30 protein-coding genes and 22 pseudogenes (2 of these 52 running past the window's edge) are annotated in these 57,671 nt (G+C 62.8%); 28 read left to right on the forward strand and 24 right to left on the reverse strand.

Annotation, left to right across the window (positions count from 1 at the left end; translation table 11 throughout):
• From ACZZZP_RS10350 to tagH (ACZZZP_RS10370), 5 genes and pseudogenes are all read right to left on the reverse strand, one after another.
• A pseudogene (locus tag ACZZZP_RS10350) lies at positions 1-894 on the reverse strand (DotU family type VI secretion system protein); it reaches 483 nt to the left of the window's first position.
• 4 nt (positions 895-898) lie between these two features.
• Positions 899-2,233 carry a type VI secretion system baseplate subunit TssK gene (gene tssK, locus ACZZZP_RS10355; RefSeq protein ID WP_463536496.1) on the reverse strand — a complete coding sequence of 445 codons (1,335 nt, stop codon included), beginning with the start codon at positions 2,231-2,233 and terminating at the stop codon, positions 899-901.
• Positions 2,234-2,244: 11 nt separating this feature from the next.
• The gene (gene tssJ, locus ACZZZP_RS10360; protein WP_463536497.1) at positions 2,245-2,724 is read right to left on the reverse strand and encodes a type VI secretion system lipoprotein TssJ; all 480 of its coding nucleotides are present in this window, start codon (positions 2,722-2,724) and stop codon (positions 2,245-2,247) included.
• A gap of 77 nt (positions 2,725-2,801) precedes the next feature.
• A complete protein-coding gene (gene tagH / locus ACZZZP_RS10365) occupies positions 2,802-3,353 on the reverse strand; it encodes a type VI secretion system-associated FHA domain protein TagH (RefSeq protein WP_463536498.1) in 552 nt (183 codons plus the stop codon).
• Positions 3,274-4,365 carry a type VI secretion system-associated FHA domain protein TagH gene (gene tagH / locus ACZZZP_RS10370; protein WP_463536499.1) on the reverse strand — a complete coding sequence of 364 codons (1,092 nt, stop codon included), beginning with the start codon at positions 4,363-4,365 and terminating at the stop codon, positions 3,274-3,276. Before tagH (ACZZZP_RS10370) ends, tagH (ACZZZP_RS10365) begins: the two co-directional genes overlap by 80 nt.
• A gap of 368 nt (positions 4,366-4,733) precedes the next feature.
• On the opposite strand from tagH (ACZZZP_RS10370), the gene tssA reads away from it, so the two are divergent.
• The 17 genes and pseudogenes from tssA to ACZZZP_RS10455 all read left to right on the forward strand — a co-directional run bounded on the left by tssA (position 4,734) and on the right by ACZZZP_RS10455 (position 24,210).
• Positions 4,734-5,750, forward strand: coding sequence for a type VI secretion system protein TssA (gene tssA / locus ACZZZP_RS10375; RefSeq protein ID WP_463384692.1), 1,017 nt, complete (start codon positions 4,734-4,736; stop codon positions 5,748-5,750).
• Between the two features lie 99 nt (positions 5,751-5,849).
• On the forward strand, positions 5,850-6,359 hold the full coding sequence (tssB, locus tag ACZZZP_RS10380; RefSeq protein ID WP_122496435.1) for a type VI secretion system contractile sheath small subunit: 510 nt from the start codon (positions 5,850-5,852) through the stop codon (positions 6,357-6,359).
• A 14-nt stretch (positions 6,360-6,373) separates the two neighbouring features.
• A complete protein-coding gene (tssC, locus tag ACZZZP_RS10385; RefSeq protein ID WP_122453683.1) occupies positions 6,374-7,870 on the forward strand; it encodes a type VI secretion system contractile sheath large subunit in 1,497 nt (498 codons plus the stop codon).
• Positions 7,871-8,061: 191 nt separating this feature from the next.
• Positions 8,062-8,550 (forward strand): Hcp family type VI secretion system effector, encoded by a 489-nt coding sequence (locus tag ACZZZP_RS10390; protein WP_122453684.1) that lies wholly within the window; start codon positions 8,062-8,064, stop codon positions 8,548-8,550.
• A 139-nt stretch (positions 8,551-8,689) separates the two neighbouring features.
• Entirely contained in the window at positions 8,690-9,475 is a 786-nt protein-coding gene (locus ACZZZP_RS10395; RefSeq protein ID WP_463382637.1) for a type VI secretion system accessory protein TagJ, read from the forward strand.
• Positions 9,475-9,988: pseudogene (gene tssE / locus ACZZZP_RS10400) on the forward strand (type VI secretion system baseplate subunit TssE). The gene ACZZZP_RS10395 and the pseudogene tssE overlap by 1 nt, the downstream one beginning before the upstream one ends.
• Positions 9,985-11,845: pseudogene (gene tssF / locus ACZZZP_RS10405) on the forward strand (type VI secretion system baseplate subunit TssF). The pseudogenes tssE and tssF overlap by 4 nt, the downstream one beginning before the upstream one ends.
• Positions 11,809-12,859 (forward strand): annotated as a pseudogene (gene tssG, locus ACZZZP_RS10410) (type VI secretion system baseplate subunit TssG). Before tssF ends, tssG begins: the two co-directional pseudogenes overlap by 37 nt.
• Positions 12,852-15,557, forward strand: a pseudogene (gene tssH / locus ACZZZP_RS10415) (type VI secretion system ATPase TssH). The pseudogenes tssG and tssH overlap by 8 nt, the downstream one beginning before the upstream one ends.
• 24 nt (positions 15,558-15,581) lie before the next feature.
• Positions 15,582-17,805: pseudogene (locus ACZZZP_RS10420) on the forward strand (type VI secretion system Vgr family protein).
• Between the two features lie 47 nt (positions 17,806-17,852).
• Positions 17,853-18,308, forward strand: a complete 456-nt coding sequence (locus ACZZZP_RS10425) for a DUF6484 domain-containing protein (RefSeq protein ID WP_463536500.1) — start codon at positions 17,853-17,855, stop codon at positions 18,306-18,308.
• 23 nt (positions 18,309-18,331) lie between these two features.
• Positions 18,332-19,441: pseudogene (locus tag ACZZZP_RS10430) on the forward strand (DUF2169 family type VI secretion system accessory protein).
• Positions 19,438-20,477, forward strand: a pseudogene (locus ACZZZP_RS10435) (hypothetical protein). The pseudogenes ACZZZP_RS10430 and ACZZZP_RS10435 overlap by 4 nt, the downstream one beginning before the upstream one ends.
• Positions 20,477-21,655: pseudogene (locus ACZZZP_RS10440) on the forward strand (PAAR-like domain-containing protein). Before ACZZZP_RS10435 ends, ACZZZP_RS10440 begins: the two co-directional pseudogenes overlap by 1 nt.
• 17 nt (positions 21,656-21,672) lie before the next feature.
• Positions 21,673-22,584, forward strand: a complete 912-nt coding sequence (locus ACZZZP_RS10445) for a hypothetical protein (RefSeq protein ID WP_463382644.1) — start codon at positions 21,673-21,675, stop codon at positions 22,582-22,584.
• A complete protein-coding gene (locus tag ACZZZP_RS10450) occupies positions 22,581-23,816 on the forward strand; it encodes a TIGR02270 family protein (protein WP_463382645.1) in 1,236 nt (411 codons plus the stop codon). Before ACZZZP_RS10445 ends, ACZZZP_RS10450 begins: the two co-directional genes overlap by 4 nt.
• A 16-nt stretch (positions 23,817-23,832) precedes the next feature.
• Complete coding sequence (locus tag ACZZZP_RS10455; protein WP_463382646.1) at positions 23,833-24,210, forward strand: hypothetical protein; 378 nt, start codon at positions 23,833-23,835, stop codon at positions 24,208-24,210.
• 231 nt (positions 24,211-24,441) lie between these two features.
• Here ACZZZP_RS10455 and ACZZZP_RS10460 read toward each other — a convergent pair.
• Positions 24,442-25,216 (reverse strand): annotated as a pseudogene (locus ACZZZP_RS10460) (AraC family transcriptional regulator).
• Positions 25,217-25,344: 128 nt separating this feature from the next.
• On the opposite strand from ACZZZP_RS10460, the pseudogene ACZZZP_RS10465 reads away from it, so the two are divergent.
• Positions 25,345-26,563 (forward strand): annotated as a pseudogene (locus ACZZZP_RS10465) (MFS transporter).
• Between the two features lie 30 nt (positions 26,564-26,593).
• Here ACZZZP_RS10465 and ACZZZP_RS10470 read toward each other — a convergent pair.
• Positions 26,594-27,076 carry a VOC family protein gene (locus tag ACZZZP_RS10470; RefSeq protein WP_463382649.1) on the reverse strand — a complete coding sequence of 161 codons (483 nt, stop codon included), beginning with the start codon at positions 27,074-27,076 and terminating at the stop codon, positions 26,594-26,596.
• A 217-nt stretch (positions 27,077-27,293) separates the two neighbouring features.
• On the opposite strand from ACZZZP_RS10470, the gene ACZZZP_RS10475 reads away from it, so the two are divergent.
• The gene (locus tag ACZZZP_RS10475; protein WP_463382650.1) at positions 27,294-28,229 is read left to right on the forward strand and encodes a LysR family transcriptional regulator; all 936 of its coding nucleotides are present in this window, start codon (positions 27,294-27,296) and stop codon (positions 28,227-28,229) included.
• 246 nt (positions 28,230-28,475) lie between these two features.
• On the opposite strand, the gene ACZZZP_RS10480 is transcribed toward ACZZZP_RS10475, so the two are convergent.
• Positions 28,476-28,946 (reverse strand): GlcG/HbpS family heme-binding protein, encoded by a 471-nt coding sequence (locus ACZZZP_RS10480; protein WP_463536501.1) that lies wholly within the window; start codon positions 28,944-28,946, stop codon positions 28,476-28,478.
• Positions 28,943-30,299, reverse strand: a pseudogene (locus tag ACZZZP_RS10485) (metal-dependent hydrolase family protein). The gene ACZZZP_RS10480 and the pseudogene ACZZZP_RS10485 overlap by 4 nt, the downstream one beginning before the upstream one ends.
• A gap of 259 nt (positions 30,300-30,558) precedes the next feature.
• On the opposite strand from ACZZZP_RS10485, the gene ACZZZP_RS10490 reads away from it, so the two are divergent.
• From ACZZZP_RS10490 to ACZZZP_RS10530, 9 genes and pseudogenes are all read left to right on the forward strand, one after another.
• A complete protein-coding gene (locus ACZZZP_RS10490) occupies positions 30,559-30,936 on the forward strand; it encodes a nuclear transport factor 2 family protein (protein ID WP_463382653.1) in 378 nt (125 codons plus the stop codon).
• A gap of 289 nt (positions 30,937-31,225) precedes the next feature.
• A pseudogene (locus tag ACZZZP_RS10495) lies at positions 31,226-32,018 on the forward strand (ABC transporter permease).
• A gap of 2 nt (positions 32,019-32,020) precedes the next feature.
• Positions 32,021-32,781 (forward strand): annotated as a pseudogene (locus ACZZZP_RS10500) (ABC transporter ATP-binding protein).
• Positions 32,778-33,974: an acyl-CoA dehydrogenase family protein gene (locus ACZZZP_RS10505; protein WP_463382656.1), complete on the forward strand. Its 1,197-nt coding sequence runs from the start codon at positions 32,778-32,780 to the stop codon at positions 33,972-33,974. The pseudogene ACZZZP_RS10500 and the gene ACZZZP_RS10505 overlap by 4 nt, the downstream one beginning before the upstream one ends.
• On the forward strand, positions 33,971-34,930 hold the full coding sequence (locus ACZZZP_RS10510; protein ID WP_463382657.1) for a D-isomer specific 2-hydroxyacid dehydrogenase family protein: 960 nt from the start codon (positions 33,971-33,973) through the stop codon (positions 34,928-34,930). The genes ACZZZP_RS10505 and ACZZZP_RS10510 overlap by 4 nt, the downstream gene beginning before the upstream one ends.
• A 99-nt stretch (positions 34,931-35,029) precedes the next feature.
• Entirely contained in the window at positions 35,030-35,752 is a 723-nt protein-coding gene (locus ACZZZP_RS10515; RefSeq protein WP_463536502.1) for a class II aldolase/adducin family protein, read from the forward strand.
• Between the two features lie 12 nt (positions 35,753-35,764).
• On the forward strand, positions 35,765-36,727 hold the full coding sequence (locus ACZZZP_RS10520) for an ABC transporter substrate-binding protein (protein ID WP_463382659.1): 963 nt from the start codon (positions 35,765-35,767) through the stop codon (positions 36,725-36,727).
• Positions 36,728-36,844: 117 nt separating this feature from the next.
• Positions 36,845-37,264, forward strand: a pseudogene (locus ACZZZP_RS10525) (membrane dipeptidase); the annotation flags it as partial.
• A gap of 73 nt (positions 37,265-37,337) precedes the next feature.
• Positions 37,338-37,922, forward strand: coding sequence for a dipeptidase (locus tag ACZZZP_RS10530; RefSeq protein WP_463536503.1), 585 nt, complete (start codon positions 37,338-37,340; stop codon positions 37,920-37,922).
• 682 nt (positions 37,923-38,604) lie between these two features.
• Here the strand turns inward: ACZZZP_RS10530 and ACZZZP_RS10535 are convergent.
• From ACZZZP_RS10535 to ACZZZP_RS10605, 15 genes and pseudogenes are all read right to left on the reverse strand, one after another.
• A pseudogene (locus ACZZZP_RS10535) lies at positions 38,605-39,986 on the reverse strand (heavy metal sensor histidine kinase).
• Positions 39,976-40,657, reverse strand: a pseudogene (locus ACZZZP_RS10540) (heavy metal response regulator transcription factor). Before ACZZZP_RS10540 ends, ACZZZP_RS10535 begins: the two co-directional pseudogenes overlap by 11 nt.
• Before the next feature lie 8 nt (positions 40,658-40,665).
• Positions 40,666-43,522, reverse strand: a pseudogene (locus tag ACZZZP_RS10545) (efflux RND transporter permease subunit).
• 25 nt (positions 43,523-43,547) lie between these two features.
• On the reverse strand, positions 43,548-43,709 hold the full coding sequence (locus ACZZZP_RS10550) for an efflux RND transporter permease subunit (protein WP_463536504.1): 162 nt from the start codon (positions 43,707-43,709) through the stop codon (positions 43,548-43,550).
• Positions 43,710-43,760: 51 nt separating this feature from the next.
• Positions 43,761-44,924 (reverse strand): efflux RND transporter periplasmic adaptor subunit, encoded by a 1,164-nt coding sequence (locus tag ACZZZP_RS10555; protein WP_463536505.1) that lies wholly within the window; start codon positions 44,922-44,924, stop codon positions 43,761-43,763.
• A gap of 766 nt (positions 44,925-45,690) precedes the next feature.
• A complete protein-coding gene (locus tag ACZZZP_RS10560; protein WP_463536506.1) occupies positions 45,691-46,485 on the reverse strand; it encodes an ABC transporter ATP-binding protein in 795 nt (264 codons plus the stop codon).
• 9 nt (positions 46,486-46,494) lie between these two features.
• A complete protein-coding gene (locus ACZZZP_RS10565; protein ID WP_463382665.1) occupies positions 46,495-47,265 on the reverse strand; it encodes an ABC transporter permease in 771 nt (256 codons plus the stop codon).
• A gap of 12 nt (positions 47,266-47,277) precedes the next feature.
• Positions 47,278-48,043, reverse strand: a pseudogene (locus tag ACZZZP_RS10570) (ABC transporter permease); the annotation flags it as partial.
• 1 nt (position 48,044) lies between these two features.
• Complete coding sequence (locus ACZZZP_RS10575; protein ID WP_463536507.1) at positions 48,045-48,899, reverse strand: MFS transporter; 855 nt, start codon at positions 48,897-48,899, stop codon at positions 48,045-48,047.
• The gene (locus ACZZZP_RS10580; RefSeq protein WP_463536508.1) at positions 48,896-49,243 is read right to left on the reverse strand and encodes an MFS transporter; all 348 of its coding nucleotides are present in this window, start codon (positions 49,241-49,243) and stop codon (positions 48,896-48,898) included. Before ACZZZP_RS10580 ends, ACZZZP_RS10575 begins: the two co-directional genes overlap by 4 nt.
• Positions 49,244-49,654: 411 nt before the next feature.
• Positions 49,655-52,121, reverse strand: a pseudogene (locus tag ACZZZP_RS10585) (TonB-dependent receptor plug domain-containing protein).
• Positions 52,122-52,426: 305 nt separating this feature from the next.
• Positions 52,427-54,687 (reverse strand): annotated as a pseudogene (locus ACZZZP_RS10590) (TonB-dependent receptor).
• Positions 54,688-55,027: 340 nt separating this feature from the next.
• Positions 55,028-56,082 (reverse strand): annotated as a pseudogene (locus ACZZZP_RS10595) (ABC transporter substrate-binding protein).
• A 25-nt stretch (positions 56,083-56,107) separates the two neighbouring features.
• The gene (locus ACZZZP_RS10600) at positions 56,108-57,172 is read right to left on the reverse strand and encodes an ABC transporter substrate-binding protein (protein WP_463382671.1); all 1,065 of its coding nucleotides are present in this window, start codon (positions 57,170-57,172) and stop codon (positions 56,108-56,110) included.
• A gap of 23 nt (positions 57,173-57,195) precedes the next feature.
• Positions 57,196-57,671, reverse strand: partial view of an LLM class flavin-dependent oxidoreductase gene (locus ACZZZP_RS10605; RefSeq protein WP_463382672.1) — the 3' portion only. The gene runs 691 nt beyond the window's last position; the window shows 476 of its 1,167 coding nt (coding positions 692-1,167); its start codon lies beyond the right edge, outside the window; the stop codon is at positions 57,196-57,198.

Consider the following 57,671-nt stretch of genomic DNA (forward strand, 5'->3'; position numbering starts at 1 on the left):
ACCGGGATTTCGCCCAGGGCATGAATTTTTTTGAATACCGGTTCGGCATCAGCGGCCAGCTTCATGCGCAGACCGAATACCAGCAGCAGCAACAGCGCCAAACCGATGGCAATGCCGACCCACGGCGGCAGGTATTGCGAAAGACGGTCGCGCACCACGCTCAAGCCGCGCCAATGCGGCGACAGCTCGCGGTCGCGCTCACCGCGCACCGAACGAATGGTGGCAGCGGTGCGTTCACGCAAGGCTTCCAGTTGGCTGCGGCCGTCGTTCATCACCCGGTAACGGCCCTCGAAACCGAGGCTCATGCACAGGTACAACAGCTCCAATAAATGCAGGCGCTGGTGGGCGTTTTGCAGGCAGTGATCCAGCAGTTGAAAGACCTTTTCGCCGCCCCAGGCTTCGTTATGCAGGGTGATCAGCAGGCTCTGTTTGCCCCATTCGCTGGTACTGCCCCACGGCGTGCTGAGCACGGCTTCGTCGAGCGCGGTGCACAACACATAGCGCGCCAGCATCATTTCGTCCTGCGGCACGCCGGCCTGGCGCACTTGCTCTTCGAATTGACGCAAGTGCCCGAGTATTTGCGCGCGCAAGCTGGCCGGCGCCGGGGTGGGCGATGGTGTTGCGCAAGCGGGTGAGCAAGGCCAGTAGCGGACCGGCTGCCTGCTCCAGCGGATTCAAACCCTGACCGCGCGTGGTAGGCAACGGCGCGCTGGCCATGGGGCCGGCAGGTTGTGCTGGCGGCGGCGTCGGGCGGCCGGCGGCGGCCGGGTCCGGCGCGCGGCCACCGGGGCGCGGCATGATCATGGTGCGGTCATCGGGGCGACCACCACCGGGGTTATTGGTGGAGCCGGTTCCGGGTGGAGGGCTGCCGAACGGATCGTCGATTGGGTGCATCGGATTATCCTCGGATGGCCCAGAAGGCCAGATTCAGCCCCGGAAACTGCCCGGCAATATGGAACGCAAAACCACCGGAATTCGGCAGTTGCTTCCAGTGCGCGCTGCCGCGATCCAGCTCGAAATAGGTCGAGCCGGCGTGGTACGGCAATTGGCGTGGCGCCACCGGCATCGGCAGCAAGCCAATGCCCGGCAACTGCAAGTTCACCAGGTCGCGAATGTGTTCCACCGAGCCCACTTTGGCTTGCTGCGGGAAGTTGCCGCGCAGGGTTTCGCCCGGCACATCGGCTCGCACCACCAGAATAAAGGCGGCGTTGTCGATCAGGGTTTTGTCCGCCAGCATCGCCACGTGCACGCCGTACGATTTCTCCACAATCGGAATGGCCACGGCCTTGCTGTCGATCACCGTCGCCAGGGCCATGCGCAGGGCGAGGAACACCGGAGCGAAGCTGCCGGCCAGGTCGTCATGGGCGTACTGCGGGTATTCCGCCGGGCGCCGCTCGCTGGTGGTGAAGGTCGACAGTTCGCCGGCCAGGGCCACCAGTTCCGTGTACAGGCGCTCCGGGTGCAGCGGGCTCAAGCGGGCCAGGTGGCTGGTCAGGGCCTCGGCGCGGTTGATCAATTGCAGCAGCAGGAAGTCGGCGATCTCGGATGCACCACCGGCGCTGGAGGCGACTACGCGACCAGCGAGGGCTTCGCCGCGTTGATGCAGCAGGCCCACCAGTTCCTTGCAGAAACCGGCCAGGGGCGCAGCGGCGGCCACATCGAGCAGCGGCGGCAGGTAATCGGGGTCGAGCACCAGGGCGCGGTCGGCGCGTTTTTCCCGCACACGCACCACGCCGACGCTGGCGTACTCGCCGAGGCCGTCCTTGTCGGTCAACAGGCGAAAGGCCTGGCCGCCAATGGATACCGGGGCGCGGCTTTCAAAGGCGGCGTTGTCGTCGCGCACTTCACGCACCTGGCTCAGGTAACGGGCGCCGCCCAGGGCTTCGCCTTCGTCCACGGTGTCACGGGTGCCGGCACGGCGCAGCGGCAGGGCCAGGTGCACGATGGCGTCGCGGGCGTTGTCGTCCACGCTCAGGGGCAAGGGCGCGCTGTCGTCGCCGGGAATATTGAACGGCGTGCCGTCCGGCAAAGTGCCTTTGGCGCTGAGGATGGCGAGCTTGCCCTGGGCCAGCAGCGCCTCGTCGATCTGCAACTCGGAAAAGCCCCAGCCACCGGCGAGCAATGGGCGGCAACGGCCATCAACCAGTGCTTCGAGGTAGCGGTCGTGTTGCTGGAAATGCTGGGGGCGCAGGAACATTCCTTCCGACCAGACCACGCGGTTATTCCAAGACATGCTGGCTCCTGCTAGTTCGCTGAACGCGGGGTGATGGCCACGGCATGACTGCCGACCATCACGTCGTATGGGCTGGTTTTCTGCGCGGGTACGGCAACCACCTGGCGCCACAGAGCGTGGTCGAGGTCGCGGTAACCGACAACGATGGCGAGGAATCTGGTTTGCTCGTCCAACGTGCGCTCGAGTTCTTTTTGCTCGCTGGAGCGCAGCAGCAATTCATCGTGGGCGACCAGGTCCAAAGCCAGGGCGCTTTCCGGTTTGTCGATCAGGCTGAAAAAGTCGGCGCGGGAAAAGTTGTTGGCGCTTTTCAGTTCATACAAGCGCACGCGCACCGGCGCGGGGTCGCCAGCCGGGGAGGGGTTCAGTTCACTGGAGCCGAGAAAGTGCAGTTGCAGCACGGTCGGCGGTGGCGGCGGTGGTGGCTCGGATGCACAGGCGGCCAGCAACGAGGCCAGCACCACGCCGTGCAACAGGGAAAAAATTCTTGGCATTCTTGAGTCCTTGAAATGAGTGCCTGACTGGCGTTGCCCTGGCCGAAGCCGGGCAACGATTCCGTGTGTGAAGAAAATTAGCGACGTCGCAAACGGCTGCTGTGCTCCTCGTAAGCGCGGCTGAATTCACGGCCGAACAGGTCTTGAAAATCGTCCTCGGCTTCGCGCTGGATGCTCGCGTACAAGGCACTGAACTGCTCCCACAATTGCGCATGGCGCGCACCGGGTAGCAGGGCGGAAAAGCCGCTGGGTTTTTCGAAGCGGGCTTCCAGCGCATTCGGCTCGAAGCGTTGCAACAGGTGATGAATCGCCGCCTGCACGCCGGCCATCACGGCCATCTGGTGCGCCTTGATGTCGTCGAAGCCGTCTGCAATGGCCTGGTCCGGGGCGAGGAATGCCTGGTTGCCGGAACGCAATAACAACAGCAGCGCTTCGTCCACGTTCGGCGCGAATTTTAGCGGGTTGTTTTGAATCGGTTGAATGGTGGTCTGCTGCATGCGGAACTCACCTTTCAAACTGCTGCGCGCGCGCAGCACTTCGATCATGCCTTCAACCATTTGCCGGTAACTGCGGCCGATGGCTTCCATTTGCGCTTCGGCGTTTGCCGGGTCTACGCGCAGTTGCGACACGCCGGCGCCGCGCAAAAAGGCCTGGAGCAAGTCGCCGCTCGGTGCCGCGTCCAGCGGTGGCAAAGGCGGTTGCAGGCGAATCGGTTTCGGCTCGCGAACCGGCTCGGGCGTGGGGTCGAGAATAAATTCCTGCGGCTCGGGCGGAGCAGGGGGCGCAACGCTCGGCGTGGTGGCGATGCCGGCCCAGGGGGTCATCCACCACGGCGCTTGGCGGCGGCGTGATGGGCTCGGGTTCGGCGGCTACAAAAGGCACGGCAGCGGGCGGCGGTGGCGCCAAAGGCTGCTGCGCGAACGGATCGGGAATCGCAGGCTTTGCTGCCGAGAGATCGGCAAACGGATCCCAGTCATCCGGAATCATCGAGGCGCCGCCACTGGCAACCGGCGTGGCGGCCGGCACATCGAACGTCGGCATGGGCTGCGGCGTCGGCGGGCGGAAGTCGTGGCGCTCGGCGGGCACATGGTCCGGAATCGGCGCGCCGCCGCCGGATGGCGGATTTAGAAAATCGAACAGATCAGGCTTGGTATCCAGCGGCGAGTTGCCGTGGAAATGCGCGGCGGCATGGTGCGTTACCGGCGTCGGCATGGCGGCCGGCGCAGCGCTGCCGGCCTGGCGGCTCATCAGGGCATCGAAGCTGGTGTTGGGGTCGGTGGCGATGCCCGAGGCGGCGCTGCTGGAGGCAAAACCGCTCATGGCATCGAGCTGCACAAGAATGTCGTACTCACCCAAGCGCACCAGCTCGCCGTCTTGCAAACGCTCGCTGTTACCACGGCGCAGGCGCTGGCCGGACTGCACCAGGAGCACGCCGTTGGTGCTGTTGTCGGTGATGTAGTAAGCGCCGTCGCGGCTGGTGATGGTGCAGTGCAGGCTGGACACCAGGCGTTCGGGGTCGGGCAGCACCCAATCGTTTTCGGGGCCACGGCCGATGGTCAGGCTACCCTGGTCCAGCTGACGTTCCGACAATTGGCCGGGTGTCAGTTTGTGGTAGCTGGTGATGGTCAAACGCAGTGGCATTGCGACTCCTTGCACACGCCTTGCGGCGTTACCTCCGGGCTGATGAGAAAAGCTTTACCCCATCGCCTTATTTTTCCTGCGCGAATACTACAGCGGCCAACGCACAGAGTTCCGTCTTTCATCTGAAAATTCAGGATAAAAAAGACACGCTTCACAGATTGATCTTCTAGGCTAGCTGTTGCTCACTCGTCCTCCAAGCGCGGCTTGACAACGCTTTGACGTGCTCCAAGAATGCCCGTCGCCCCGCCAGTGGCGTTTTTTTGAGCCATGGTTTGGCCACCACGCGAGCCGAAGGAATCGGTTCTCGTAGGCACCCCAATCGGATCAGGGCTGCGTTCCAGCAGCCTGATATGGAGATCGCCCGAGTGTTGGATGTACCCGCTTTACTGGCTCCGATAAACGCCGACGCACCCTGCGGCGAGGACCTTGAATACGATGCAGCTTTTCTCGAGCTGGAGCGTAGTGCGCAAGGTCAGCCGGAACGCCAAATGGGTGACGCCGTTTTACCGGCAGAACCGCCCGAATGGCCCAGTGTTAACCAGCAAATTCACGACCTCTTTTCCCGCACCAAAGACCTGCGTGTCGCCAACATTTTGGTGCGCAGTTCCCTGGCCCTTTATGGCCTGCCGGGTTTCGCCCAGGCGCTGTTGCTGATCAGCGAATTGCTCAACCAGTACTGGGTCGATTTGCACCCACGGCTGGACCCCGACGACAACGACCCCACCTCGCGCATCAACGCGCTGACCGGCCTGAATGCCGAAGACAACCTGCGTCTGCTGTGGGAAAGCGCACTGGTGCGTTCGCGCACCTTTGGCACCGTGACGGTTCGCGCGGCGATCAACGCCCACGGCCTGCAACGCTTCGCCAGCGAAACCCTCGGCCAGGATCAATTCAACGCCGCGCTGCGTGACAGCGATGCCGAAGCGCTGCAAACCACCCGCGATGCCGTGGCCCAGGCGCTCACCGCACTGACCGCCATTGAGCGTGAAGTGAGCGAGCAAGTCGGCTCTGACCAGGGCGTGGATCTGGCACCGCTGAAACTGATGCTGCGCCAGGCCGGGCAGACCCTCGGTGCCAATGCGCAAGCCGATACCGGCAGCACTGATTCAGCAGGCGAGGGTGACAGCATGGCCAGCAGCGATGCCTCAGCCAGTGCCACACAAACGCCACGCGCCAGTGGTGAAATCGCCACGCGCGATGACGTGTTGCGCCAGCTCGATCGCCTGCTTGAGTACTACGCCCGGCACGAGCCATCGAGCCCGGTGCCGGTGCTGCTCAGCCGCGCGAAAACCTTGGTCACGGCTGATTTCGCGGCCATCGTGCGCAACCTTATTCCCGATGGCATGTCGCAGTTCGAAGCCTTGCGCGGGCCTGATTCCGAATGACGTTGGGGCGTGCCCCAACGGCGTAATCCAATAAGTCGGTCATCAGTGGTTTGTCGATGACGTCACTGTTCAGTCGCCTGATGGCGAGGGAGGAGCAACATGGTCACCAGTAGCCAGAAATTCATCGCCCGAAATCGCGCGCCCCGTGTGCAGATCGAATACGACGTCGAGCTGTACGGCGCCGAGAAAAAGGTTCAGCTGCCGTTCGTAATGGGCGTGATGGCCGACCTCGCTGGCAAGCCTGCCGAGCCGTTGGCTCCGGTAGCCGACCGCAAGTTTCTGGAAATCGACGTCGATAACTTCGACTCGCGCCTCAAGGCGATGAAACCGCGCGTGGCCTTCAACGTGCCGAACGCCCTTACCGGCGAAGGCAACCTGAGCCTGGACGTGACCTTCGAGAGCATGGACGACTTCAGCCCGGCGGCCATTGCCCGCAAGGTTGATTCGCTCAGCAAACTGCTTGATGCGCGCACCCAACTGGCCAACCTGCTGACCTACATGGACGGCAAAACCGGCGCCGAAGACATGATCATGAAAGCGATCAAAGACCCGGCCCTGCTGCAGGCCCTGGCCAGCGCACCGAAGCCAACCGACGAGCCACAAGCTTAAGAGGACGATTTAGCATGGCCGAATTGAGCACCGACAATCAGGCGCTGCCACAGGCAACGACCGAGCAGACCAGCGAGTTCGCAAGCTTGCTGCTGCAAGAATTCAAACCGAAAACCGAGCGTGCCCGCGAAGCGGTGGAAACCGCTGTGCGCACCCTGGCCGAACACGCCCTGGCACAGACCAATCTGATTTCCAACGACGCCATCAAGTCGATTGAATCGATCATCGCCGCCATCGACGGCAAGCTGACCGAGCAGATCAACCTGATCATGCACCACCCCGATTTCCAGCAACTGGAAAGCGCCTGGCGTGGCCTGCATTACCTCGTCAACAACACCGAGACTGACGAGCAGCTGAAAATTCGCGTGCTCAACATCTCCAAGCCGGAACTGCACAAGACCCTGAAGAAATTCAAGGGCACCACGTGGGACCAGAGCCCGATCTTCAAGAAGATGTACGAAGAAGAATACGGCCAGTTCGGCGGCGAACCGTACGGTTGCCTGGTAGGCGACTACTACTTCGACCAGTCGCCACCGGACGTGGAACTGCTCAGCGAAATGGCCAAGATTTCCGCCGCCATGCACGCGCCGTTCATTGCGGCCGCTTCGCCGACTGTGATGGGCATGGGCTCGTGGCAGGAACTGTCGAACCCGCGAGACCTGACCAAGATTTTCACCACCCCGGAATACGCTGGCTGGCGCTCGCTGCGTGAGTCTGACGACTCGCGTTACATCGGCCTGACCATGCCGCGCTTCCTGGCGCGCGTACCGTACGGCGCGAAAACCGACCCGGTGGAAGAGTTCGCTTTCGAAGAAGAAACCACCGGCGCCGACAGCAGCAAATACACCTGGGCCAACTCGGCCTACGCCATGGCGGTGAACATCAACCGTTCGTTCAAACTGTACGGCTGGTGCTCGCGCATTCGTGGTGTGGAATCGGGCGGTGAAGTGGAAGGCCTGCCGGCTCATACGTTCCCAACCGACGACGGCGGCGTGGACATGAAGTGCCCAACCGAAATCGCCATTTCCGACCGCCGCGAGGCCGAGTTGGCGAAGAACGGTTTCATGCCGCTGCTGCACAAAAAGAACACCGACTTCGCCGCTTTTATCGGCGCCCAGTCCCTGCAAAAACCGGCCGAATACGACGACCCGGACGCTACCGCCAACGCCAACCTGGCCGCGCGCCTGCCGTACCTGTTCGCCACCTGCCGTTTTGCCCATTACCTGAAGTGCATCGTGCGCGACAAGATCGGTTCCTTCAAAGAGAAGGACGACATGCAGCGCTGGTTGCAAGACTGGATTCTCAACTACGTCGACGGCGACCCGGCGCACTCCACCGAAACCACCAAAGCCCAGCACCCGCTGTCGGCCGCCGAGGTGGTGGTGGAAGAAGTGGAAGGCAACCCGGGTTACTACAACTCGAAGTTCTTCCTGCGTCCGCATTACCAGTTGGAAGGGCTGACTGTTTCGCTTCGCCTGGTATCGAAACTGCCGTCCGCCAAAGGCGCGTAAAACGCCGGGAGCTTAGCCCGGGCGGCGTTAAAAGCAGGTTCAAAAATGCTCATTGGCTACAGCCACCTGCATTTGCCTTGCCCGGCCGTCGCTCTCGACGTTTTCCAAAATTTTGCACAGTGCATTTAAACGGACTTGCCATGGTGGTGGGTTCACAAAGATGAAGTGGCTACGGCCACGCAGGAGGAAACATGGCTGTTGATATGTTCATCAAGATCGGTGACATCAAGGGCGAGTCCAAGGACAAGGCCCACGCTGATGAAGTCGACGTATTGGCGTGGAGCTGGGGCATGTCGCAAAACGGCAACATGCACCTGGGCACTGGCGGCGGCGCTGGCAAGGTTAACGTGCAAGACCTGACCCTGACCAAGTACCTCGACAAGGCCACACCGAACCTGATGATGGCGTGCTCCTCGGGCAAGCATTACCCCGAAGCCAAGCTGACCGTGCGTAAAGCCGGCGGCAGCGCGCAGGTTGAATACCTGGTGATCACCATGAAAGAAGTGCTGATCTCCTCGGTGACCACCGGCGGCAGCGGCGGCGAAGATCGCCTGACCGAAACCATCGGCCTGAACTTCGCTCAGGTACAAGTGGACTACCAGGCCCAGAAAGAAGACGGCTCCAAAGAAGGCGGCCCGATCAAGTACGGCTGGAACATCCGTCAGAACGTCAAGATCTGATAACGCGTTACCCGCTCCACAATCTGTAGGAGCGGCTTTAGCCGCGATGCTTTTCAGCGATCAAGAGCATCGCGGCTAAAGCCGCTCCTACAGGGGGAGCGACTTTTTTCTCGTCATCCAATCCCAGGGAAGTGCTGTTATGACTGCCGATGAACTGTTGCGTGCCGGTCGCCTCGATGATGCGCTCAAGGCCCTGCAAGACCAGGTTCGCGGCGCTCCGGCCAACGCCACGCTGCGGATTTTTCTTTTTCAGCTGTTGGCCGTTATGGGCCAATGGAGCCGTGCGCAAAATCAGTTGAAGGTGGTCGGTGAACTCGACGCCGCCGCGTTGCCGATGGTGCAAACCTATCGCACCGCGCTGGAGTGCGAGGCACTGCGGGCCGAGGTGTTTGCCGGGCGCGTGACGCCGGTCATTCTCGGCGAACCCGCCGCCTGGATCGCACCATTGATTCAAGCCTTGAAGATGGACGCCGACAGTCACCCGCAAGCCGCCGAGCAGATGCGTGCCGAAGCCTTTGAAGCCGCGCCGGCCAATCCCGGTCAGGTCAATGGCACGCCGTTCGCCTGGTTGGCCGACGCCGATCCGCGCCTGGGGCCGGTGCTGGAAGTGATCGTCAACGGTCGCTATGCCTGGCTGCCGATGAGCAACATTGCCAGCCTCACGGTGGAAGCACCGACGGACTTGCGCGATCTGGTGTGGCTGCCGGCCGAACTCACGCTGATCAATGGCGGCACCACGGTGGCGCTGTTGCCCAGCCGCTACCCCGACACCGTGGCGCAAGGCGACGACGCCGCGCGCCTGTCGCGCAAAACCGATTTTCTCGATAACGGCGTGCCGCTGGGCCAGCGCCTATTTGCCACCGATGACGGTGATACCGCGCTGTTCGATCTGCGCACCGTGGAATTCGCTGTGGCAGACGCCTGATGGCCAACATGCCTTTGCAGGAGCGCCTGCAACCGTCGCTGCTCGACCGCCTGGTGGACAACGACCGCAGCAACCCGAACGAGAGCCCGGACAAGCGCGTGCTGTCCATGAGCCAACTGAAAGCCTCGGTGCTGCGCGACCTCACCTGGCTGTTCAACACCACCGCCTTGCTCGATGTGGAAACCGCCGCCGCCACGCCGGCCGGCACCTCGGTGCTCAATTACGGCTTGCCGGCGCTGTCGGGGCGCACCTTGTCGAACATCGACGTGCCGGCGATTGAAGCCTTGGCTGACGAAACCATCGCCACCTTCGAGCCGCGCATTCTGCGTTCCACCTTGCGCGTCAAAGCGCGCTTGCAGGAGGAGGGCATGGACCACAACGCCCTGGCGTTCGAAATTGAAGGCGACCTGTGGGCACCTGCCGGTGCCGCTGCGGTTAATCCTCACGACCAATCTGGACCTGGAAACCGGCCACGTGAAAATCGTGCCCAACGAGCAGCGGAGGCGCGCATGAATCCGCGCTTACTCGAGTATTACAACCAGGAGCTGTCGCACATTCGCGAGACGCGCCGCCGAGTTCGCCCGCGAGTTTCCCAAGATTGCCAGCCGCCTGACGTTGTCGGGTGTGGATTGCGCCGACCCGTACGTGGAACGCCTGCTGGAAGGCTTCGCGTACCTGACCGCGCGGGTGCATTTGAAGCTGGACGCCGAGTACCCGACGTTCACCCACAACCTGCTGGAAATCGCTTACCCGCATTACCTGGCGCCGACGCCATCGATGACCGTGGTGCAACTGCGCGCCGACCCCAACGAAGGCTCGCTGAGCAGCGGCTTTACCATCGAGCGCAATGCGCCGCTGCGTGGCGTGCTGGGCCGCGAAGAACAAACCGCCTGCGAATACCGCACGGCCCATTCGGTTACGCTGTGGCCGCTGGAAGTGGCCAGCGCCGAATACTTTGGCAACCCGGCGGCGGTGCTCGGGCGCCTGGCCGCCAGCGAGCTGAAGGCCAAGGCCGGTTTGCGCATTCGCCTGCGCAGTGGCGCCGGCCTGCCGCTCAACAGCCTGAGCCTGGACAGCCTGCCGCTGTACCTGCACGGCGCCGATGAGCAGCCGTTCCGCCTGTACGAGCAATTGCTCGGCAACGCCTGCGCCGTATTCGCCCAGGCGCCGGGCAGCGATTGGGTCGAGCGCCTGCCGCCCGGTTCGCTGCGTCCGCGTGGTTTCGACGACGAAGACGCATTGCTGCCCGTGGTGCCCCGTGCCTTCCAGGGCTACCGCCTGTTACAGGAATACTTCGCGCTGCCTAACCGTTTTCTGTTCGTTGAATTCGCCGAGCTGCGCCGTTCGGTGCAGCGCTGCGCCGGCAACGAGCTGGACCTGATCATTCTGTTTAACAAGCACGACGCCACGCTGGAAGGCACGGTCAGCGGCGCGCAATTCGTGCCGTTCTGCACCCCGGCGATCAACTTGTTTCCACGCCGCGCCGACCGCATTCATTTGAGCGAGCGGGTGAACGAGCACCAAGTGATCGCCGACCGCACGCGGCCGATGGATTTCGAGATTCACTCGCTCACCCAAGTGACCGGTCACGGCACCGGGCCGGAGCAGCCGTTCCAGCCGTTCTATGCCGTGCGCGACCCGTCGCGCTATGGCCGCGAGCAGGCGTATTACATCGTCCGTCGCGAGCCGCGCCTGTTGTCGAGCAACCAGCGGCGCAACGGCCCGCGCTCCACCTATGTGGGCAGCGAAACCTTTGTCTCGCTGGTAGACGCCAATCAGGCGCCGTACCGCCACGACCTGCGCCAACTGGGCGTCAGCGCGCTGTGTACGAACCGCGACCTGGCGTTGTTTATTCCGGTGGGCACCAGCAAAAGCGATTTCAGCCTGGAAGACAGCGCGCCCGTATTGGACGTGCGCTGCCTGGCCGGCCCGAGCCGTCCGCGCGCCAGCCGTGCCCATGACGCCAGCGCCTGGCGGTTGATCAGTCAGCTGTCGCTGAATTACTTGTCGTTGTCCGAACAAGGGCAGGGCGCCGCCGCGTTGCGCGAGCTGTTGCGCTTGTATGGCGACCCCACCGATTCAGCGCTGCAATTGCAAATCGAAGGCCTGCGGGAAGTCAGCAGCAAACCCTGCACCCGGCGTTTGCCGATGCCGGGGCCCATCGTGTTTGGCCGTGGCCTGGAGATCAGCCTCGAATTCGATGAAAACGCCTTTCGCGGCACCGGCGTGTTTCTGCTCGGCGCGGTGTTCGAGCGTTTCCTCACCCGCTATGTGTCGGTCAACAGCTTTACCGAAACCGTGCTGCGCACCACCGAGCGCGGCGAAATCATGCGTTGGCAGGCGAAACCCGGATGCCGACCGAACCTCTGAACTCGCTCGCCGCGATGGCGGCCGCGCCCTGGGAGCATGACTTCTTCCAGGCGCTGCGCCGTATCGAATGCGAAGCCCAGGACAAACCCCGGCTCGGCCATTCCGTGCGCCTGGCCGACGACCCGCTGCGCCTGGGGCAAACCCCGGACTGCGGTTTTGCGCCGTCAACTTTGTCGCTGGTCCAGCCCGCCAGCGACACCACGCCGCCGCGCGTAGAACAGTTCTTCGGCCTCACCGGGCCGAACGGGCCGTTGCCGCTGCACTTGACCGAATACGCCCGCGAGCGTCAGCGCAACGAAGGCGACTCCCGGCTTTACGCGGTTTGCGGACGTGTTCCACCACCGCTTGCTCACGCTGTTCTACCGCGCCTGGGCCGAAGCGCGGCCGTCGGTGAGCCACGACCGGCCAGACGACGATTACTGGTCGGCGCGCCTGGCCGCGTTGTCGGGTCGCGGCATGGACAGCCTGCTCGGCCAGGGCCCGATTCCAGATCAGGCGCGCTATTACCACACCGGCCACCTGGCGGCCACGAGTCGCTATCCCGATGGCTTGAAGGTGATTCTGTCCGAGTACTTCGAGCTGCCGGTGGCCATCGAGGAATACGTCGGCCAATGGCTGGAACTGCCCGAGCGCAGTCGCCTTGGCGCCGGGGCCAGCACCCTCGGCATGGACGTGTGCCTGGGCACCCACGTGTGGGACCGCCAACATAAATTTCGTCTGCGTCTGGGCCCCATGCCCTTGGCCAAATACGAGCGCCTGTTGCCCGGTGGTGAGCTGTTTCGCCAGCTGGCCGCGTGGGTCGGCGAGTACCTGGGCCATGAGCTGGACTGGGACGTGAACCTGGTGCTGAGCCAGGAAGAAATACCCCCATTGGACCTGGCCGGCGGTGTGCGGTTGGGTTTCAACGCCTGGCTGGGACACCCCGGCGAGGATGCCAAGGATTTACTGCTGGCTAGCCAGTACGCCGGAGACCGGCTGCTGCAACGCCCGAATAAGGAGATGAGTCATGAGTGAGATCAGCCGGGTTGCACTGTTCGGCAAGCTGAACAGCCTTGCCTACAAAGCCATTGAAGCGGCCACCGTGTTCTGCAAATTGCGCGGCAACCCGTATGTGGAAATGGCCCACTGGCTGCACCAGATCTTGCAACTGCAAGACTCTGACCTGCACCAGCTCGTGCGCCAGTTCAACATCGACCCGGCGCGCCTGGCCCGCGATCTCACCGAAGCCCTGGACCGCCTGCCGCGTGGCTCCACCTCCATCACCGACTTGTCTTCCAACGTGGAAGAAGCCGTCGAGCGCGCCTGGGTGTACGGCAGCCTGATGTTTGGCGAAAACCAGGTGCGCACCGGCTACCTGATCGTCGGCATTCTGAAAACCCCGAGCCTGCGCCATGGCTTACTGGCGTTGTCCCAGGAGTTCGACAAGGTCAAGGTTGAAGCGCTGACCGAGCGCTTTGACGAGTACGTCGGCAACTCGCCGGAAAACGCCCTGACCGCCAGCGATGGCTTTAGCAGCGCCGCACCGGGCGAGGCCAGCGGTGCCATGGCGCCCGGCGCGCTGGGCAAGCAGGAAGCGCTGAAGAAATTCACCGTCGACCTCACCGAGCAGGCACGCAGCGGCAAGCTCGACCCGATTGTGGGCCGCGACGAAGAAATCCGTCAGTTGGTCGACGTGCTGATGCGCCGCCGCCAGAACAACCCGATTCTCACCGGCGAGGCCGGCGTGGGTAAAACCGCGGTGGTCGAAGGCTTTGCCTTGCGCATCGTCGCCGGCGACGTCCCGCCTGCGCTGAAAGACGTGGAACTGCGCGCCCTCGACGTCGGCCTGCTGCAAGCCGGCGCCAGCATGAAAGGCGAATTCGAACAGCGCCTGCGCTCGGTGATTGAAGATGTACAAAGCTCGCCCAAGCCGATCATCTTGTTTATCGACGAAGCCCACACCCTGGTCGGCGCCGGCGGCGCTGCCGGTACGGGCGATGCGGCCAACCTGCTGAAGCCGGCCCTGGCTCGCGGCACCTTGCGCACCATCGCCGCGACCACCTGGGCGGAATACAAAAAGCACATCGAAAAAGACCCGGCCCTGACCCGTCGTTTCCAGGTGGTGCAGGTGGAAGAACCGTCCGAGCACAAAGCCATTCTGATGATGCGCGGCGTGGCCTCGACCATGGAAAAACACCACCAGGTGCAGATTCTCGACGAAGCCCTGGAAGCGGCGGTGAAGCTGTCTCACCGCTATATTCCGGCGCGTCAGTTGCCGGACAAATCCGTCAGCCTGCTCGACACCGCCTGCGCCCGCACGGCCATCAGCCTGCATGCTGTGCCGGCCGAAGTGGACGACAGCCGTCGGCGCATTGAAGCGCTGGAAACCGAGCTGGCGATCATTGGCCGCGAAAAGGCCATTGGCATCAATATCGGTGACCGCCTGCGCGGTGCCGAAAGCTTGCTGAGTGAAGAGCGCGAGCGCCTGACGGGTTTGGAAACGCGCTGGGCGGAAGAGAAAGCGTTGGTCGATGAACTGCTCGATATCCGCGCCCAACTGCGCGCTGGCGCCGAAGCCGTGGACGACACCGGCAGCGAGCCGGCGCCCGCCGAGCCGAACGCTGAACTGCACACTCGTTTGCAAGACGTGCAAACCCGCCTGGCCGCGCTGCAGAGGAGTCGCCGCTGATTCTGCCGATTGTCGACTACCAGGCCGTGGCCTCGGTGGTGGCCGACTGGACTGGCATTCCGGTCGGGCGCATGGCGCGCAACGAGCTGGAAACCGTGCTCAACCTGGCGCAGTACCTGAAAAAACGCATCATCGGCCAGGACCACGCCCTGGAGATGATCGCCAAGCGCATCCAGACCTCGCGCGCCGGCCTCGACAACCCGAGCAAACCCATCGGCGTGTTTATGCTGGCCGGCACCTCGGGCGTGGGCAAAACCGAAACCGCGCTGGCCCTGGCCGAGGCCATGTATGGCGGTGAGCAGAACGTCATCATCATCAACATGAGCGAGTTCCAGGAAGCCCACACCGTGTCCACCCTCAAGGGCGCGCCACCGGGCTACATCGGCTACGGCGAAGGCGGCGTGCTGACCGAAGCGGTGCGGCGCAAACCGTACAGCGTGGTGCTGCTCGACGAAGTGGAAAAAGCCCACCCCGATGTGCACGAAATTTTTTTCCAGGTGTTCGACAAGGGCGTGATGGAAGACGGCGAAGGCCGGGTGATCGACTTCAAGAACACGCTGATTCTGCTCACCACCAACGCCGGCACCGAGCTGATTTCCAGCCTGTGCAACGACCCGGAACTGATGCCCGAGCCGGACGCCATCGCCAAGGCTTTGCGCGAACCGCTGCTGAAGATTTTCCCGCCGGCGCTGCTCGGCCGTCTGGTGACCATTCCCTACTACCCGCTGAGCGACGAGATGATCAAGTCCATCGCCCGTCTGCAACTGGAACGGGTGAAAAAGCGCGTGGAAGCCACCCACAAAGTGCCGTTCGAATACGACGACGGCGTCATCGCCCTGATCGCCGAACGCTGCACCGAAACCGAGAGCGGCGGGCGCATGATCGACACCGATCCTGACCAACACCTTGCTGCCGGATATGAGCCGTGAGTTCCTCACGCGCATGCTCGAAGGCAAGCCGTTGGAAGCGGTGCGCATCAGCCGCCAGGGCAGTGATTTCCACTACTCCTTTGGCGCTTCAACAGACAGCAGCGCTGCGGTTTAACGCCGTCGCAGTCGGGATACGGATATGGCATTAAGCACAAGCACGCGCCTGGTTCAGGTCGACAGCCCGCTGGGCACCGATGTTCTGGTGCTGCGCCAGCTCGACGGCGTTGAAGAACTGGGGCGGGTGTTCGAATACGAGCTGAACCTGGTCTCGGAAAACACCTCGCTGGCGCTCAACAGCCTGCTCGGCAAACCCATGAGCCTGACCATGGAGTTGCAAGACGGCAGCAAGCGCTACTTCCACGGCATCGTCGCCCGCGCCAGCCAGGGCGCCGGCATCGGCCAGTTCGCGGTGTACCGGGTCACGCTCAAGCCGTGGTTGGGGCTGATGTCGCGCACCTCCGACTGCAAGATTTTCCAGAACCGCACGGTGCCGGACATCATCAAGCAGGTGTTCCGCGACCTTGGTTTCTCCGACTTTGAAGACAGCCTCAGCCGTTCCTACCGTGAGTGGGACTACTGCGTGCAGTACCGCGAAACCAGCTTCGACTTCGTTAGCCGGCTGATGGAACAGGAAGGTATCTACTACTTCTTCCGCCACGAAAAGGCCGCCACGTGCTGGTGTTGGCCGATGCCTACGGCGCCCACAGCAAGGCCGCGGTTACGGCAGCGTGCCGTTCTATCCGCCGACCGCCGAACAGCGCGAGCTGGACCATATCGACGACTGGCACCTGAGCCACGAAGTGCAGTCCGGTTCCCTGGCGCTCAACGACTACGACTTCCAGCGCCCCAGCGCGCGCCTGGAAGTGCGCTCGGTAATCAGCCGCCCGCACACCGCCAGCGATTACCCGCTGTACGACTACCCCGGCGAATACGTGCAAAGCGGTGACGGCGAGCACTACGCACGCACCCGCATTGAAGCGATTCACACCCAGTTCGAGCGCGTACAGTTGCGCGGCACGGCCCGTGGCATTGGCTCGGGCAATCTGTTCAGCATGACCCGTTACCCGCGCGACGATCAGAACCGCGAATATTTGGTAGTCGGCGCCCGTTACACGATCGTGCAAGAGCACTACGAGACGGGTTTTGACGACGTGGAACAGCAGTTCATCAGCCACCTCGATTGCATGGACGCCAGCCAGGCGTTTCGCCCGCAACCGATCACCGTGCGGCCCATCGTGCAGGGTCCGCAAACCGCCATGGTGGTCGGCCCCAAAGGCGAGGAAATCTGGACCGACCAATACGGCCGCGTGAAGGTGCATTTTTACCGGGACCGCCACGACCAATCCAACGAAAACAGCTCGTGCTGGATGCGCGTGTCGCAATCCTGGGCCGGCAAGAATTGGGGTTCGATTCAAATTCCGCGCATCGGCCAGGAGGTGATCGTCAGCTTTCTGGAAGGCGACCCCGACCGCCCGATCATCACTGGCCGCGTGTACAACGCTGAACAGACCGTGCCCTACGACTTGCCCGCCAACGCCACGCAGAGCGGGGTAAAAAGCCGTTCGAGCAAGGGCGGCTCGCCGGCCAATTTCAACGAAATTCGCATGGAAGATTTAAAGGGGTCCGAGCAGCTGTTTATCCACGCGGAAAAGAACCAGGACATCGAAGTCGAGAACGACGAAACCCATTGGGTCGGCCACGACCGCACGAAAACCATCGACCACGATGAAACCGTGCACGTCAAACACGACCGCACCGAGACCGTCGATAACAACGAGACCATCACCATCGGCGTGGACCGCAAGGAAAAGGTCGGCAACAACGAAACCATCTCCATCGGCGTCAACCGCACCGAAGATGTCGGCAGCAACGAGAAAATCACCATTGGTGCCAACCGTACCGAGAGCGTAGGCGCCAACGAAGACATCACCATCGGTGCTGACCGCAATGAAAAAGTCGGCAGCAACGAGACCATCAAAATCGGCGCCAACCGCACCGAAGATGTCGGCAGCAACGAAAAAATCACCATCGGCGCCAACCGCACCGAGAGCGTGGGCAGCAATGAAGACATCGACATCGGCAGCAACCAGACCACCAAAATCGGCAGCGACGAAAGCCGCAGCGTTGGCAAAAACCGCAGCACCGATGTGGGCAAAGACGATTCGCTAAGCGTGGGCAAAAACTTCGAGCTGACGGCCGGCGACTCCATCACCCTGAGCACCGGGGCGGCCAGCATCAGCATGAAAAAAGACGGCACCATCGTCATTCGTGGCAAAAACATCACCATCGACGGCTCGGGCGCGATCAATATCAAGGCCAGCAAAAACGTGGTCGTCAAAGGCCAGAAGATTCTGCAGAACTGATTAGCAGCGGCCGCTAACCCCGGCCGCCCAACGGAAGAGAAACCAGCATGAGTGTTCAGCACTTCACCCCCGGCAGCGCCGCTGCCACCCGACTGGATGGCGTGGTGATCGGCGTATTGCTCGACGTGCCACAAACCGCCTCGCCGGTGGTGGCGTTTCCCGGTTGCCCTTCGGAAACCGGCATCGCCGCCACCACCACCACGCAGCTGAGCCGCGAGGATATCGGCACCCAGGTGGCGCTGATGTTTGTCGGCGGCGACCCCGGCCAACCGCTGGTGATCGGCCGTATTCAGCGCCTGGCGCCGGTGGAAAAACCGGTAGCCGTGGCGCACCTGGACGGTGAACGCCTGGAGTTTTCCGCCGAGAAGGAAATCGTGCTGCGCTGCGGCAAAGCCAGCATCACCCTGACCCGCGAAGGCAAAGTGATCGTGCGAGGCACGTACCTGTCCAGCCGGTCCACGGGCGTGAACCGCATCAAAGGCGGTTCGGTGCAAATCAACTGATTCACTGAAGCAAGAAGCCCTTCATGGAACTGCTTAACGCGACCGGTCTGGTTGCTGCCTACACCCAAGGCCTGGCCCCGGACGGACGTGAGTCGCTGGTGGTCATCGCCAAAGGCACCTTCACCTTGCCCCTCGACGGCCGCGAAGCGACGTTGGCGGCGGTGCAGCGTCCGCTGCTGATGGCCGATGAATACGTGGGCGAACCGGGGCTGTCGGCGCCGCTGCGGGAAATGGACTTTGCCCTGATCAAACCCTTCTGCGACGTGCTGGTTCACGGCAAAGCCTATGCCCCCGAAGGCCGCCCGGTGAGCCAGTTGACCGCCGGCATTCGTGTTGGCCGCGTGAGCAAAGCCTTCACCGTGTACGGCCCGCGCCAATGGCAACCTGGCCTGATCGGCGCCGGTGCCGGCGTGGCGCAAGCCTTTACCGAGCAAGCCATCGACTACGCCCACGCCTTTGGCGGCAGCGTGCCGGTGGCTGACAACCCGGAATTGCGCGACAGCTACCCGGCGAACACCTGCGGCCGTGGCTGGTTTCCAAAAAGCGCCAGCACGGCGGACATCGTCGGCATGCCGATGCCCACCACGGAAATGCTCGGCCAACCGGTCGACAGCCCCCACGGCGACTTCACCCCCATGGCGCTCGGGCCCATCGGCCGCAGCTGGCCGCCGCGCATCGGCTACGCCGGCACCTACGACGACGCCTGGCTGGCCGATCACTTTCCCTTCCTGCCGCCGGACTTCGACAACCGCTACTACCAGGCCGCGCCGCCGGACCAGCAAACCGAGCACCTCAAAGGCGGCGAAGACGTACTGCTGCTGTGCCTCACCCGCCAGGAACGCGCCGGCTTCAAAGTGCCGAGCATGCAGGTCCCGGTGACGTTTTTTGAAGAAGGGCGGGCATGAAACGGTGCAGGCGGTAATTGATACGTTGGTGATTGATACCGATGCGGGGGTGGTGGAGGTGACGTGGCGGTACAACCGACCATTGAAGAAAACATGTTCGAGATTGAACAGGTATTGGTCGGCACCCGTTCCACCGCCTGGTGGCATGCGCGGCAGATGGGCAAAACCTATTACCCGTCATTGTCGGTGCTGACCCGCACCAAGCGCATAGAGCGGGACAACTCATGAAACAGCCGCTGGCAATTATCGGCTCGGGCATGGTCAGCGCCGTCGGCTTGAGTGCGCCGGCAAGCTGCGCTGCAATCCGCTGCGCCATCGACAACTTCCAGGAGTCACGCTTTATCGACCGGGGTGGCGAATGGCAACTCGCTGCCACAGTGCCGTTGGAGCAGCCGTGGTTAGGCCGCACCAAACTGATCAAGATGGCCGCTCGTGCCATCAGCGAAGCATTGGCCAGCATTCCAGACGTGAACCCCGCGAGCGTGCCGCTGCTGTTGGGCCTGGCCGAAATGGAGCGCCCCGGGCGGCTGGATGGCGTGGACATGTCGCTGTTGCACGACATCGAAGCCGAACTTGGCGTGCGCTTTCATCCGGCTTCCAGCGTGATAACACGGGGCGTGTAAGCGCCGCAGTAGCCATGCTTAACGCCCGCAAACTGGTATACGAAGGCGGGCATGCGCGAGTGCTGGTGGCGGGGGTGGACTCGTTTTTGCTGCCCAAAACGCTGACCGTGTTTGAAGAGCGCGAGCGACTGCTCACCAGTTTGAACTCCAACGGCTTCATTCCCGGCGAAGGCGCAGCCGCCGTAGTGTTGGGCGCGCCACAAGCACAGGAAGAACCGCAACTGCTGTGCGTGGGGCTGGGCTTCGGCATGGAGCCGGCCACCATCGACAGCGAAGACGTGCCGCTGCGCGCCGAAGGCCTGGCGCAGGCCACGCGTGCAGCGCTGGCCGAAGCAGGTTGCGGGCTGGAGGACATGGACTATCGCCTCACCGATTTGTCTGGCGAGCAGTACTACTTCAAAGAAGCATCGCTCGCGCTCAGTCGTACGCTGCGGGTGCGCAAAGAATTCTTTTACCTATGGCATCCCGCCGACTGCATTGGCGAAGTGGGCGCTGCCATTGGCCCTGCCATGTTGGCGGTAGCGCTGGCCGCCAGTCGTAAAGCGTACGGCGAAGGCGCCAATATTTTTTGCCACGTGGGAAACGATGCCGGGCAGCGCGCCGTGGCATTGCTCAGCTACCAGACTGTGAGGGCTGCCTGATGGCTAACCAGGTGTTTGCCAACAACATGGAAGTGTCGTGCAAGTCGGCTGCCGGCAAGTCGGTGGCGTGTTTCCCCGACGTGTGCTTTACACCGCCACAAGCGCCCCGACGCCCATGGGCGTGCCGATTCCATATCCCAACACCGGCATGGCCAAAGACGCCACCAACGGCACTCGCACGGTAAAAATCACCGGCAAGGAAGTGATGCTCAAAGACAAGAGCTACTTCAAGACCAGCTACGGTGACGAAGCCGGCTGCGCGCCCAAGAAGGGGGTGATCACCAGCCGCAACAAGGGCAAGGTGTACTTCACCGCGTGGTCGATGAACGTCAAGTTCGAAGGCTTGAATGTGGTGCGCCACATGGACCTGACCACCCACAACCACGCCTCGCAACCTGGAAATACGCCGCCGTGGATGTATGCCGACGAGATGACCTCCGGCGACAAAGACCCGTGCGCCAGCGACCGTAAAAAAACAAAAAGACAACTGCAAAACCTACAAAGGCAATGCCGCCTGTGATGCCGCCAAACCGGCGCGCACAAAAGCCAGCGGCGAGTCCCATGCGCTGGCCGACCAGATTGCTGCCGATAAATGCCTGGCGGCCATGCGTTGCACGTTGCGGCCGTATACGCCCTCGGAGAAAGACAAAGCCGACGGCAACGCCTGCTGCCCTTCGCAAACACCGCATCACCTGATTGAAGCCAGCGCCGTGCATGCGCTGGGCCGAAGCGGTCCGACCCTGGCTGGCGTTTCTACCGACTACCGCGAAGGCAAGGCCTTGTCCATTTGCGCCGAGGGCCAGACGCAGTTCACCGGCACCCACGGCATGATGCACACCTTCCAAAGCGCCGGGGCTGCCGGCGCACCTGTGCAGGCGCTGGCCACCAGCGATGGCAATACGGTGAACGCTGCCGCCACCACCTATGGCGAAGCGAAAAACAATGCGGTGGCCGGCATTCGCAAAACCTTTCCGGAGTCGGCCTGCGAAGACGACTGCATCAAACATCAGCTGGACTACTACCACAAACGCCAAGGCATGACCGACAGCACCAAGATCAAGGCGGTGCAAACCGGTGATCATTCCGCGCCCCAGGTCACAGCGGCAGAAACCGTGGCGTTCAATCGCTCGGCGGCTATCGCGAAGGGACGCTCGGCTGGCGGTGGCGGTAGTCGTTAATTACTGAAGGAGCTTTTATGAGTGGACATTGGACCGGCGAGTTTTCCTTCGCCACTGGCGCGGTGCGCTTTGCCGACCTGGCCTATATCGCCATGTACAACGACGAACTCGACAAGGCTAAGGTTGCTCATACCCATTATGTGGAATGGGATGCCGGCACCTGGCGCGGCGGCGGCGACGTGCAGTGGGCAACCGCTGGCATGTGCGTGGCCCGCACGCCTTTGCAGCAAATGTGTGCGGTTGGCTTCTATGGTGGCGTGCGCCTGATTGGCAGCGGCGACACCCACGAAGAGCAAATAGGCGGCAGCCCCGAGGTGATCAAAGCGCGAGGCCCGTTACGTGGCGTGCGCACCATTGGCGAGCGCGTGTATGTGGTCGGCATGAATCGCCAGGTGTGGCGCCGTGACGACGTTAACCATTGGGTAGCTATTGATCAGGGCGCCAAGCCGGCTGCCGACAACCGCGAGGTCGTCGGATTCGAAACCGTGGACGGCTTTAGCGAAACGGACATCTATGCCGCCGGCTGGGACGGCGAAATCTGGCACTTCAACGGCGCCGACTGGCAACAAAAACCCAGCCCGACCAACATCGTTCTGACCCGCTTGCTGTGTGCCGGCAATGGCGTGGTGTACGCCTCAGGCCGCAAAGGCCTGCTGCTGCAGGGGCGCGACGACGCCTGGGAAGTGATTGAGCACGACAGCATGATCGACGATATCTGGGACTTGGCCTGGTATCAGGACACGCTGTATGTCTCCAGCTTGTATGGCCTGTTCACCCTTCAGAACGGCAAGCTGCACGCGGTTCATTGTGGCGACGTGCACCCGGACACCTTCTATCACCTGTCGGTGGCCGACGGCGTGTTGTGGTCCATCGGGGCAAAAAATATCGTGGCCTTCGACGGCACCACTTGGACCCGGATCGACGGATGATCCCCCACGTACTCGACCAACACGCCGAAGAAGCCAGCTTCCTCGCCATGCTGCGCGACCACGCCGTGGGCGCGCCAAACTACGACCTCACGCACCTGGCCAACCTCGACAACCGTATCGAAGCCCACCTCGACGGCCTGCACATCGCCGGCCTAAAGGGCCTGAACGTGCTGCTCGAGCAACTGAACCCCAACGCCAACGGCGAGGTGTTCGCGGCCACGGTGTTGGCGTTTCAGATGAACAACAGCGCGGCGTTGAAAACGCTGGGCGAGCACATTCGCACCAGCGAGGAGGGCGAGCGTTACTTTGCCGCCGCGCTCGGCTGGCTGGAGTGGCCGGCGATTCAACCGTGGGTGGAACGCTTGTTGACATCGCCCGAGCCGCTGTTCCGGCGCTTGGGTCTGGCCGCGTGTGGCCTGCATCGCCAAGACCCCGGCCCGGCGTTGCTGTCTGCGCTGGGCAACAGCGACCCCAGCGTATTGGCCGCCGCCGCGCGCACAGCCGGTGAGTTGCGGCGCCGCGACCTGATGCAGCCGATTCGCCTGCACAGTGTGCATGCGGATGACGCGGTGCGCTTCTGGAGCAACTGGGCCACCGCGCAAATGGGCGATGAGGAAGCGCTGCCGATTCTTCAACAATTCGCCGAACAGCCCGGCCGCTACCAGGAGCGCGCCTTGCATGTGGTGCTGGCCTGGCAGGCGCGGGAAACCAGCATGGCCTGGATTCGGCGCATGACCCAGAACCCGACGCAGCGCCGCATCGCCATCAAAGCCACCGGCCTGTTTGGCGACCCCGTGGCGCTGCCCTGGCTGGTGCAGCAGATGCACGACGTGCCCATGGCGCGAGCGGCTGGCGAAGCCTTCAGCCAGATCACCGGCGCCGACCTTGCCGACCTCGATTTGGAACTGCGCCATTCACCCGATTACGACGGTGGCCCGAACGACGACCCCAACGACCCGAACGTGGCCCTGGACCCTGACGAAAATCTGCCCTGGCCCGACGCCGGGCTGATCAGCGCCTGGCTGGAACGAACCGCCGGCGCGTTGCACAACGGCACGCCGTATGTGCTCGGCGAACCCTTTAGCGAAGCGGCGTGCCGGCGCGTATTGAGCAGCGGCAACCAGCGCCAGCGGCACATGGCGGCGGGCTTGTTGGCGCGCTATGTGCCGACCCTGGCGATTTTTCCCATTACCGCTCCTGCGCGTCGACAGCGTCGCGCGTTAGGCGCCTGACCTCAGAGGATTTCACATGGAATGTTTTGAACACCCAGGCGCACCGGGCGTGGGCCTCTGCCGAGGCTGTGGCAAGGGCGTGTGCCGCGCGTGCGCCGTGGTACTGCCCAAAGGCTTGGCGTGCTCGCCAGCGTGCGAAGTGGAGGTGGCGGAAGTCACCGAAATGAACGAACGCGGCAAACGCATCTACGGCATCGGCCAGTACAAAACCAACCAGTTGGCGAGCGGGGTGTTGGTTTGGTTGTTGCTGAGCGGGGCGATGGTGTCGATGTCTGGCTACTTCTTTTTTGCCCGCGGCCGGATTGACTACGTGACTAGCACGATGGCGGTTTTGTTTTTGCTGATTACGTACATTACGTATCGCGGGAGTAAGCGGACCGGGATTAATTGTTGAGGAGTTTCGTTACTGGCCGAGATTCTGATCCCCGCGTGCGCGAGGATGACGGAGGTTTGGGCTACGTTCGAAGACATAACCTGGCCTTTAAAGAGGAAACTAGTCGCCAAGACCACACCGTCATCCTCGCGCACGCGGGGATCCAGAATGCTGCGGCGACCATCGTAACTGGCCACAAGCGCGGTTCCTGGCCCTTCGCCTCAGCGCCCCCACACAACCGCCGCCCACGCCCTACCTAAAAAACTGGCTCGGCGTAACCCCAAACTGCTTTTTAAACATGGTCGCAAACGCGCTTGGGCTCTCATAACCCAGCGCACCCGCCACTTCGATGATTTTTTCGCCCACGGCGATGCGTTCCAGCGCTTGCATCAGCCGCGCTTGCTGGCGCCACTGGCCGAAGGTCATGCCGGTGCTTTTCTGGAATAACCGCTGGATGGTTTTTTCGTCCAGGTGCAGGCGCGCGCTCCAGTCGGCCAGGGTGGCGGTGTGGCCGGGGTTTTCTTGCAGGGTCTGGCAGATGACGCCAAGACGCGGGTCGGTCGGTTGCGGCAGGTGCAGGGGCAGGGTGGGCAGAATTTTCAGTTCGTCGAGAATCAGGTTCATCACCCGCGCTTCCCGCGAGTTGTTGGCGTACGGCTCGGCAATGCCAATGGCGGTCTGGATCAATTCGCTCAGCAGCGGCGAAATGCTCACGGCGCGGGTTTCGGTGGGCAGGTCTCAGCGAGTCGTCGGGGTGCACGAACACGCTGCGCATTTTCAGCGGGCCGATGCAGCGGATGGCGTGCTCGTGGCCGCACGGCATCCAGATGCCGCGACTCGGCGGCACGGTCCATTGGTGCATCGCCGCGTGCACCACCATCACACCTTGAATGGCGTAAATCAGCTGGTGCTTGTTGTGGCAGTGGGGCGCGATTTGCCAATCGGCCGGGTAGTCGGTGGCGCTGGTGCTCACGCGCCAGGCGGCGGCGTCGATTTCTTCCAGCAACTGGGGCAAGGGTCTGATCATGTTGTCTGTTTTGCGATAGGTATTGTCTGCATCCCGTGAGACAGGCGCTTTTAAGGGCCCGTAGCATAGCGTCGACCCCTGAAATTACCAGCGCATGTTTCTGCGCTGGCTTGTCTGGAAGCTGCCCTATGTCCACCAGTGCCACTGCTTCACCGTCCTTAGCCAGTACCGTCACTCAGCAGGCCAGCCCGCTGGTGATGCGCGTCATCGGCGCCTGCGCCCTCGCGCATTTGATCAATGACCTGATTCAAGCGGTGCTGCCCTCGATTTACCCGATGCTCAAGGCCAACTATGGCCTGACCTTCGCCCAGGTCGGCCTGATTACCCTGACCTTCCAACTGACGGCCTCGCTGCTGCAACCCTGGGTCGGTTACCACACTGATCGCCACCCCGAAACCGTGGCTGTTGCCGGTGGGCTCGCTGTGCACGCTGGTGGGTATTTTGCTGCTGGCCTTTGTCGGCAGTTTCCCCGCGATTCTGCTGGCTTCGGGGCTGGTGGGCATCGGCTCGTCGACCTTTCACCCGGAAGCCTCGCGCATCGCCCGGCTGGCCTCGGGCGGGCGCTACGGCCTGGCGCAGTCTACCTTTCAAGTGGGCGGCAACGCCGGTAGCGCGTTCGGGCCACTGCTGGCGGCGGCCATCGTGATTCCGTACGGGCAGGGCCATGTCGCTTGGTTCGGTTTATTCGCCACCTTTGCCATTGCCGTGCTCTACGGGCTGAGCCGCTGGTACCGCAATCACCTCACGCTGTTCAAGCTCAAGCAAGGCAGCGTGGCGACCCATGGGTTGTCCAAACAGCGGGTGATTAGCGCCTTGGTGGTGTTGGCCTTGCTGGTGTTTTCCAAGTACTTCTACATGAGCAGCCTGACCAGTTACTTCACGTTTTTTCTGATCGAGAAGTTCGACGTTTCGGTCACCAGCTCGCAGCTCTACCTGTTCCTGTTTCTCGGTGCGGTGGCAGCCGGTACGTTTTTCGGCGGGCCGATTGGCGACAAGATCGGCCGCAAAAAGGTGATCTGGTTTTCCATCCTCGGCGCCGCGCCGTTCACCTTGGCGCTGCCCTATGTCGACCTGTTCTGGACCGGCGTACTGAGCATGATCATCGGCTTTATTCTGGCCTCGGCATTCTCGGCCATCGTGGTGTACGCGCAGGAACTGGTGCCCGGCAACGTCGGCATGATTGCCGGTGTGTTCTTCGGGCTGATGTTTGGCTTCGGCGGAATCGGCGGCGCCTTGCTGGGCTATCTGGCTGATATTCACGGCATCGAATATGTGTTCCGCCTGTGCGCGTTCCTGCCGCTGCTGGGCATTCTCACCGTGCTGTTGCCCTCAACCAAGGGCGTGTAAAACCGCGCCCCGGCCCGCGCACGGTGAGCGTTACGCATCGTGTTCACCGCGCATGGCGGGCTGTTCGATGGGCTGGCCAATGATTCGGTCCATGGGCGAGTGGGGGAAAACCATCTCCACCACCACGCCGTTCGGGTCTTCGACGAACAGCTGGTGCTCGCCAATTTCGGGGATCACCCGCTCACTGAAGCTGATGCCCAGCGACATCAGGCGTTTTTGCATCGGACCCAGGCCCATGCAGCGCAACGACACGTGGTCAATCGAACCGGAACCGTGCCGCGCCGACCGTGCGCCCAGGTACGCCTCCAACCCGGAGCGCGCATCGGTGATGGCGACGATGTGCAAAATCGGCTGATCGCCGGCGTACAGCCAGTAACCAGGAAACCGAAACGCCGGCCGAGGGCCGTGTTTTAGGCCGATCACGTTGCTGAAAAAGTCGGCGGTTTCGTCCCACTTTTTGGTGCGGATAGTGAAGTGGTCGAGGCGCTGGATGGTAATGGCGGCGTTTGTCATGGCGATGCTCCGAAATCGGTGGCGGTTAACAGCTCCGGATGCTGCGGTTTTTTTCCTGCAGCAATAAGCGGCCCGTGCAGCAAGCACTTTCGCGGAGCGGTTGAAGATGCGCCCGGCCAGGCATAAGCGGCCGCGATACCTGCCAGCGCCAATGCTGATTGGTCTGATGAAGCGCGCTGAATTAGGGTCGGCTACCGCCTTTTTGTGAGCCGTGCCGATGCGTTTTCGCCGCCTCGATCTCAACTTGTTAGTCGCGCTGGATGCCTTGCTCAGCGAGTGCAGCGTGACCCGTGCGGCCGAGCGTTTGTGCCTGGGCCAATCGGCCACCAGCTCGGCGCTCGGGCGTTTGCGTGAGCATTTCAACGACCCGCTGTTGGTGGCGGTCGGTCGCACGATGCAACCGACCACGCTGGGCTTGGCGCTGCTGCCGAAAGTGCGCGAAGCGCTGGCGCTGACGCGCGAGATTATCGATGCGCCGGTGCGCTTCGAGCCGGCGCAGTGTGAACGGCGTTTTACCGTGGTGGCGTCTGATTATGTGGCGGCCGTGTTGATGCCGGCGGTCAGTCGTGAACTGGCGCGACTGGCGCCGGGCGTGCGCTTGACCGTGCGTGATTTGCCTCTGCCGCGCGACGGCGACGTGGTCAGTGAAGCGCTGGATTATCGCCGCAGCGATTGCGCCATCGTGCCCCAGCGCCGGCTCAATCCGGCGTACCCGCAGCAGCCGTTACTGACCGATGAACTGTGCTGCCTGGTGAGCGCCGAGCACGCCGCCTATGCCGATGGCATCAGCTTGGCGGCGTATTGCGAGGCGGAGCATGTGGTGCGCGAATTTGCCGATGGCCGTCAGTTGGCGCTGGATGCCGCGCACTTGGAAGAACTCGGTATTAGCCGCCAGGTGGCGGTGGCGGTAGAAAGTTTTGCCTTGATGCCGGACTTTCTCGTCGGCACGGCGCGGGTGGCCACGCTGTTTCGGCGCCAGGCCGCGTTATTCGCCAGCCGCTATCCGCTGCGCGTAGTGCCAGCGCCGTTGGCGTTTCCTGTGGCGACGCAGGTGGTGCAGTGGCATCCGTATCAGGATGCGGATCCGGCGTTGAGTTGGTTTCGTGCGGTGTTGGTGGCGCAGGCGGGGAGTCTGAACGCAGTCTGCGTCTAGTCCCCTCGCCCCAGCGGGGAGAGGGCTAGGGTGAGGGGGCTGCGCGCACAATTTACGACCGAGTAAAAGCCGGCCCTCACCCCCAGCCCCTCTCGCCTGTCCGGCCGACTTAGCGGGCGAGGGGAGCTCAAGCGCGGTCTGCTTTTAGTCCCCTCGCCCCAGCGGGGAGAGGGTTAGGGTGAGGGGGGCTGCGCGCACAATTTGCGACCGAGTAAAAGCCGGCCCTCACCCCCAGCCCCTCTCCCGCTAGCGGGAGAGGGGAGCTAGTGCGCGGTCGGCTTCTAGTCCCCCGCAATCCGCCTGCAATCCGGCCGCCGCAATCGCCAGCAGCGCACAGCGCTCGTCGTTATCCGAGGTGTCGCCACTCACGCCAATCGCCCCCAGCAGTTCACCGTGCGTCGAGCGAATCAACACACCGCCCGCCACGGGAATCACTTCGCCTGCGGTCAGGCTGTTGATGGCATCAAAAAACGCCGGCATCGCTTGCGCCCGTCGCGCCAGTTCGCGCCCGCCAAAGCCCATGCCCAAACAGCCGCGCGCTTTGCCGGTGGCAATCTGTGGCCGCAGAAAACTCGCGCCTTCATCGCGCACCACGGCCAGCGGGTGACCGGCCTGGTCGAGCACGGCAGCGGCCATGGGTTTCAGGCCCAAATCACGGGCCGCCTGCACAGTGGCGCTGGCCAGTTGCGCGGCGAGGGTAAAGGTCAGTGCAGTCATGCGCCTGCGCTCCATTTGCCCAAGTGCGCGACGCGGTCGCGGGTGTACTGGTCGGTCCATTTCAGTGAGTTGAAGTCCGACACCTGCTTAGGGTTGTAAGGCGTGCGGTCGAGGCGCATCGGTTGGCCGGCTTTGTATACCGCCTTGAGCGCACGACGGTTTTGCAGCAGGCGGATGTCCTCCAAGGGCGAGCCGTCGAGCAACAGGAAATCGGCCTGCTTGCCCACCTCCAACGTGCCCAGGGTTTCGCCCCGTGGCATGCAGCGAGCACCGACGTTGGTGGCGGCGTAAAGGGCTTCGGCCGGGGTAAAGCCGAGGCGGGTGACCAGCAGTTCCAGCTCGCGCGCATGCCATTCGCCATACGGCGTTACGGCAAAGCCGCTGTCGCTGCCGCAGGCGAACGGAATGCCGGCGGCCTTGGCGCGTTTGAGCACCTGGCTGCCCACTTCCAGGGTGCGCGCGCAGTAGGCGGCGTAGCCGGTGGTGATCGCCGGGTCGTGGGGTTGGCAGAAGTCCACGGTGTTCTGCGGAAAGGTCATGGTCGGCGCCAAAATGCTGCCCGCTTCGAGCAACGCGTCGATGCAGGCGTCGTCCATATAGAAGGCGTGAAACACCAAGTCGACCCCGGCCTTGGCGGCGTACATCACCGCTTCGCGGCCATAGGCGTGGGTGGCCACTTTGCAGCCGAGGCGGTGGGCTTCGTCGACCATCTCTTTGGTTTCATCAGCGGTAAAGGCGGCGATGATTTCGCCGTTGGGGCGGCGGTGGGTGCCGTCCATGGCGATTTTGATCAGGTCGACGCCGTCTTTAGCCTGCTTGGCGTACCTCGGCCAGGGCCTCGCTGCGGCTGGTCACCAGGCGCGCGGTGAAATATTCGGGCGCACCGACGCGGCTGGGAAACCAGTCGTTAAGGCTCTGTCGGTTGGTAATCACCCGGCTGCTGGCGGCAATGCGCGGACCCTCGAACAGCCCGGCGACGATGCTGTTGCGCACCGCGATGCTCAACTGGCCGCTGTCGCCGGGGCAGACCATGCTGGTGACGCCAGCCGCCAACACGTGCTGCGCGAAGAACATGCCGCGCAGGGCGCGGAATTCGTCGCTGGTCCAGATATCAATGTCTTCCTCACTCTGTGCATTGCCAAACGCCAGATGGGTATGCACATCCACCAGACCGGGCATCACAAACTGCTCGCCCGCATCCACAACCTGGGTGCCCGGCGCGGGAACGGGTGCGCTGCTGCGCGGGCCGACGTAACTCAGCACGCCGTTTTCCACCACCAGCGTTTGCTGCTGGCGGGTGGTCAGACCGGTGCCGTCGAACAGGGTTTGGCAGTGCAGATGCAAGGTACTCATGGCGGTGACATCGCTGTAATTGAAGGTGTGCGGGCAGGCTGCCCAGCGCGGCGGTTGCGCACCAACAGATTGTGTCGATGGCCAGGTATTGACCGCTTCAATTCCTCGCCCGGCCCTTTGCCGGCGCGGCTTGCAGGAAAAGCGCAGGGCGAGCGCAGCAGGTAGTGAAAGTGGCGATGCCAACCATCGTGATCGACGATTTTTTTAGCGCCGCGCGCGGCGCCTAAGGTGCGCGCACTCAACCCACAGGAGCGTCGCCATGAACATTCATCAACACTTGCTGGACCTGGAACAGGCGCGCAGCCGTGCGCTGGTAGAAGAGGATCACGCCCGCGTGGCCGAGCTGTTCGCCGACGATCTGGTGTACGTGCACACCACCGGCCTGGTGCAAGGCAAAGCCGAGTACCTGGCCTACGCGAAAACGGCGGTGCAATACCTGGCCATCGAGCGCGGTGAATTACAGATTCGCTTCTACGGCGAAGGCGTGGCGGTGATGACCGGGCCGCAATGCAACACGCTGCAAAAGCGTGGCGGCGACCAACCGATTCGCGGCGAAGGGTTTGCCACCCAGGTGTGGACGCTGGGAGCGCATGGCTGGCAGATCAGCTCGTTCCAGGCCACGCGGTTGCCGGCTTGAAGGCAGTGTCGCCTGGAAAAGCATCGCGGCTAATCGGAATGCCGCCCAGCCGCTCCTACAGGTGGTCGGTGCCTCTGTAGGAGCGGCTTCAGCCGCGATAGCTACACCGCCGATCCGGCATATTCAACCTCAATAAGTATGCTAACAACGCATATCCAAAAACAAAGGTAATGCGTCATCTACATATTAGGATAGAACCAAATCGAATTTCCCGCCCATTTCTTATGTAGTTAGCATGGCCCCACCTGAAGGCCGAAACGCCTTCATTTGCTGATTTCAGGGAGATGTCATGTCGCTGCGTTCACTCGCTCGCTGGCCGATGGTGCGCAATGTGGCGGCGCGGTTGGTCAGTCCGCTGCTGTTGTTGCTGCTGTGGGAACTGGCGTCGCAAACCGGTGTATTGCCGACGCGCGTTATCGCCGCGCCCAGTGCCATCGGCGGCACCTTGTGGCAGTTGCTGGCGAGCGGTGAATTGGCCGGGCATTTGTGGGTGTCGTTGGGCCGTGCGCTTAGCGGCCTGGCGATTGGGGTGAGCGTGGGCACTACGTTGGCGCTGGTGGCGGGGCTTTCGCGCGGGGGTGAGTTGGCCATCGACTCGCCCATGCAAATGCTGCGCACCCTGCCGTTTCTGGCCATCGTGCCGCTGTTTATCTTGTGGTTCGGGGTGGGCGAAACGCCAAAGATCGCGCTCATCGCCCTGGGCACCACCTTTCCCATTTACCTCACTTTGTTTGCCGGCATCCGTGGCCTTGATCCCAAGCTGATCGAAGCGGCCACGCTGTTCGGCCTCAACCGTCCTGAGCGCGTCTGGCATGTGATTTTGCCGGGCGCCTTGCCTTCGTTTTTTGTCGGCTTGCGTTATGCCTTCGGCATCAGTTGGCTGGGGTTGGTGGTGGTTGAGCAAATCAACGCCACGGCCGGCATCGGCTACTTGGTCAACGATGCCCGCGACTTTGTGCGGCACCGACGTCATCGTTATTTGCCTGCTGGTGTACAGCGTGCTCGGCCTGGGCATCGACGCCCTGGTGCGCGGGCTCGAACGTTTCACCCCGGCCTGGCGGCCGACGTTTATTGGGAGTTGAACATGCCTCGCAGTAGCTCGTTATCTGCGGTGTCGGTGCGCCAGGCGGTTCGCCAATTTGGCCCGCAGCGCATTCTTGATGGCTTGGATCTGGAGATCGGCGCCGGCCAGTTCGTGGCCCTGCTGGGGCGCAGTGGCTCGGGCAAAACCACCTTGCTGCGCGCGTTAGCCGGCTTGGACCAGATAGACAGCGGCCAACTGCAAGTGCCCGACGCCCGCGCGGCGGTGTTTCAGGAGCCGCGCCTGATGCCGTGGAAGCGCGCCTGGCGCAATGTCAGCCTCGGCTTGCGCGGCCAGAGCCACGTGAACGGGCGCTGGCGGCCATGGCGGAAGTGGGCTTGCAGCATCGTTTGCACGCCTGGCCCGGCACCTTGTCGGGCGGTGAGGCGCAGCGTGTGGCCCTGGCTCGGGCTTTGGTGCGCGAGCCGAAATTATTGCTGCTCGACGAACCCTTCGCCGCCCTCGATGCGCTCACCCGTTTGCGTATGCAGCAATTGGTGCTGGAGCTGTGGCGCAAACATGAACCGGCGGTGCTGCTGGTGACCCACGACGTCGACGAAGCCGTGCTGCTGGCCGACCGGGTGTTGGTGCTGGACCAGGGCCGCATCGTCGACGACCTGGCCATTACCCAGCCGCGCCCACGGGAAATTGCCACACGCTCGTTGCAGGACATTCGCCGCCATCTGCTCACCTTGCTCGGTGTCGAGTCCGCGCCCGCGGCTGCGCCCAGCCATTCTTTCTACCTGACCGGAACGCACCGATGACCCTGACTGCCCAGCCCGCCATCGCCGTGGACACCCGGCCCGACTTGGACAGCCCGGCCTTCGCCCAGCTGCTCGACCGACTGAGCGCCGAGTTCGCCGCCAGCGCCGGCCATTACGACCGCCACAGCGAATTCCCCCACGCCAATTTGCAGCGTTTGCACGCACACCAATTGCTCGCCCTGACCGTGCCGCGCGAGCTGGGCGGCAGCGGCGCCACGCTGGCCCAGGCGCGGCGTGTAATCAGCGCCGTGGCCAAGGGCGAACCGTCTACCGCCTTGGTGCTGGTGATGCAATACCTGCAACACACGCGCCTGCAAAAGAACCTGGCCTGGCCCGAATACCTGCGCCTGCGTGTGGCGCGCGAAGCGGTAGAAGAGGGCGCGCTGATCAACGCCCTGCGCGTGGAACCCGAACTCGGCACCCCGGCACGCGGCGGCTTGCCCGCCACGTTGGCCACGCGGGTGCCCGAAGGCTGGCGCCTGAACGGGCGGAAAATTTATTCCACCGGCATTCCCGGTTTGACCTGGCTGTCGGTGTGGGCGCGCAGCGATGACAGCGTGCCGCGCGTGGGCACATGGCTGGTGCACCGCGACACGCCGGGCATTCGCATCGAACAAACCTGGGACCACCTCGGCATGCGCGCCACCGGCAGCCACGACGTGATTTTCGACAACGTGCTCGTGCCCTTCGACCACGCCGTCGACGTGCAGCCGGCCGACGTGCCACGCCCCTCGGAACTCGACCCCTCGGGCGTGCTGTGGCTGGCGGTGTTGTTGTCGAGCATCTACGACGGCGTGGCGCAGGCGGCCCGCGACTGGCTGGTGGGCTGGCTGCGCGAACGCACGCCGGCCAACCTCGGCGCACCGCTGGCCAGCTTGCCGCGCTTTCAGGAAGTGGTCGGCCGCATCGATGCACTGCTGTTGTCCAACCGCGTACTGCTCGATGCCGCCGCCGATGGGCGCGTGCCGGCCGACGAGGCCACGCAAATCAAATACCTGGTCACGCACCAGGCGATCAAAGCAGTGGAATTGGGCATCGAGGCCATCGGCAATCCGGCATTGGCGCGCGGCAATCCATTGGAACGCCATTACCGCGACGTGCTGTGCAGCCGCATTCACACCCCGCAAGACGACGCCATTCTCGGCGCCGCCGGCCGCGCCGCGTTCGCCCATGCCGCCGAGGCGCTGGCATGAGCACGCTGCGCATTGCCAGTCAGTTGGACGTGGCGTTTAACGCGCAGTTGCGGCGCGCGCTGCCAGACGCCGAGGTGCTGGACTGGCCGCGCGGTGTATTCGCCGGCTTGCCAGCAGACGTGCAGGTAATGCTTGCCGCGCCGCAGCCGAAACTGCTCAGCGCCGAGGAACCGGTCGGCTGGCCCTATGGGTTGCAATTCATCCAACTGGTGACCTCGGGCATCGACTTTTTCCCGCCCTGGCTGCTTGAGCGCGTGCCGGTTGCCAGCGCGCGTGGCGCCACTGCCGAGGCCATCGCCGAGTTCGTCCTGGCCAGTGTGTTCGGCGCCGCCAAGCAGTTGCCGGCGCTGTGGATCAACGACGCCAGCCAGTGGCAGCAACGCCCGTTGGCGTCGGTCAGCGGCAGCACGTTGGGGCTATTCGGCTTCGGCAGCATTGCTCGCAGCACCGCGCACAAAGCCCTGGCGCTGGGCATGAACGTGGTCGCCTTGCGCGGCTCGGCCACGCCATTCGACCTGCCGGGAATTCAGCCCGCGCGGGACATTCACGACCTGTTCGCCCGCGCCGATCACCTGTTGCTCGCCGCGCCTGCCACGGCGCACACCTACCGCGTGGTCAACCGCGCCGTACTCGCCTCGGCCAAGCCCGGCCTGCACCTGATCAACGTGGCGCGCGGCAGCTTGATCGATCAGGACGCCCTGCGCGAAGCGCTGGATGCCGGGCAGATTGGCCTGGCCAGCCTCGATGTCACCGACCCCGAGCCGCTGCCCGACGGGCACTGGCTGTACCGCCACGCGCGGGTACGGTTATCGCCACACACCTCGGCTAATTCGCCGCAGGTTTATCTCAATATCGCCGGGCTGCTGGCGCGCAACATTCAACGGTGGCGCGCCGGCGAAGCCTTGGAAAACGCCGTGCTCGTCACCCACCCGTCGCCTGAAGGAGTTCCCGCATGAGTGCCCAACCGCCCGGTTTGCCGAAGCCGTCTGCCTATGGTTTGCAGCGCGACGGCCACACCGTTTTCCGCTGGCAGCACCCGCCGCAACAGGCCACCTATGCCGCGGAACGGCGCGTGCGCCGCGAGCGGTTGGCGGCGGGTTTTTCGTCTGTTTGCGCGGCACGGCTTCGACATGGGCGGTGCCGGGCATATCACCGTGCGCGACCCGGAATTCCCCGAGCATTTCTGGGTAAACCCGGTGGGCGTTTACTTCGGCCATATCCGTGTCAGCGACCTGCTGTTGGTAAACCCGGAGGGGGACATTATCGAAGGCGAGGGCTCGCTGAATCTGGCGGCGTTCGCCATTCATGCCGCCCTGCACAAGGCGCGCCCCGACGTGGTGGCCGCCGCGCACGCCCATTCGCTTTACGGCAAAGCCTGGTCCAGCCTGGGCCGCTTGCTCGACCCACTGACCCAGGACGCCTGCGCCTTTTATGAAAAGCACGCGCTGTTCGACAACTTCAGCGGCGTGGTGCTGGAAGAAAGCGAAGGCGCGCGCATCGCCGCCACGCTGGGCGCCGACAACGTCGCGTTAATCCTGCAAAACCACGGCTTGCTTACCGTCGGCGAAACCGTGGAGGCCGCCGTGTGGCGTTTTATCGCCCTGGAAAACGCCGCCCACAGCCAACTGCTGGCCGAAGCCGCCGGCACGCCGAAACCGATTCCCGCCGACGTCGCGCGCCACACCGCTGGCCAAGTGGGCACCGAATTCGGCAGCTGGTTTGCCTTGCAGTCGCACTGGGACCGACTGGTGCGCGAAGAACCCGATTTCCTCGAGTGAAGGACAACCGTTATGAACCGTCGTGAATTTATCCAGCGCTCGGCCGTCGCCGGGCTGGCCGCCGCCTTGCCGTGGCGCCTGGCCCACAGCGCGGCGCCCTGGGAAGGCGCCAGCTTGCACGTGGCCACCTACAAAGGCGCGGCGCCGACCTTCTTCGCTGAGGCGGGCATTGAGACGCCGCCGTACCCGGTGAAATACGCCGAATTCACCGGCGGCAATCTGGCCTTCGAAGCGTTGGTGAGCGGCACGCTCGACATCGCGCCAATGAGCGAAATTCCGCCGATTTTCGGCATCAAAAACGAGGCGCCGGTGAAGCTGATTGCGGTGCTGACGGGCGACGTCAACAACCAGGCGATCATCGTGCCCAAGGGTTCGAACATCCAGCACCTCAGCGACTTGCGCGGCAAACGCATCGGCTACATCCGCTCTACCACCTCGCATTTCCTGCTGCTCAAAGCCCTTGAAGAACAAGGCCTGAGCTTCGCCGACATCACGCCCATGGCGCTGACCCCGCAAGACGGTTTCGCCGCCTTTCAAAACGGCAACCTCGATGCGTGGGTGACATACGGCTACTTCATTCAACTGGCCGAACTGCGCAGCGGCGCGCGGGTGTTGCGCACGGGGCAGGGCTACTTGTCCGGCAATTACGTGATCGCCGCCAACGCCAACACCATCGCCGACCCGAAGAAACACGCCGCCATCACCGACTACATCCTGCGTGAATACCGCACCTGGCAATGGATTCAACACAACCCCGATGCGTGGGCGGCCAAGAGCGAGAAGATTCTCGGCATTCCCAAAGAGGTGTTTCTCGCCCAGTTCAAAGCCCAGAGCGGCCCCCGTGTATTGCAGCCGGTCGACGATGCCGCCGTGCGCTCGCAGCAGGAAGTGGCTGATGTGTTCTACCAAGCCGGCGTGCTGCCGAAGGCCCTGGACGTGTCGACGCTGTGGGACCGCAGCTTTCGTTGGGGTTGAGCCATGAGGCGAACCACCGTTGCGTTGCTGCTGGCGCTGGCGGCAAATGCCCCGGCGTCGGCAGAGGAACCGTTGCAGCAGCGCTTGCTGATACTCGACAGCCACCTCGACACGCCCATGCAACTGGCGCGGCCTGGCTGGGACATCAGCCAGCGTCACCGCTACGCGGACGACCTCTCGCAAGTCGACCTGCCGCGCATGCGCGACGGCGGCCTGGACGGTGGCTTCTGGGCCATCTTCACCCCGCAGGGCCCGCTCACCGACGAGGGTCGCACGCAGGCCAGCGAACATGGGTTGGCCGTGCTCACGCGCATTCGCGACATGATCGCCAGCCACCCGAACGACTTCGAACTGGCGCTGACCGCCGCCGACGCCACACGCATTGCCGCGCAGGGCAAACGCGTGGTGTTTATCAGCATGGAAAACGCCGAACCGCTGGCCGCCGACCCTGCGCGCCTGCTCACCTACCACCGCCTGGGCCTGCGCATGCTCGGCCTGGTACATGCCGCCAACAACAGCTTCGCCGACTCCGCCAGCGCCTTGCCGCACTGGCACGGCCTGAGCGCCGACGGTAAAGCGCTGGTCGCCGAGGCCAAGCCGCTTGGGCATCGTGCTCGATGTGTCCCACGCCTCGGACGCCACCTTCGACCACGTGCTGGACCTGAGCCGCGCGCCGATCATTGCCTCGCACTCCGGCAGCCGCGTGATCGCCGCCAGCCCCCGCAACCTCGACGACAACCGCCTGCGCCGACTGGCCGCCGCTGGTGGCGTGGTAGGCATCAACAGCTTCCCCAACGACCTCATCACCCGCCGCCCCAACCCCATGCGCGACAAAGCCCTGAGCCCGCTCTACCGCGAATTTCGCAACGCCGCCGCGCTGAGTCCCGAGCGCGTCGCCGACCTGGCCGAACGCATCCGCCAAGCCGATGCCGCGTATCCGCAACAGCAAGCGAGCTTTGACGACTTCACTAACCATCTGCTGCATGTGCTCGCCGTGGTGGGGCCTGAACATGTAGCCATCGGTGCCGACTGGGATGGCGGCGGTGGCGTGGTGGGGATGGACGATGTAAGCCAGTTGGGGCGCGTTACCGAACGGCTGTTGCAGGCCGGGTATGGGGAAGGGGACTTGGCCAATATTTATGGCGGGAATTTGTTGCGGGTTTTGGCGGCGGTGCAGCGGGTGGGGCAACCTTGAGCCCAGTCCCTCTCGCCCGTCCGCATGCGCGCTAATTGCGTTCGCCTGTGCCAACGCCTTTTGCAGGAATCGCGGCTAAAGCCGCTCCTACAGCAGCGCACCAACCTGTGGGAGCGGCTTTAGCCGCGATGCTTTTGATGTTGCTTACAGGCTCTTGATTGTGATCTGGCTTGTGATCTACCCGCCCCATTCATCGCAGGCCGAGTGGAGTCGACGTGGAGGGGGTTGAGCGGCCGGGAGCCGCGAAAGGCGTGTCGGGCCATGGATGGCTCCGTCTCGCCGTGCCCCCGGAGCGGCGACGGAGGGAGGGGACCTGGAGCGCAGCGGAAGGCCAAGGTAGGGGCAAGACTTTTTGGTTTCTTTTTCGTCGACTGGAAAAGAAACTCGCGCGTAAGGCGCGAAACAAAACGTTCAGCACATGCGGTAATGAATACCTCCGCACTTCACAACGGTGTACGGCTGGAAATACTGGATCCCCGCGTGCGCGAGGATGACGGAGGTTTGGGCAACTATTGCGTTGGAGCTTCGCCGCGTTCGACGCATGCGGTAGGGAATACCTGCGCACTTCACACCGGTGTACGGGTTGAGATTCTGGATCCCCGCGTGCGCGAGGATGACGGAGGTTTGGGCGACGGGCGTGTTACGACCGGAAATTCTGGACCGAATCGGCACATCGCCAGCCTCAGGCCGGCAGATACATCCCAAACGTATTCACCCCATCCCGACTGTCCACAAACACCTCCCCCCATGCATCAACGCAATCGCCTTAACAATCGCCAACCCCAACCCATGATTCGCACCACTGTTCGAACGCGCCGCATCCACCCGATAAAACCGCTCAAACAGCCTCGGCAAATGCTCGCCCACAATCACCTCGCCCGGATTGGCCACGCCAATGCTCACCCGTTGCCCCTGCCGATCAATAAACACATTGATCGTCTGCCCCGCAGCGGTGTGCTGCACGGCGTTGTTGAGCAGGTTGATCAGCGCGCGAAGGAAATGGGCGCGTTCGATTAGCACCTCGGCGTCACCATGCACCTGCACCTCGACGCCGGCATCTTCGAGAATGAAGTCCAGGTAATCCACCGCCGTCGCCACTTCAGCGGCCAACGAGGTGGTGCTCAGCTGCGTGGCTTTGTCGCCCTGGTCGGCGCGGGCCAGGAACAGCATGTCGTTGATGATCGAGCGCAGGCGTTCGAGTTCTTCGAGGTTGGATTGCAGCACTTCAAAATAATGCTCCGCTGAGCGGCCTCGGGTGAGGGCCACTTGGGTCTGGCCGATCAGGTTGGTCAGCGGTGAGCGCAGTTCATGGGCGACGTCGGCGTTGAACGATTCCAGCCGGGTATAGGCCTGTTCAACACGGCCCAAGGTGGTGTTGAACGCACTGGCAAATTGCTGCAGTTCGGGCGGCAGTGATGACAGTTGCAAGCGGCCCGATAGCCTCGGCGGCGTTGGCTTTTCCGCTTCCGCCGAGAGTTTGATCAAGGGCCGCAGGCCGACCCGCGCTACCCAATAACCCAGCGCGGACGCGAGCAGCACGCCAGCCACCGCCAGGCTCAGCAGGGCAATCAATAAGTGGTGCTGGGTTTGCCAGAAGGTTTCGGTGTCGATGGCGATCAAAAAACGCAGGGGCGGGCGGCCGTCTTTGGCTTCGAATTGGCTGACCAGCACTTTCTGCGGGTAAGCGCGGTCGTCGGTGACCAGTTCGCGAATGCCCAGCGGGCCAGCGGCAAATTCGCGGATCGCTGCCGTCGGCGCGCCGAATTCAAAGGCCGGGTTGCCGCTTACGACCCAGAAGCGGATGCGTTTGTCTTCTTCGCTGAGCAGGGTGAGTTTGTTGGTGATTTTCAGCCAGTGTTCCGGCGTGCCGAAACGGTCTACGGCGGACTCGAGCACGCTGTAGCGCGCGTCCAGTTCGGCGTCAGGGAGCATGCTCATGCCCTTGTCGACCTGCTGGTACAACGCGCCGCCAATCAACAGGAACACCAACAACGCCACCAGCGTGAACAGCGCGCTCATGCGCAAGGCAATGGAACGGCTTAGCGGCGTGGCTTCACTCGCCATGGCGGCTCTCCAGCACATAGCCCATGCCACGAATGGTGTGCAGTAATTTGCCGGCGAACGGGCCGTCGAGTTTGGCGCGCAGGCGTTTGATCGCCACTTCCACCACGTTGGCGTCGCTGTCGAAATTCACGTCCCAGACCATCTCTGTCAGGGCGGTTTTCGACAGAATTTCGCCTTGGTGGCGCGCTAGCGCGCTGAGCAACGAGAACTCTTTGGCGGTGAGGTCCAGCCGCTGGCCGGCGCGGGTGGCTTTGCGGCTGATGAGGTCGACGGCCAGATCAGCGATGCTGATTTGCACCGGCTCATGGTTGGCGCCGCTGCGCCAGGGTCAGGGCTTGCAGGCGGGCGACCAGTTCGAGAAAGGAGAACGGCTTGCCCAGGTAATCGTCGGCGCCTTCACGCAGGCCGCGAATGCGGTCTTCCACGCGCTCGCGGGCGGTGAGCATGATCACCGGGGTTTGTTTGCGCGCACGCAACGCACGCAGTACGCCGAAGCCGTCGAGGCCGGGCAGCATCACGTCGAGCACGATCACGGCGTAGTCGTTTTCCAGCGCCAGGTGCAGGCCGTCGATGCCGTCGCGGGCCACGTCCACGGTGTAGCCCTGTTCGGTGAGGCCACGGTGCAGGTAGTCGGCGGTTTTTTCTTCGTCTTCGATAATCAGAATGCGCATGGTCGGGCTCAGTGTTCGGTGGCAACGAGCGGCGCCGCCTGGCGTCGGTGGAACCACCGCTCAAGCGCCAAGTATATGACCGGCGTGGTGAACAGCGTCAGCGCCTGGCTGACCAGCAAACCGCCGACCACGGCAATGCCCAGCGGTTGGCGCAACTCGGCGCCGGTGCCAAAACCGAGCATCAGCGGCAGTGCGCCGAGCAGGGCGGCGAGGGTGGTCATGATGATCGGCCGAAAGCGCGTGAGGCAGGCTTGGTAAATCGCATCCTGTGGCGACAACCCGCGCTCGCGCTGGGCTTCCAGGGCGAAGTCGATCATCAGAATGCCGTTTTTCTTGACGATGCCGATCAGCAGCACCAGCCCGATCAGCGCCATGATGGAAAAATCCTGCCCGCACAGCCACAGCATCACCAAGGCGCCAAGGCCGGCGGAGGGCAGGGTGGAGATGATGGTCAGCGGGTGCACGAAGCTTTCATAGAGCACGCCCAGAATGATGTACACCGCCACCAGCGCCGCCAGAATCAGCCACGGCTGACTGGCCAGCGAACTCTGGAATGCCTGTGCCGCACCCTGGAAATTGCCGCTTATTTCCGCCGGCATACCGATGTCGAGCTTGGCCTGGTTCAGTTCCCGCACCGCGTCGCCCAGGGCCACGCCGGGCGCCAGGTTGAACGACAGGTTGGCGGCCGGAAACATGCCGTCGTGGGCAATCGACAACGGCCCGCTGGTGGGTACGTCGACTTTGGCCAGGGCCGACAGCGGCACCATCTCGCTGGTTAGCGGCGAGCGCAGGTAGAAGAAGTTCAGGCTTTCGGCTTTGCCGCGCTGCTGCTCGTTGAGTTCCAGAATCACCTTGTACTGGTTAGTCTCGGTCTGGAATTCACTGATTTGCCGCTGCCCGAAGGCGTCGTACAGCGCTTGGTCGACATCGCTGGTGGTCAACCCGAAACGCGCCGCCGCGCTGCGGTCGATGCTGATGTGGGTGATGCTGCCGCCCAGTTGCAGGTCGTTGGACAGGTCGCGAAATGCCGGGTTGCTGCGCAGTTTGTCGGTGAGGCGCTGGGTCCACAGGTTAAGGCTTGGGCCGTCGTTGCTTTTCAGCGTGTACTGGTACTGGCTGCGGCTGGGGCCGGCGCTGAGGTTGATGTCCTGGCCGGCGCGCAGGTACAGCACGATGCCGGGCAGGGTCATGAGTTTGGGGCGGATGCGGTCGATAAACTCGCTGGCCGATACATCGCGTTCACCCCGTGGTTTGAGGGTGATCCAGAAGCGGCCGTTGGCGATGGTCTGGTTGTTACCGGATACGCCGACCATATGGGAAAACACGCTGACAGCTGGATCGGCGGCCACGATTTTCGCCAGCTCGCGGTGCTTGGCAACCATCTCGGGATAGGAGATATCCGCTGCCGCCTCGGTGGTGCCCAGCACGAAGCCGGTGTCTTGCATCGGGAAAAATCCCTTGGGAATAAACACGTAACCGACCACCGCCACCACCAGGCTGGCGCTGAACAGGCCAAGCATTAACCGTTGGTGATTCAGGGCGCGGCGCAGGCCATGGTCATAGCGGCTTAACAGCCAGTCGCCGAAACCTTTGCGCTCGCCGGTGTGGTGCGCCTGGGGCGCGCATAAACAAGGCGGCCAAGGCCGGCGCCAAAGTTAGCGACACCACCACGGAAATCAGAATGGTCGAGGTCGCGGTCAGGGCGAATTCCTCGAACAGCCGCCCGACCACGCCGCCCATAAACAGCAGCGGAATAAACGCGGCAATCAGCGAAAAGCTGATGGACACCACGGTAAAGCCAATTTCCCCCGCGCCCTTGATCGCCGCTTCGCGCATGCCTTCGCCGGCTTCCAGATGCCGGTGAATGTTCTCCACCACGACGATGGCATCGTCCACCACAAAGCCCACGGCCACCACGATGGCCACCAGCGTCAGGTTATTGAGGCTAAAGCCCATCACATACATCAGCGCGAAGCTGGCAATCAGCGACACCGCTAACACGCTGGTGACAATCAGGGTGGCCGACCACTGGCGCAGAAACAACGCCATCACCGCGACCACCAGCAACACGGCAATCAGCAGGGTAATTTCCACTTCATGCAGCGAGGCGCGAATGGTTTGCGTGCGGTCGTTGAGCACGGAAACCTGCACCGACGCCGAAAGCATGGCCTGCAAGCGCGGCAGCTCGGCCTGAATACGGTCGACGGTGTCGACGATATTCGCGCCCGGCTGGCGGAAGATCACCAGGTTGAGCCCCGGCTGGTCGTTCGACCACGCCTGCACATAGGCGTTTTCCGCGCCGTCGATCACCCGCGCTACATCGTTGACCCTAACCGGCGCGCCATCTTTGTAGGAGACGATCAACTGGCCGTAGTCTTCGGGGTGAAACAACTGGTCGTTGGTGGCCAGCGTGGAAATGCTCGACTCACCGTACAGCGCGCCTTTGGCCAGGTTGAGGCTGGTTTGTTGCAGCGCCGTGCGCAGGTCGGCGAGGGTCAGGCCGAGGGCCGCGAGTTTGTCCGGCGAGGCTTGCACACGGATTGCAGGACGTTGCTGGCCGCTGATGTTGATCAGGCCAACGCCATCAATCTGGCTGAGCTGGCGGGCCAAAATGGTTTCGGCCTGGTCACTGAGTTCGGTGCCGGGCATTTGCGTCGAACTGACGGCGAGGATCAGTACCGGGCTGTCCGCCGGGTTGACCTTGCGCCAGGTGGGCAGGCTGGGCATGTCTTGCGGCAGCTTGCCGGCGGCGGTGTTGATGGCCGCTTGCACTTCCTGGGCGGCGCTGTCGATGCTCTTGTCGAGGGTGAATTGCAGAATCAGGTTGGTCGAGCCCAGGGCGCTGGTGGATGTCATCTGGGTCATGCCGGGAATGGCACTGAACTGCACTTCAGAGCGGTGTGGCCACCGACGAGGCCATGGTGTCCGGACTGGCGCCGGGCAGCTGCGCGTTCACCTGAATGGTCGGAAACTCAGCCTCTGGCAACGGCGCCAGCGGCAGCTGCGGAAAGGCCACCAAGCCCAGCAGCACCAAGGCGAAGGTGAGTAGCAAGGTGGCGACCGGATGGTCGACACCACCAGGCCGAGACTGCCCCGCGCCCGGTCACGGTTGCACCTGTGCCGTGGTGGCGGGTTCATTGCTCAACACCTCGATTTTCGCCCCCGGCTTCAAGCGCGACTGGCCATCGCGAATCAGCACGGTGCCGGCCTCAATAACTGCCGGCTGCACGCCTTGGATAATGTTCAGTTCGCTGTCTTGATACAGCACCTTCACCGGCACGCTTTCCACCGTGTTGCCGTTGACGCGGTACACGAAATAACTCTCCAGCCCGCGCTGCACCACTTGCGGCGGCACCACCAGCGCGCCCTGGTCGACAGCGGTTTGCACCTTCACCGTGACCAATTGGCCGGGCCACAGGGTTTGCTTGGCATTGGCAAACTCGGCCTTGGCCCGCAGCGTGCCAGTACTGGCGCTGACCTGGTTGTCGATCAAACGCAACTGGCCCTGGGCGAGCAGGGTGCCGGTTTGTTCGTGGTCGCTGAGGTAGGCGTTGACCAGCGCCGGGGTTGGCGCGTTGAGCAGCTGCTGCAACGTGGGCAACAGGTTTTGTGGCAAGGAAAACTCCACCGCGATGGGGTCGATTTGCGTGACGCTAAACAAGCCCTGAGCATCGCTGACGCGCAGGAAATTGCCCGGATCGACCGTGCGAATCCCCACCCGGCCAGCGACCGGCGAGCGAATCTGGGTAAACGACAACTGCACCTGCGCCGCTGCAATCGCCGCCTGATTGCCCTGCACCGTGGCCTTCAACTGGTCGGTCAGTGCCTGCTGCTGATCGAGGGTTTGCTTGGACACGCCGTCGTCAACGCTGAGCAGCTTGTAGCGCTTCAAATCCACCTCGGCGACATGCAACTGCGCCTGTGCCTGGCCCAGTTGCGCCTTGGCCTGATCGAGGCTGGCGCGAATGGCCCGGTCATCAATTTGCGCCATCAACTCACCAGCCTTCACCCATTGGCCTTCCTTCACCAGCAACTGAGTGAGCACGCCATCAATCTGCGTGCGCACCACCACGCTGTGCAGCGACAACACCGTGCCGATGGCACTGATAAATCGCGGTACGTCTTGCTGCTTAACCGCCACTACGTGCACGGGTATGCCTACAGGGCCGGCAGTTTTGGTTGTTGGTTTCGGTAAAACGCTTATTAAGGCGAAGGCGGCGGCCGCCACCAGCACAAGGGATATCACGATTTTGCTGCGAGTGCGCATGCGGATGACGCCAAAGCTGGAATAGGGGAAAGGTAGCGTGCCGTTATACCGGGTCGAGGCGGTCATGAGGGTGACGGGTAAATGACGGGGGTGTCAGTTTCGGGAGGGGGGGCCGCGTTCGCGAGGATGACGGGGGGTGGGGTCTGCAACGTCGTCACCTTCAAGACTCTGGATTCCGCCTGCGCGGGAATGACGGTGGGAGGGATTGGCGATGCCGTTTTTCCTCAAGGAGCCCCGACACAATGAATACACATCTCCGCCAAAACCTCCGTCATTCCCGCGAAAGCGGCGGTCCGACGATTCGGAATCCAGAGTTTCGGACGTTACGGTGCTCGCCGCCACAGCCTGGATCCCCGCGTTCGCGAGGATGACGGAGGTGGGGGCTGCAACGTCGCCACCTTCAATACTTGGATTCCCGCCTTCGCGGGAATGACGGTGTTGGGGTTAAGCAATGAGGTTCTTGCCCCGGCAACTTGTGGTTCAGATACTGCAAACCGTTGGACACACATCCTCGCCCAAACCCCCGTCATTCCCGCGAAAGCGGCGGTCCGACGATTCGGAACCCAGTGTCTTGGACGTTACGGTGCTCGTCGCCACAACCTGGATCCCCGCATTCGCGAGGATGACGGGGGTTGGGCGGAGCATCGTCGTCACCTTCGATACTCTGGATTCCGAATCGTCGGACCGCCGCCTGCGCGGGAACGACGGTGCCGGGGGCTCGATTCTGTGTGGGAGCGGCTTTAGCCGCGATTCCCGCAGACGACCATTAATGCCCCGTCAACTCCCCCAACAACTCATCCTTCAACCGCTTCAACTCCGGCGCCGCACGGTCCCGAGGGTGGGGCAGGTCCACGCGAATCTCGTGCTTGATGCGCCCCGGATACGAGTCCAAAACAATCACCCGATCCCCCAGGTACAGCGCTTCTTCAACATCATGGGTCACCATGATCATGGTGCTGCGCTGTTGCACCCAGATGCGTTGCAACTCGCCTTGCAGGTGCACACGGGTGAGGGCGTCCAGGGCGCCAAGGGGTTCGTCGAGTAGCAGGATTTTCGGCTGGGTAATCAACGCGCGAGCAATGGCTGCCCGTTGCGCCATGCCGCCGGAAAGTTGATGCGGGTACGCTTGTTCAAAGCCGGTAAGGCCAACCAAGGCGATGTGCTCAGCCACGCGCTGCTGTTTCTCGGCTTTGCTCAGCGTCTGGTTTTTCAGGGCCAGGGTGATGTTTTTCTCGACCGTCATCCACGGGAACAAACGGTGGTCCTGAAACACGATGCCGCGTTCCAGGCTGGTGTCCGTGATGCGCTGGCCGTCGAGCAGAATGTCGCCGTTGTAGTCGTTGTCCAGGCCGACGATCAGGCGCAGCAGGGTGGATTTGCCGCGGCCGCTGGCGCCGATGATGCTGACGAACTCGCCCGGGTTTACGTTCAGGTTGATGTTCTGCAACACCTGCAACGGTTGCCCTTCAATGCGGTATTGCTTGGAAAGCCCCTGAATCTGCAGGGCGCCGGGGAGGGCAAGATGCGCGGCCAGCGGAGCTTGTTTGAGTTGTGCGTTCACAGCGATCACCTATCCACGAATAGAACGCCAGCGCAGCACGTAGCGGCTCAGGCGGGAAAACAGCAGGTTCATCAGGTAGCCACACAGGCCAATGCACAGCACGCAGACCACGATGATCTCCATGCGTGCGCCGGCCTCGGCGTTCATCATCAGGTTGCCCAGGCCAGGGCCGGACGACAGAAACAGCTCGCTGCCCACCGCCGTCACCCAGGCAAACGCCAGCGCATGCAACACACCGTTGGCCATGCTCGGCACGGCGGCCGGCAGCAACACGTAAACAAACTGCTGCACGCGGCTCAGTTCCAGCACGCGGCCGACCTCGCGGTAGCGTTTGTCTACGCCGCTAAACCCTTCGTAGGTGTTGAGCACCATGGGGTAGAAGGCGGCGAGAGTGACGATGAGAATTTTCGAGACTTCGCCGTTGCCGAACCACATGGCGATCAGCGGAATCCAGCCGAGCATCGGCACCTGGCGAATGGAGTGAAACAGCGGACCGATCAAGCGGTCGGCCACCTTCGACAGGGCCATCAGCACGCCCACTGTCACGCCAAAGCCAATGCCCAGTGCCAGGCCAGTGGTGGTGCGCGCCAGGCTGGCGAGCAGGTTGGTTTGCAATTCGCCGTTGCCGAGCAACTCGACAAACGCGGCGCCGATGGTGTTGACCGGCACCAACGCATAGGCCCAGGTCGCGCCCTGACGCGACAGCGCGTCCCACAGCAGCACCAACAGCACCGGTAACACCAGGCCGCGCAACGCTTTCAGGCGGGTTATGTAGTTCATGCTCACCTCCTGGCGGGCTTGCCAGCGGAACAGGCGGCGTTCCAGCAGGCGAAAGCCGAAATCCAGGCCAAAGCCGATCACGCCGGTCACTACCACGCCGACCATCACAATGTCGATGCGCAGCATTTGCCGGCCCATTTCAATCATCTGGCCCAAGCCGTTGTCAGCCGCCAGCAGCTCGGCGGCCACCAGCACCACCCAGGCGCGGGTCAGGCTGATGCGCAGGCCGGTGATAATCGGCGGCGCAGCGGCGGGAAAGGCGATTTCCTTGACCAGCGTCGGCCACGGCAGGCGGTACACGTTGGCAACTTCGAAATAGCTGCGCGGAATCGCCTTCACGCCTTCGCTGGCGGCCAGGGCAACGGGGAAGAACGCGGCCTTGGCGACGATGACGATTTTGAAGGTTTCCTCTATGCCGAAGAACAGCACGAACATGGGGAATCAGGGCGATGCTCGGAATCTGCCGGATCGCATGAAACAGCGGCCCGCAATACACCTGCACGGTTTTCGATAGCGCCATCAGCACGCCAAACGCCAGGCCGGCGAGCGAGCCAATCACAAACCCGAAACCCAAGCGGCTCAGGCTGTTAAGCAGGTGCTCTTGCAGGTCGCCGCTGGCGAGCAGTTCCTGGAACGCCTCCAGCACATATAGCGGCGGAATCAGCAGCGTTTTCGGGAACCAGCCAACGGCTGTCGCCCAACTCCACAGCGCCAACAACGCCAAGGGCGAGATCAACCAGGTGAGCTTGCCGCCATAGTGTTTCCAGTCCAGGGCCATCTCACACCTCACTTATCAAAACGGGCCGGGCGTGGCGGCGTATGGCCCGCACCCAGCAGATAACGGCCATGCCCAGCACCACGGGAATCCAGCACAAAAACAGGTTGGCCAAACCGAGGTAGTGACTCAGCACGCCGCCGAGCATGGCGCCGCTGAAACCGCCGACCATGCTGGCCAGGTTGAACAGCCCGGAAATTTTGCTTTTGTCCATGCTGTGCTCGCTCATCTGCGTCATGTTGACCAAATGAATCAGCGCCGTGCCGGTGCTTAACAGCACGCCGCCGAGGGCCAGCAGCCAGTAGTTCTGCGCCAGGCCCACGAGCAGCAAAGCGCTGATCGCGGCGCTTAGGCTGACCACATAGGCGAACACGCGGCCCAGGCGTTGCAGCATATAGCCGAGGCTGAACAGCGCCACCACCGAGGCCAGCCCTTGCACCATCACCAGGCTCACGGCTTGGGTCTGGCTGAGCTTGGCGACGTCCATGGCGAGCAGAATGATGAAGGTGCCAAACAGCGAGCCGGTGGCGCTGCCGACCAATTCGATCAGGCGGCTTTGGGCGATTTCGACGTTGCCGATCATGCTTTCGGTATCGCCCCACATCCCCAACGCCGCGCCGGGCGCGGCGCCTTCGGCAGACGCTGCCGGTGCGTCGCTCCAAAAGCCCAGGCTGTAACCGGCCATGGCACCGAACGCCAAGCCGATCACGACAAAGCCGAAGGTGAAACTGGTGCTCGAACTCAGCCAGTTGCCGAGCAGCGGGCCAATTAGCCCCATGCCCACCGTGAGCGCGCCGCGATACCAGCCGGCCTTGCTGCTGCCGATATGACGCAACTGCTGAAGGAAGGCGCTGTTCATCGACACGATGCGAAACGGAATGACAAACCGATCAGCAATCGCGCCGCCGCCAACCACAGCCAGTGGCCAAACAGCGGAATCGCCAGGTTGAGCAGCATCGGCCCCAGGCTCGCGAGGAAATACACCCGGCGCGCGCCGTAGCGGGCAATCACGAAGCCGGCCGGCAGGGTGAGGAAAATCATGCCCAGCGATTCCATCGCCGAGATGATCCCCACCTGCATGGCATTGGCGCCCAGGTGCAAGGCATAGAGGGTGGTGACGATTTTGGCCATGCCGATGGTGGCGCCACTGAACGCGGCCAGAAGCATGAAATTGAGCAGGAAGGTTGTGCGCGAGGTGTTCACAAATCAGTCCGTCGCTAACACAGCAGGCGCTTGCGCTGCGGCGGTGACAGGGAGGGGCAGGCCATAGGTAATCCTTGAGGTTTTTTAATGCCTTGGCTAGAGCAAGAGCTGTACCAAAGGCTGTGGGCCAGTGATGGCGGGGGTTGCGGGCGAGGTGTTGATGGGCGGGCAGGGTGGGTGCTGGTGGGGTGTTGCTGGAGCAGCAGTGGGGTATTGCGGTCAAAAAAGCAGCCCTCACCCCCAGCCCCTCTCCCGCGAGCGGGAGAGAGGGGCTAAAGCGCGGTCTGCTTTTAGTCTCCTCGCTCCAGCGGGGAGAGGGTTAGGGAGAGGGAGCTGAAACGCGGTCTGCTTTTAATCCCCTCGCCCCTCGAGGAGAGGGTTAGGGTGAGGGGGCTGCGGTCTCGCCCGGTGTCAAAAGTCATAACTCACGCTGGTGTAATAAAACGCCCCCTGACCGCCTTCCGGCGAGGTGATGCTGTATTTGGCCCCGCCATACGGTTGCGGCCCTTCGAGTTTGTCCGGGTGACTGTCGAACAGGTTGATGGCGCCCACCGACACCTTCAGGCCTTGCTGGAATCGGTACGACAAATCCAGGTCTGTCACCCATTGCGCGCTGAAGGTTTGGTCCAGCGCCGGGTTGCTGGCGTTTAGCGCTTTCCACTCGCCATAGCGGCGCTCGGCCAGGCTGATGCCCCAGCCGCCGTATTGCCAGTTGGCGCCCAGGGTCAGCTTGGTTTCCGGCGTGCCTTCTTCGATCAAGCCCTGGGTGGTGCGGCCGACAATCTGGTCGCCGCGAATTCGCCCCACGTCGCGCAGTTGGGTGATGTCGGTGTGGTTTTTGCTGAAGCCCAGGCTTAAATCCAGGTTGCCGAACTGCTGCAAATCCCAGCGGTAGTTGCCGGTCAGTTCCACGCCGCGTGTGCGCGTGTCGGCCACGTTGGTGAAGAACGCGGCGCTTTGAATGTTGGCGTACGGCGTGCCGGCAAAAATCGGCCCGACCACGCTGGCCGGCAACTGGTCCGACAAGGTGATGCGGTTTTCGATGTCGATGCGATAGGCGTCTAGCGTCACCGACGCATTGGGCAACGGGCGCCACACCAAGCCCAGGGAATAGTTGGTCGACTCTTCCGGCTTCAACGCCGCGCCGCCCAATGCTGCCGCTTCCGGGCTGTCGGCGCGCAGGGTGCGTTGCTGCACTTCCACCCAGTTGCCGCTGCCGCTCGGCTGCTCGACCACCTGCACGCTGAACGACGAATAACCGCTCTGCACCAACGACGGCGCGCGGTAGCCGGTGCTGGCGGTGGCCCGTGCAGCCAACTCGGGGGTGAAGTCGTAGCGCAACGACAGCTTGCCGTTGGTGGTGTCGCCAAAGTCGTCGTAGTGCTCGGTGCGTGCAGCCAACCCGGCTTGGAATTTCTCGCTCAACTGCGCTTCGGCGTCGATATACGCGCCAAGCACGCGGCGGTCGAGCGACACGGCATCCACCTGGGTGATGCCGGAAAAGTAGCCGGGCAGGCGACGACTGGTGATGGGGTCGATGGTGTTCAGCAGCGGGCCGGACCGCCAGCCAGCCGGGTCGCCTTCGTTAAGCTCGTAGCTTTCTTTGCGCCAGGCCAGCCCCGCCGACAAGGTCAGGGGTTTGAACAGCAGGTCGGTGGGGAATTCACGCACCCAGTCGAGGGTCAGGTTGGTTTGGTCGGCCTGGCGCTCGCCGGTGTAAATCTTCGACGGGCTGGCCGCGCCCCGGCTCGGGTTGATGGCGTTGCGGTCGGTAGAGTCCACCTTGTTGTTGCCGTAGTTGGCCGCCAGGTCGAACTTGCCGAGCAGCGACGATTCATAGCGCAGGCCGCCCGTGAGCGCGTAATCCTCCAGCGTGTAGCGGGTAATCGGCACGCGGCCGGTGGGGTAACGCTGCGAGGCCACGCTGCCGTAGTTGCTGAACAGCACGCTTTGCGGATCGAAAAACCCCTCGGCGTCGGTGTTTTTGTGGGCGTAGGTGGCGAAGCCATAGGCGCTCAGCCCCTCGCCCAGGCCTAGCTCACTGTTGAGTAAAAAGTTGTACTGATCCGACACATTGCCCGAACCCCAACGCCAGGTGCGATTCGCATCGTTTTGCTCGCGCGGTGTATTGATGCTCGGTGAGCTGGTGTAGAACTTGCGGTTGTCGGGGTTGGTGTCGCTGGCGGGGTCTTGGCTGCCGGCATCGAAGCTGGCCGTGACGAAACCATCGTTGGGCAGGGCGAAGCCTTTCCAGCCGCTGAGCTTGCGTTGAATGCCGTCGCCTTTGTCATAGCCGCCGAAACGGTAGCCGGCGCTGCCGCCTTCATCCTTCTCTTTGAGCACGATATTGATCACCCCGGCGATCGCATCCGAGCCGTACTGGGCAGCGGCGCCGTCGCGCAGAATTTCCACGCGCGCAATGGCGGCCAGGGGAATCAAGCTCAAATCCACCGCCGCTGCACCACGGCCGTTGACCAAGCCTTGGCGGGTGATATTGGCGCTGCTGTGGCGGCGCTTGCCGGTTGACCAATACCAACACCTGATCCGAGGCCAACCCGCGCAGCGGCGCGCCTTGTGCAATGGACCCGGCAAACGCGCCCTGCGGCGACTGCGGAAAGCTGAACGAGGGCGACAGCGCCGTGAGCGCGCCAGACAAATCTTGCGCGCCGGTTTCCTGCAGTTTTTCCGCGCTGATCACATCAACCGGCGCCGCGCTTTCCAACGCCGTTACATCGCTGCGACGGGTGCCAACGACCACCACTGTGTCGAGCTGCGGTGCGCTATCGGCGGTGGTTTTTTGCGAGGCTGCGAAGGTCGATTGAGCGGTTGCGGACAGCGCGGCGATGGCGGCCGTGGTGAGTAGATTTAGACGAAACATCCTGGTGATCCCTATGAGTAATACGTGGGGGGTGAACGCTCATGGGTTGTCCCTTTGCTTGTGCGTGGGGTGGGCAGAGCAATGGTTGTGCCAGGCTTTTTATTCTTTGTATATCAATGGCTTGATGGCGGTAGTTAAGGTGGTTTAGATCAATGTGTTGGTGAAGCAGCAGGCGATACGCATCACGTTGCTTGTGTAGAGAGCCAGCTTGCTGGCTCCTACAAAAAAGCAGCCTTATCCGCTAAACCCGAGCCAAAAAAAACGGAGCACCGAGGTGCTCCGTTTTTCATTGCCTTAACCCCTCATCAGAATCGGCTGGTCACGCTGACGCCTACGGTGCGTGGGTCGCCGTAGGTGATCACGTACTGGCCGCTGCCAACCGCACCGTTCGGGCGGCCATGCACTTGGTAACGACGGTCGGTGAGGTTGTTTACAAAGCCGGTGACGCTGAGTTTCTCGTCGTGGTTGAACCAGCTCAGGCGCGCGTTGGCCAGGGTGTAATGGTCCTGGCTGAGGGTGTCTTCATCCTGGCGGTCGGCGAGGAAATACTCTTTGCCGCGGTAGCTGGCATCCGCCCCGGCGACCAGCTTGCCGGCGCCACCCAAGGGAATGGTGTAGTCGGCGCCCAGCGAGATCACCTGCTCGGGCGAGCGCACGAAGCGGTTGCCGCTGTAGTCGCCGGTCACCGCGCCGGTGGTGGGGTTTACGTTTTTGAAGTCGGTGTATTCGGTGTCCAGGTGCGACAGCGCTGCGCGCAGGTGCAGGTAGTCGGTGGCTTGGGCTTCCAGTTCCAGTTCTGCACCTTTCACCGTGCCTTCCGCGCCGTTGGTAAGGGCGGTGGTGAGTACGTTGTTACTCACGGTCAGCAGGTTCACCTGAATGTCGGTGTAGTCGTAGTAGAAACGCCGTGGCGTTGGCGATGATCCGTCCGCCAAGCCATTCGGATTTCAGGCCCAGCTCAAAGGAATCCAGTTCCTCCGGATCAACCGTGGTCAACCCCGACAAGCCGCCCGACAGCCCGGTGTTGAAGCCACCCGAGCGGAAGCCGTGGGCGTAGCGGAAGAACACGCGCACGTTGTCGTTGATGCGGTATTCAGGCGTTACGTCATACGTCCAGGCTTCCCAGTCTTCGCCTTTTTTAAGATTGCCGTTGTTGTCGGCACCCAACACCGGCACGCTTGCACGCCGGACACGCTGCGCAGCTGGGTCAGGTTGAGGTCGATGTCTTTGTATTCTTTGGTCCAGCGCAGGCCGCCGGTAACGGTGAAATTGTCGGTGAAGTCGTAGGTCAGGTTGCCGAACAGCGCGTAGCTGTCGTTGGTGTGGTCGTAGTTGAGGTCGCGGTAAACCGTGCCGGTCTGGTTGCTGGCACCGCCGTTGGCAGCACGGCCGGGCTCGACGTTACGCACGGCCGAGCTGCCCAGGTCTTCATGGAAGACGTGGGCGCCGGCCAGCCAGCGCAGGGTTTCTTGCTGTGGCGAGGCGAGGCGGATTTCCTGGCTGTATTGCTTGTATTCGTTGTCGGTGTCGGTACGGCCGGTGACTTCATAAGGGGTGTAGTCGGCGTCGATCAGCGACTGGTTGCGCAGGTAGTCGTAGGCGGTGATGGAGGTCAGTTTGTAGTCACCGATGTCCCAGTTCAGGGTCAACGAGGTGCCGTCGTGGTCGAGTTTGTAGTCTTCGTTGACGTTCAACTCAATCTTGCGGCCGTCGGGGCGCTGGTAATTCGTCGGCGGGTAGTAGGTGCCGACCGGCAGCGAGCCGCTGCTGCCATCGCCTTTAAACTGGCGGCCATGCACTTTCCACAGCGCTTCGAAGTTGTCGCCGAACTGCCCCAGGAATTGGGCGCGGAACGCCTTCTTGCTGACGTCGCCGTAACTTTGGTTGGCGGTTTCATTGCGGGTGTAACCGTCACGTTCTTCCGAATAGATCGACACCCGGCCGGCCAGCTTGTCGTCGACCAGCGCGCCGCCGATGGCGCCGTTGACGATGCGTTCGCTCTTGGTGCCGACGCCAACAGTGCCGTAGCCGTCGGTTTCAAAGGTGGGTTTTTCGAGATCACATTCACGGCGCCCGCCGTGGTGTTTTTGCCATACAGCGTGCCTTGCGGGCCGCGCAGAATTTCGATGCGTTCCAGATCGAACAACGGTCCGCCACCAGCGATGGGGGCGTTCAGGTACACGTCGTCGGCATAGATGCCGACCGGGTACACCGTTGCCGCCCCGGTATCACCAGTGCCTAAGCCACGGATATACCAACGCGGCCGCCCATCACCATCCGGGTTCTTCGCGGCGGCGTTCGGTACAAAGGTGGTGATGTCGCCCATGGACCGTACGCCGTCAGCGGTGATGCTGGTGCCATTGATGGCCGACACGGCCACGGGCACTTCTTGCAGGGTTTCTTCTTTGCGCTGAGCGGTCACGGTCACGGTTTTTAGTGTCGGCGTAGTGTCGGTTTCAGCGGTGTTCGGCGTTGGCTCGGCGGCCCATAACTGGCCACTGGCAGTAGCGCTACTAAGCACAAACGCCAGCCAGATGCCTTTGGTAATTGGGTTGATCGCTAACATATTCCCTCCCGGTCGAATGAAGTAAGGCGTTGCACTCTGCTGTTGTTGAGTGGTGCTTTGCCTGAACCCATAAATAAGGTGTGGAAGGGTGATAGCAGGGACTGTGCCAGTTCCCTTTGTGGATATTTCTATAGGTGCGCTAATTTCCTAAAGTGCTGAAAAATAACGTGTTTGCTGAATAGATTGGGTGGGAGTTTTAAACAAAAAAAGCCCCCGGTTAAATGCTCGACGAACATTTAAGCCGGGGGCCAACAGTTGCCTGTAAACCCGGCAGCACAACCTGCTGCCGGGGTGCTTCTGGAGAAGCAATAAACGCGCGTTGCTGCCTCAGCAGCAGCGTTTAAATAGCCCTGCGAGTTGTCGCGCCAATGACATGTTCCAGCACCCGCGTATCGATCCAGTCACGTACGTCGAAACGGCGCGGAATGAAGTCCCAGCGGTGCAGGAAATCGGTGAAGTCTTGCAGGCAATGAATCGAGCGTTCATCGAAGTTGGTGCGCAGGCGTCGATGGGCGTCTTCGCCGTAAGCGGCCGCCACCCAGTATTCGCTGGTGTTCAATTCACGGGCGAGAAAACGCCGGGTTTCTTCGGGGTTGGCCCAGGCCCATTGTTCGGTGCGCAGCACGGTGTCGACGATGCGCACCGAGGCATCGAAGTGTTCTTCCAGCAGGTTGACGTCCACGGTGAGGGTGCGCGGCGTGCCGTTGTTGGCGCGAATCAGCGGGTCGGGGTGCGAGCCGGTGTCGACCACCACGCGCAAGCCAAACTCGTTTGCGAGCTGAACGGCATGGGCGCCTTTGAGGAAAATGGCGTCGATGTCACCGCGCAGCAGGCCGATCAGTTCGTTGTTGCGGCGGGTATGGCGGCCGTTGTTCAGCGTGACTTCCGAGCCGTACAGGTGGTGCTTCTGTTCGTCGCTGTAGGTGCCGCCGTAGGGGTAGTCGACCAGCTCCACATCACGCACGTCCAGGCCTTCGAGCTTCAGTGCGTTTTCCAGACCGCGCAGGGCTTGGGCGCGGGTGAAGTCGATTTGCACGTTGGCCCATTTCGGCAGCCCGAAGCGGCGGTTTTCAGGTCGCGCACGGTGCGCACGCCGCTGTCTTCGGTGGTCAGAATCAGCTGCACTTCATCGCTCCACGACAAGCCCAGCACGCGGGTTTCGACCCCGGCGGCGTAGGCCCAGATGGCGGGAATATTGCCGCCGTGGCGCACCGAGTTTTGCAAGTGGTGGTCGTAGTGCGCTTCGCGAACTTCACGCTCGCTGGATTCACGCAGCGATTGAATGTTGGTGCCGAACGGGCGGAAGGCTTCGGCCAGCCGACCCGATTGCACGGCAATGCCCAAGCCGGTGGGCACGGGGCTGTGGGTGTACCACAGGGTTTCTAGTGAGCTCATGGCCACTCCAGTTGAGCCCGACCGATCAGCCTGCCAGGGCCGCGTTGGCGCTGCGCAGGGTGGCTAGCGGTCGGGTATCGATCCAGTCGCGAACGTCGAACTGCTGGGGGATGAAATTCCAGCGGTGCATGAACGCAGTGAAGTCTTGCAAGGCGGTAATGGCGCTTTCATCGAGGGCCGTGGCCAGGCGTAAATGGGCGTCTTCGCCGTAGGCCACGCGCACCCAGTACTCGCTGCTGTTGGTTTCGCGGGCCAGGTAGCGGCGGGTGTCGTCCGGGTGTTGTGCGGCCCACTGCTCGGCACGCAGCACCGAGTTGAGAATGCCCACGGCCACGTCGTAGTGCTGGTCGAGCAAATGCTGGTCAACGCTCAAGGTGCGCGGCGTGCCGTTGTTGCAACGAATCAGCGGCTCGGGGTGTGAGCCGGTGTCGATCACGGTGTACAGGTTGAGGTCGTGGGCGAGCTGGGCGGCGCTGGAACCTTTGAGGAAAATGGCGTCCACCTCACCGCGCAGCAACCCCAGCAGCTCGGCATTGCGGCCGTCGGCGCGGTGGCTGTTGGCTGAGGCGGAGAAGGGCGTGCCGGCAATTTCCTGAACCGGGTTGTCGCTAAAGGTGCCGCCGTAGCGGTAGTCCACCAACTGCACGTCGCGCACGTCCAGGCCTTCAAGCTTCAACGCGTTTTCCAAGCCGCGCAGGGCTTGGGCGCGGGTGAAGTCGATCTGCGCGTTGCGCCAGTCCGGCAGGCCGAAGGTGCGGCCCTTGAGGTCTTTGACGGTTTTGATGCCGCTGTCGGGGCGCGTCAGAATCAACTGCACTTCATCGGCCCACGACAGCCCGATCACCCGCGTTTGCCGACCCTGGGCGCGGGCCCAAATGGCCGGAATATTGCCGCCGTGGCGCACCGAGTTTTGCAGCGTGTGGTCGAAGTGCGACTCGCGCACGGCCTGGTTGGCCGACTCACGCAGCGACTGCACGCGAGTGCCCAGGGCGCCAACGGTTTCGTCCAGCCAGCCTTTTTGCACGGCAATGCCCAGCCCAGTGGGCACCGGGCAGCGCGTGTACCAGAGCGTGTCGAGCGGTTGGCTCACGGGGCGTTCCTCATGGAGGGCCATCAGGCGCGCACCTGCACATTTTCATCTGTGCGGCTGGCGGCGGCCGGACGCTGATGCACCAGCGGCAGCACCTCCTGACCAATGCGCAGCGCCTCTTCCAAATGCGGGTTGCCGGCGAGAATGAAGGTGGAGAAACCGGCGTCGCGGTACTCCACCAAACGCTCGGCAATGTTCTCGTGGCTGCCGACCAACCCCACGGTCGGGCCGGGCTTGGCCTTGGCAAAACCGGCCCACAGGTTCGGCCCCAGAATCAGGTCTTCGAAGCGGTCGACGTTCTGGTGGTAGGCGGTCTGGCGCGCGGCGCCCACCGAGTCGGAGCCGCTGGTGAAGTTCTTGATCAGCGCGCTGGTTTTGCTAGACAGGCGCTCGTACTGGGCCTTGAGATCACGCCAGGCGGCTTCTTCGGTTTCGCGGGCAAACAGGTCAACGCGCAGGCCGAAGCGCACGGTGCGCCCTTGTTTATCCGCCAGCTCGC

It is taken from the genome of Pseudomonas sp. AC211 (genome assembly GCF_979258055.1).

Coding starts and splice junctions, on each gene's coding strand:
- ACZZZP_RS10505 (WP_463382656.1), top strand. CDS start 32,778: ATGACCCTGACTGCCCAGCCCGCCATCGCCGTGGACACCCGGCCCGAC.
- ACZZZP_RS10470 (WP_463382649.1), bottom strand. CDS start 27,076: ATGACAAACGCCGCCATTACCATCCAGCGCCTCGACCACTTCACTATC.
- tssC (WP_122453683.1), top strand. CDS start 6,374: ATGGCCGAATTGAGCACCGACAATCAGGCGCTGCCACAGGCAACGACC.
- ACZZZP_RS10575 (WP_463536507.1), bottom strand. CDS start 48,899: ATGAACAGCGCCTTCCTTCAGCAGTTGCGTCATATCGGCAGCAGCAAG.
- ACZZZP_RS10520 (WP_463382659.1), top strand. CDS start 35,765: ATGAACCGTCGTGAATTTATCCAGCGCTCGGCCGTCGCCGGGCTGGCC.
- ACZZZP_RS10445 (WP_463382644.1), top strand. CDS start 21,673: ATGAGTGGACATTGGACCGGCGAGTTTTCCTTCGCCACTGGCGCGGTG.
- tagH (WP_463536499.1), bottom strand. CDS start 4,365: ATGCCACTGCGTTTGACCATCACCAGCTACCACAAACTGACACCCGGC.
- tssB (WP_122496435.1), top strand. CDS start 5,850: ATGGTCACCAGTAGCCAGAAATTCATCGCCCGAAATCGCGCGCCCCGT.
- ACZZZP_RS10555 (WP_463536505.1), bottom strand. CDS start 44,924: ATGCGCACTCGCAGCAAAATCGTGATATCCCTTGTGCTGGTGGCGGCC.
- ACZZZP_RS10425 (WP_463536500.1), top strand. CDS start 17,853: ATGAGTGTTCAGCACTTCACCCCCGGCAGCGCCGCTGCCACCCGACTG.
- tssK (WP_463536496.1), bottom strand. CDS start 2,233: ATGTCTTGGAATAACCGCGTGGTCTGGTCGGAAGGAATGTTCCTGCGC.
- tssJ (WP_463536497.1), bottom strand. CDS start 2,724: ATGCCAAGAATTTTTTCCCTGTTGCACGGCGTGGTGCTGGCCTCGTTG.
- ACZZZP_RS10510 (WP_463382657.1), top strand. CDS start 33,971: ATGAGCACGCTGCGCATTGCCAGTCAGTTGGACGTGGCGTTTAACGCG.
- ACZZZP_RS10565 (WP_463382665.1), bottom strand. CDS start 47,265: ATGAACTACATAACCCGCCTGAAAGCGTTGCGCGGCCTGGTGTTACCG.
- ACZZZP_RS10490 (WP_463382653.1), top strand. CDS start 30,559: ATGAACATTCATCAACACTTGCTGGACCTGGAACAGGCGCGCAGCCGT.
- ACZZZP_RS10455 (WP_463382646.1), top strand. CDS start 23,833: ATGGAATGTTTTGAACACCCAGGCGCACCGGGCGTGGGCCTCTGCCGA.
- ACZZZP_RS10395 (WP_463382637.1), top strand. CDS start 8,690: ATGACTGCCGATGAACTGTTGCGTGCCGGTCGCCTCGATGATGCGCTC.
- ACZZZP_RS10450 (WP_463382645.1), top strand. CDS start 22,581: ATGATCCCCCACGTACTCGACCAACACGCCGAAGAAGCCAGCTTCCTC.
- ACZZZP_RS10480 (WP_463536501.1), bottom strand. CDS start 28,946: ATGACTGCACTGACCTTTACCCTCGCCGCGCAACTGGCCAGCGCCACT.
- ACZZZP_RS10475 (WP_463382650.1), top strand. CDS start 27,294: ATGCGTTTTCGCCGCCTCGATCTCAACTTGTTAGTCGCGCTGGATGCC.
- ACZZZP_RS10390 (WP_122453684.1), top strand. CDS start 8,062: ATGGCTGTTGATATGTTCATCAAGATCGGTGACATCAAGGGCGAGTCC.
- ACZZZP_RS10515 (WP_463536502.1), top strand. CDS start 35,030: ATGCCGCGGAACGGCGCGTGCGCCGCGAGCGGTTGGCGGCGGGTTTTT.